The organism is Microcoleus sp. N9_A2 (genome assembly GCF_036701775.1).
Classification (GTDB): Bacteria; Cyanobacteriota; Cyanobacteriia; order Cyanobacteriales; family Microcoleaceae; genus Microcoleus.
Window position 1 is genome coordinate 1 of the sequence record NZ_JAUBRH010000049.1, and the last position, 51,969, is coordinate 51,969.

The window sequence follows — 51,969 nt, forward strand, 5'->3', positions numbered from 1 at the left end:
ACGAAAGGCTGATTCCTTGCTCCGCCTACACTTTAAGCCGTTAGGCTTTCCGTTTTCGCGGAAACGGGTCGCACGTTCTGCAAATACTCGCCCACTTCTTGTGCACGCTCAAAACCCCTTCGCACGCAATCTCCCAAAGCCACTCCGCCAACGTAGTTGCTGCACAAATACACCCCAGGCAAAGATTTTAAGCCCTCATCGATTTGTTGCAGGCGATCGAAATGACCCAAGTTGTACTGAGGAATGGCCCGCTTCCACACATTCACCGCTAAAACTTTTGGCTGTGGCACATCTGGTTTCAGCAAAATCCGAGATACATCTCGGTGCACCTCCCGAACGATTTCTTCTGAGTCGAGATTGCCAATTCCCCAATCAGTAGCCCCGCCGATGTAACTGCTGAGAGTTTGCCACCCTGCAGGCGCGCGATCGGCAAATAAACTCGATGTCCAAATCGTTCCCAGAGTGCGAATTCCCTGCCCCCTCGGAATTAAATTTCCAAAACCTACTAATTTACCCTTGACATCAGACTGCGGATATGCTAACACAACGCAGGCAACTGTAGGATAAGTAAAAGCTTGTAAAGCGCTGCTAACTTGCGGTTGCAGAGGCTGCAACAAATCGGCTGTAACGTAAGCCGGCGTTGTCAAAACCACGGTGCGCGCCTCAACTTCCTGCTGTCCGTCGGGCGTCGAGAATACAGCAATGTAAGTTTCGCGTTCTGTACGCTGGAGGCGAGTCATGTGCCAGTTGAGTTTCAGTCGATCGCCCAATTGAGCAGCGATCGCCTCTGGCAGAGCCTTCAACCCCCCTTTAAACGACCCCAACTCCCCCGGCTTAGTAGACGGAACATTCGGGTCTGCGGGCATTTTCTTGGGTCTTTTCCTAGCAGAAAGCAGCGCCCCCGCCACCAGCCCGCCACCCACATCAGCCATCTTCGTTACCCGCCCAAAAGCCGCCGCCGCGCTAAGTTGTTGCGGATCTCCCGCATAAACCCCAGAAACAAAAGGTTCCACCAACCGCTGCATCACTTCCGTCCCCAGATGACGGCGGAAAAATTGAGAAACAGTTTCCTCGTCACCCTGCTGCGAAAGTCGATCGCCCATTGCCGGCCCGACAAACCCCAAAGCCCCGAACAATGCCCGCAATTTCCCCGGAAAACTCAGCAACTGAGACTGAATCATCGCCGGTGGAGTCATCGGCACCGGTTGCAGCTTCCCTTGCCAATACACAAAACGAGGCAATTTGCGATCGGCAAAAATCAACTCTTGCTTCAATCCCACATCCACAGCCAACTTCATCAATTCCGGCGTAGGCGAAAAACTGTTCGGGCCCTCCTCCCAGAGAAACCCTTCGGCTGTCACAGTGGTGATGTTCCCGCCCACACGTCCCTGACTCTCAGCGACTAAAATCGCCCGCGGGGATGCACTCGTTGCTTCCTTGTCAAGTGCGTGCGCCAAACTCAAACCGCTAATACCCGCACCCACAATCAAGGTATCTAATAGTTCCATATTACATATTAAAAATATCGCAATCTTTATGTTACATGGCTTTGCACGGCTTGCGTTCTTTGCTGTACTGCCAAACCGCTTTCAGATTACCGAATTGGGAATTGGGAATTGGGAATCGGTAAGCTTTCCGGCCTTTCTTAAGCATTTTTCTAGCAGGTTGTGGATGAGAACCTCTGCCCACCTCCTCGTCTCCCCGTCTCTCCATCTCGCTTTTTTATCCGCTGGGTCTGGTTTAAAAAAAGAGCATCTGCTGTAATTAAGCTATATTCCCAAAAATACTATTTCTTTAAAATTTTTGTATTATAGGGAACAGCGCCAAAAATTGCACCGGGAAACGCAGCAGTACAGTGCCCAAAAAGATTTGATTGGGTTAAACTAACTTTAGGAAAATTTTAGAGCTTAACTTGCAAGTCCGCACCCCGCTCTGAAGAGATGGGGCTTTATGCCCTAATCAAAAGAGAGAGTTGACCAGCTATCGTCTTAACTGATGACGTTATCAAAAATATGGGTGTAAGCCCAAGCTGCTATGCGATCGCGGGTGAAATATTTGAAACGGTAATTGTTCCGTTGAAAGTAGATCCTAAAAGTACCAAGTGACCAAGTAGCCCTGTGTAGGAATAATCAATATTCAAGGCGGTTAAAACTGCCTGATGCGTGCTACCTCGATCGGTCTACTCACATCTTGCACCATTCTCGCTTAACAGGCTTTCCGGCCTGTTCCACAAACAGTTAATTTCTTGTGGGGAGTAGGGGTTGGGCATCCTGCCCGCCCATAAAAGCTTATTGAAAATGGTGCAAGATATGAGTCTAAAGACACGAGGTTTTCATAATACTAAGCTTTTCTCATGAAAAAATACCCATGCAGGAAGTTATCAACTCGTTTCAGTCTTTTTTCTCTAACTCTGTTGATGCTTTCCTAGAGTGCGATCGACAGCAAAAGTACCTATCGATAAATCCTGTCGCTGCTGCTTGGATGGGATTGGAGCCTGCTGAAATAGTCAACCAAACTAATCAGGAATTATTAAAATTATATCCCAATAATGCTGCTGTCAAAAATATAATTTCGCAGATTGATTCTTGCCTGCAACAAGTATTTATTACCGGGGAAAAACGGCTGGCAATTCATGAGGTGACGGCGGCAGACGGCGGGATTAAAATTTACGAAACTGCTTATACGCCAGCGCTGGATGCCTCTAGCAAGCAGATGCGGGTTTTGGGCGTCGGTAGAGATATCACCAGGCACTACCGCTGGCAGCAGCAGAAAACTCAACAGTTACGCCGATCGAACCATTTACTGTTGTTGAATGCAGCTAACAGTCCCCTGGCAATGGTGGGCTGGGATGAAGATTTTCGGATCGTTCAGTGGTCGAAACGCGCCCAAGAACTTTTTGGCTGGACATCCGATGATATGCTGGGCAAGCAGTTCGGCGATTTGGATTTGGTTTGCGAGGAAGATAGAGAGGCTGTAAGCGCGATCGAACTCGAACTAGCCACCGGCAACGGCAATACTTCAATTAACCGCAACTATACTAAAAGCGGACAGGTAATTTGGTGTCGCTGGTTCAACTCAATTATTCGCAGCGGCGACACTTTTACCGTACTTTCTTTGGTGGAAGACATCACAGATCGCAAACGGTTGGAAGCAGAAAAAGCCCAAGCTGCTCGCCTCACAGCAATGGTAGCCGATGTCGGTATTGCCCTCACCAAACACCCTCAAGATATCCTGCTTCCCTGCTGCGAGGCAATGGTGCGAAATCTCGATGTCGCCTCTGTTGAAATTTGGACTTTCAACTCTCAAGGTAATGTTTGGGAATTGCAAGCAGCCTCGGGAATCTACAGCCGCACAGACGATCGGGCTAGCTTTATTGAAAGTAAGGTTAACTCGATCGCCAAACAGCAAAAACCGGAATTTGACTGCGGATTTGAACTGAATAATTTTGGACTCCCAGAGGAAGAATCCCCGAAAGCAACACCGCCACACAGTTCCGAAGTAGCAATTCTCAACACCAGTCAAAAGCCGACAAATTGCCCAATCCCCAAGCAAATTCTTACCTTCGCCGGCTACCCCTTAATAGTCGAAGAAAGGCTGGTGGGAGTCATGGTAATTATCAGCTTCAAGCCGCTGACACCACCTTTTCAGGAAACTTTAGCATCGGTTGCGGATGTCATCGCTTTAGGCATCGAACGCAAGCGTGCAGAAGCTGAATTAAAATCAGCTAGAGGGTTCCTCAATTCCGTAGTAGAAAATCTGCCGGTGGGAGTTTTTGCTAAAGATGCTTCTTCGCTCAAATTTGTGCTGTGGAATAAAGCCGGAGAAACGATCGCGGGTGTTACCTCTCAAGAGGCGATCGGCAAAAATGACTACGATATTTACCCCAAAGAACAAGCTGATGTTTTCGCCGCTCAAGACAGGGAAATATTGACAGGTCATCACAACCAATCTACTGTTAAAGACATCGCCGAAGAGCCGATCCAAACTCGCCACAAAGGTATGAGAATACTGCACACCCGCAAAGTGCCAATTCTCGACGCCGCAGGGCGTCCTCAGTACGTTTTGGGGATTACTGAAGATATTACCGAACGCAGGCAGGTAGACGAAAGCGTGCGCCTCTACGACCAAATTGTGGAGAATATGCAAATTGGTTTGTATGTCTACCATTTGGAAAATATAGACGATGACAGCACGTTAAGGGCGATCGCCTCCAATCCCGCTGCTACGCGGTTTACCGGATTAGAAATGGCGGACGTTTTGGGCATGACAATCGACGAGATTTTCCCCCATTTGCGATCGAAAAACATTCCCCAAGCATTTGCTTCGGTAATTCTGGGCCAAAAAGCCGTAGAAGTTGAAGATATTGACTGCGATGAAGACGGCAGAATAACTCGCGCTTTTTCTATTAAAGCTTTTCCATTACCTAACAACTGCGTCGGCGTTGCTTTTGAAAACATTACAGCTAGCAAGTGTCTGGAATTAGAACTACAAGTAGCTTTGGCACAAACCGAACGTTCCAAAGAACTGCTGCGCACGGTAATTGACAAAACTAGCGACTGGATTTTTGCCAAAGACAAAAAATTTCGCTATATTTTTGCAAACCAGAGTCTCGCTCAAGCGATCGGCAAAACAGTCGAAGAAATACTTGGCAAATCCGATTTAGAATTAGGATTTTCAGAAGAGCTAGTATTTGGGAATCCCGCAAAAAATATCCGAGGATTCCGTGCAGACGACTCTGCTGTACTGGCAGGCGAAACCATCCACAATCCCTGCGAGCAGGCAATTATTGCTGACGGTTTAGTACATATTTTTGACACCCAAAAAGTACCTCTACGCGACGCTGAAGGTAATGTGTTTGCAATGCTAGCTTTCGCTCACGATATTACAGAACGACATGAATCGGAAGCAGCTTTGCGCGGGAGCGAAGCCAGATTTCGCTCTTTGGTAGCTAATATTCCCGGAGTGGTTTATCGCTGGCAGTGCGATTTTTCGACCAGTTTTATTAGCGATGCCGTTTACTTACTAGCGGGCTACGCTGCTGCGGATTTTATTTCGCCTTTGGACAGGGGAAGCCGGACTTTTGCTAGTATTATTTACCCGGAAGATTTGGCCAAAGTAGAAGCAACAATTCGGCAAGGAATAGAAAAACAACAGTCTTATAGCTTGGAATACCGCTTGCTAGCAGCAGACGGCACGCTTAAATGGGTGTGGGATAAAGGTTCTCCAGTGTTCGGCGCAGATGGGAGCGTTTGCTGTTTGGACGGGGTGATTTTTGATATTAGCGATCGCTACTGCGCCGAAGAAGCATTGCGCCAAAAAACTTCCGAGCTGGAAGCAGTTTTTCTGGCACTGCCCGATTTGTATTTCCGAATCAATGCTGACGGCATTATTTTGGATTACTTGTCAGGAAATTCATCGGATTTGTACCTGAGTCCCGAATATTTTGTGGGCAAACGAATGACCGATATATTGCCCGCCACCGTCGCCAGCCAGTTCGAGCTGGCAATGCTTGAAGTTTCAGAAAATAAAACTCCAGTTAATCTAGAGTATTCGCTACTCATGCCGTCAGGAGAAGAAACTTATGAAGCGAGATTCCTGCCTCTTAACTCGAATCAGGCGATCGCGATCGCCCGGAATATTACCAAGCGCAAACAGGCAGAATCTCAATTAAAACAAAAAAATCACGAGCTAGAGCAAACATTGAAACAATTAGGAAGGACTCAATCTCAACTAATTCAAGCGGAAAAAATGTCGAGTTTGGGACAGCTCGTTGCGGGAATTGCTCACGAAATTAATAATCCTGTCAGTTTTATCTACGGTAATATCATTTACGCTAGCGAGTATGCCAAAAACTTGCTGCAACTCTGCAGTTTGTATCAAGAACATTACCCGGAACCTGTTTCTGCGATCGCGGAGTTTGCTGAGGAAATAGAATTGGAATTTATGAAAGAGGATTTCCCGCACCTGCTGAATTCAATTGAAACCGGAGCCGATAGGATTCGCGAAATTGTTCTGTCTTTGCGAAACTTTTCCCGCCTGGAAGAATCAGCTCTTAAGCGTGTTGATATTCACGAAGGAATTGACAGCGCTCTGTTAATTTTACAACACAAAATTAAAGAAAATGGCAAAAATCGGCAAATTGAAATAGTTAAAGAATACGGAGAAATACCATTAATACAGTGCTACGCCGGACAGTTAAATCAAGTGTTTATGAATGTAGTAAGTAATGCCATTGATGCTTTGGCAGATGTCAGAAATAGAAAGTTGGAATTGGCGAGTGCAACGGATGCGGAACCGCAAAACTTTCCGAGTTTACCTTTGGGTTGCGACGCATTGCCTTGGATTCGGATTCGCACGGAGGTTGTGGAGAACAATCGGGTGGCGATCGCAATTTCAGATAATGGCCCAGGAATGGCAGAGTCTGTCAAATCTCGGATATTTGACCCGTTTTTTACTACTAAACCAGTAGGCAAAGGTACTGGTTTGGGACTGTCTATCTCCTATCAGATTGTGGTGGAAAGACACGGGGGCACGCTGCGCTGCATTTCCGCGCCGGGAGGGAGGACTGAATTCGCGATCGAGATTCCAATTCGGCAAAGGTAATTAGTCAGTTGACTGTTGACTGTTGACTGTTGTCATTGGGAATTAATCGTTTTACGGGAAAGATGATAACCTAATTAAAGATACTAAAAGTCAGGAAGATCAACATGGTATACAAAGAGATAAATACTTCTAGTGCTGTTGCCAAACCAATTAAAGATAATGATGATGATGATTCCTACGTTGACTATTTTTACGACGTTCCGGGGGCGCTGCCGGGAACTCTCGACTTAGAACCGGATGCGCCGCCTCCCGAGATTGTATTAATTGACTATTGCGCCACAGCAGCTACTCGTGCCAACTTGGCAAATCCTCGAAAAGCTGCTGCGTATTTAGATACAGCATCTGTTTCTTGGGTTGATATGTTGGGATTGGGAAACAAAGAAACTTGGCGGCAAATGGGCGAAGTATTTAATTTGCACGTAATGGCTCAGGAAGATGTAGTTAATGTTCCCCAGCGACCGAAAGTTGTAGACTATGAAGAACACCTTTTAATCATTGCTTGGATGGTGATGATAAAGCCGGATTCAGAGAATTTTCATAAAGAACAAGTAAGTTTTATTTTGGGCAAGCATTACCTGTTAACTGTTCAGGAAGAACCGGACTATGATTGCTTTGAACCCGTGCGCGATCGCATTCGTAAAGGACAAGGAATTATCCGCAAGCACGGAGCAGATTATCTGGCTTATACTCTGTTAGATTCGATTATAGATGGATTCTTCCCAGTATTAGAAGTGTACGGAGAGCGCATTGAAGAGTTAGAGGATGAAGTGGTGGTGAACCCCACCCGCAGAACCCTGGAAAAAATCTATAAAATCCGGCGAGAATTGCTGACGCTGCGCCGCGCAATTTGGCCACAGCGGGATGCAATTAACTCGCTAATTCGAGATAGCAGTGATTTGATCAGTCCAGAGGTGCGAATTTACCTGCGCGACTGTTACGATCACACGGTGCAGGTGATGGATATGGTGGAAACCTATCGAGAGTTGTCTTCGGGTTTGATGGATGTTTACTTGTCTTCGGTTGGCAATAAAATGAATGAAATCATGAAACTGCTGACTGTGATTTCTAGTATCTTTATTCCTCTCACTTTTGTGGCTGGAGTATACGGGATGAATTTCAATACAGAGAAATCGCCCTTGAATATGCCAGAACTGAACTGGTATTTTGGCTATCCGCTTTGTTGGGCGGTGATGGTAGCGATCGCATCGAGTTTAGTTTACTTCTTCTGGCGGCGCGGCTGGTTTGAAAACTTTTCTACTATTAAAGATGACTGAAATCTAAAATCCTCAATTGATTGACGAACGATCGCGTACAATAAGTCTGGGGAAAAAAGTAGGCGCAGGCGGTTGCGGATTGGCGAAAGCTGGTCTGAGGAAAGTCCGGGCTCCCGAAAAACCAAACTTGCTGGGTAACGCCCAGTGCGAGCGATCGTGAGGATAGTGCCACAGAAAGATACCGCCCCCCGATTTGAGATTGGAGATTAGAGATTGGAGATTGCATCAAAAATCGATCGTCAAAAATTGCAAGTTGTTAGGGGGTAAGGGTGCAAAGGTGCGGTAAGAGCGCACCAGCAGCATCGAGAGGTGCTGGCTAGGTAAACCCCGGTTGGGAGCAAGGTCGGAGGGACTACGGTTGGTTTTTTACCAGTTCCGTTTTTTGGTACCGCTTGAGGCGTTTGGTAACAAACGTCCCAGATAGATAACTGCCATCGAAAAGTGCTTGCATTTGAGAGAACAGAACCCGGCTTATGTCCGACTTTTTCCCCTCCAAAAATCCCAGAGTGGGAGAGTGGGAGAATTTTTATATATTATTTTTAGAATCAAGTGAGATATAGCAATTCGATCGCGTTGTGAGGTATGCGGGCTGCTTCCTGTGCCCGCGAGGCTTATGCGCGACAGATAGCCTCATGTTACCGAGATTCGGCTATAGATTTCCAATTCCCAATTCCCAATTCCCTGTTTGGCCAATTCCCAATTCCCTGTTTGGCCAATTCCCAATTCCCAATTCCCAATTCCCACTTCCCTGTTTGCCCAATTCGCTATGAATATGCTTTATCCTGGTCGCCAAAAGCAACTTGAAACATTAATTGAAAAGTTGGGACTGTCGAAAGATGCTTCGATCAAATGGCATCTCGTCGATTTAGCTTTGACTCATGCGAGTGCGTCTGCTAAGGCAAATTACGAGCAGCTAGAGTTTGTCGGTGATGCTGTGGTGCGACTGGCTGCGTCTGAATTGTTGTTTGAGATTTATCCTGACTGTACGGTGGGGGAATTTGCGGCTATTCGATCGATCTTGGTGAGCGATCGCATTCTTGCTAAAATCGCTGAAAGTTACGGGTTCGATCGCTATTTAATTGTTTCCAGCAGCGCCGCCTCGGACAAAACAGGCGCCGAGCCCCGACTGGCCGATGCTTTGGAAGCCTTACTCGCCGCGCTTTATTTGAGTGCCCAGACGTTAGAATTAATTCGCCCTTGGCTAGATTCTCACTTTCAACGTTTAGCGGCGGAAATTCGCAGCGATCCGGCCCGCCAAAACTACAAAGCTGCTCTCCAAGAGTTGACTCAAGGCAAATACAAAACTTTGCCCAAATATAGCGTGCAAGAAACCGGGACAGTGCAGGGGGGCGAGGATCGTTTTACGGCAGAAGTTCACATTCAGGGAGAGTTGGTAGCAGAGGGAAAAGGTCGATCGATCAAAGCGGCGGAACAAGCAGCGGCTCAGGCAGCTTTTTGTCAGTTGACAGTTGACAGTTGACAGTTGACAGTTGGCAGTTGACAGCTTGCCCTGAGCTTGTCGAAGGGTTGACAGTAGTCAGTTGGCAGTTGACAGTAGTCATTGGGAATTGGGAATTGGGAATTGGAAATTTTTAGTATTAAAAGAAACCTAAAAATTACCAATTATGTTATAATTACTGTGCGATTTTTGAAATTTATAATTAATGAAAATCGGAATAGCTGTATTGGGTGCAGGTCGCTGGGGAGTTAACTTAATTCGCAACTTTCTCGAACATCCCAACAGCCAAGTTTTAGCGGTGGTAGACCCGAATCGAGATTCATTGGCTGCAGTTCAAAAACAGTTTAATCTCGATGCCTCGGTGATTCTAGCTACCGATTGGTCTCAAGTGCAAGCCTTGCCGGGACTGGAAGCTGTGGCGATCGCCACTCCAGCTTCCACGCACTACACCCTCGCAGCAGCAGCCCTGCAAAAAGGCTACCACGTCTTAGTAGAAAAACCCCTCGCCCTCAACCTCAGTGAAGCAATAGAACTCTGCCAATTAGCCGAAAAACAGCAGCGGCAACTCTTTGTTGACCACACTTATCTGTTTCATCCAGCAGTCGATCGCGGCCAAACGATTATTCAACAGCATCAACTGGGAAAATTGCGCTACGGTTACGCCCAGCGCACCCATTTTGAACCGGTGCGGCACGACGTTGATGCCCTTTGGGACTTGGCTATTCACGATATCGCTATTTTCAATACTTGGTTGGAACAAACGCCTATTCAAGTAAGCGCGATCGGCACTGTATTTCCGAAGCAAGAAGGAAGGAAGAAGGAAGAAGGAAGAATAAAGAAGGAAGAAGGAAGAATAAAGAAGGAAGAAGGAAGAGGGAAGAAGGAAGAGGGAATAAATAAAGAAGCAGCAGCAGAAATAAAAAATCCATTTGCTCCTTCACTGCTGACTGTTAATCCTGCAGAAGGACTAGCAGATTTAGTTTGGGTAACGCTCACCTATCCCGACGGATTTCAAGCATTTATTCACCTGTGCTGGCTAAATCCCGACAAACAACGGCGCTTAACAGTTGTTGGCAGTTTGGGAACCTTGATTTTTGACGAAATGTCGCCAGAAACTCCTCTGATTGTGCAGCGTGGCAATCCAGATTGGGGAGGCGAAGAGAATAACTCTTTTGAAAGTGCGTTAGCGAAGCCCGCCCCTACGGGAGGCTCATCAACGAAGAGGATCGCGCCACAGCCAACCAGCATCAGACACCGCGAAGTGTTGAGTTTAGAACAAGTAGAACCGCTGAGGCGAGTGTGCGATCGCTTCCTCAACTGCGTGCAAACAAATACCCCCTGTCTTACCTCTTCGGGCGCGGCCTCCGTCGAATTAATCCGCATTCTCAGCACTTTGAGCAAATCCCTCGAACTCGGTGGACAGCCCCTAATACCATTTTAGATTTTAGATTTTAGATTTTAGATTGGGAAAATCACTCCTCAACTTTTTAAATTTCCCTTTTCCGTTACTAAGTCCGGGCTCTGAAAATAAAAACTTGACTGCTGATTGACAGGCAAAGAAATCATCACCGTAGTACCTTGATTCACGCCCGCGCTGTGCAGGGTAATGCTTCCGATCATAGATTCCATTATCCTTCGCGAGATAGCCAAGCCCAAACCGTTACCGCCAAACCTGCGAGTTGTAGAACCATCAGCCATCACAAAAGGTTGAAACAATTTCTGCTGGTGTTCGGGATCAATACCAATTCCCGTATCTTTAATTGTCACCACCACCCAATCGCTTTGACCGCTGGGGCTAGTCGTACTTTCACCACTGCCGTTAGAACTACCAGAATTAGTCCTCGATTCTAGCCGCACATATATATTAATGCTGCCCGACTCTGTAAACTTAACGGCATTGCTCAAAACATTTAAAAACACCTGTTTTAGCTTCTCGGGATCGGCATGAACAATAATCGGATCATGAGGCTCTGGCAAACTTAACTTCAAGCCTTTTTCCTCGATTGGAGTCGCTTGCAAATCAATCGCGTCTTCAAGTACCTGAGTAATATCAACTACTTCTAACATCATGGAGAACGTGCCGGATTCTATTTTAGCAATGTCCAAAATATCATTAATAATATTGAGCAATTGCATTGACGAGTCGTGGGCCCGCTGTAAAAATTCCATTTCTTCATCTCGGTCATCGCAGTAGCCGTCCCGCACAATTTGAATAAAACCAATAATCCCGTTGAGCGGCGTTCTCAATTCGTGAGAAATATTCCCCAAAAATTCATTTTTTAATTGATTGGCAACTTGCGCTTCTTTGGTTGCGAATTCCAATTCTCTAGCCCAGGATCTGAGGCGCTGCACCATGCTGTTGAGTGCTTCTGATAGCTGATTGAATTCCCTAATTTGGAAATCTTGGGGCACTGTCTGCGACGCTTCTGTATCTACTTTCATCGCGTAGTCTCTCAGTTTTTCCACAGGACGCGCCAAGTCGCGAGACAGATATAAAGTCGCGATGATACTAGCAGCAACCAAACCTACAATTAAATTAAATAAAACTTGCTGAATTTCTTCCAAACCTGACAGAGCGTAATCTAAACGAGAGACTGCTAAAATAATCCACTTCCTGTTCTCCTGTTTAGTTGAAGGACTCGGGATAGCAGCATATCCTGCTAGCAACTCTACACCATTTCTTTCAAAGGAAAATAGGTGGAGAAAATCTTGTCCGCCGGCGATCGCCCTTCTGACAATACTTTTTAGTCGATCGGCATCTGCCTCTTGGGCGATATTGCGGCCCACGCGGTTGATATTCGGGTGCGCCAAAATCGTTCCATCTTGGTCGATCGCCACCGTATAGCCGGCTAGAGAACCCTTGGGAGCGCTGGTTTGCACAGGCAGGGCCGACTGCAAACTCAAAGCATAACTCAACTGCAGGCTATTGCCCCGACGAATGTAAACAGGAGCACTCAACACCAAACTCGCTTGGCTATCGGAGCCTTCTTTTCCCGCATCGGGAAAATCCTCAGCCCCCAAAGCCACCTTCTGATCGTTTGCTGTCCCCTGTCGCTGCTTGGGTAAGGACAGACTGATGTAAACGCTCTTGTCGTCCAGCAGCGTTTGCTGCTGCTGTACGGGCGGCCAAAATTTTGCCGGCAACGACTGAATCGGCTGCTGCCCACAAGTGCTTGCTATCACTTGATTTGTCTTTAAATTAGTCAATTGCAAGCAATCAACCTGCGCTGGCAACCGCTGCCCTAATTGCGCGATAAACTTTTGATAATCCTTCGGACTTACAGACTGCAACATCGAGCTTTCCGAAGCGCCGATCAGATTCGACTTCAGCGATTTCGCCCACTGTTCAATAGTTTCTGCTTTTCTGACTGCACTTTCTTTCAAGTTTTGACGAGCAGTTTCCAGAAGCGTCGAGCGTGCCTTGCGATAGGTAACATACTCCCCCACCAGTAGAACAGGTACGCTGAGCAACAAAATCCGCGACAGTAAAATACGGCGAAAGGAGGATTGACCTAACTTAACCATAGGAAATATCTAAATTAAGGTGCAACACCCAACAGCGACCATTAAAGTGAAATAAACCAGACCGAAAGCATGAATCTGTCTAGGGGACTCTGCTGACTGGACAACACAGCTTCAGAACAACATTTAAACACAATTATAGAAGCCACTGTAGTAATCTCGATTCTAAGTCTGTAGACCCAAAGATGCTCAGCAATTTGTTTCGCAAATGCCTGTGATTTCGGTCACACTTCCCTTCTCAATTTTCGGAGCGACTGGCACCGGATCGCCCCAGGGCACATTTTTCAGGCTGGAAAAAGCGTCGGGTGGACATACCGTAGTTGCTTGAAGCTAGAATCGCATAGATGCACTTGCCCCAAATTAACAGGCAAAAAGTTCGGTTTCCGGCTAGTGTACAGAGAGAATTCTTGCTCGATCGGACTTTTTCTTTCCGAATGCCTTCGAGAGATGGGCCAGAGATGGGCGATGCAAGATTTTGCACCCTGTGAAAGATTTCTTTTGCCATCCGGTTGATTCGGTGACAATAATTCGCCTGTCAAAAAAAAAAGAATGAGACGATCGAGCTGCCGATCGACTCTGACAACCCTAACGTGGGGAACCTTGGCCCAAACAGTGTACCCACGCTCCGTAAATTCGCGGTCTCGGCAATAATCTCCATAGCTTAATCGATGAAAAAAAACTTTAGCAATTATACGTATTATTACACAAACAACCGTCCGAGATATCATCACGCTTATTTGATATCTCCCCTTTTAGAAATGCTGGCGATGCTTCAGCAGACCAGCAAGACAAAACTCCGAGTTTTGGATCTCGGCTGCGGCAATGGCAGCCTCAGTCACGTTATCGCAGAGTACGGCTGCGAAGTTGTCGGCGTTGACACTTCGGCGCCCGGAATTGCCATCTCCCGTCAAAGTTTCCCCGAGTGTCAGTTTATCCAAGCAGATATTTACGACCTTCCAGATACCGATATTCTGAACTCATTTGATGTTGTCTTAGCTATTGAAGTAATCGAACACTTGCTTTATCCTAAAGAACTAGCAAAAGCTGCAAAAATATGCCTCAATCCGGGAGGAAGACTAATTATTTCCACACCCTATCACGGCTACTTTAAAAATTTGGCTTTAGCGGTTTCTGGCAAACTAGATAAACATTTTACCGTTCTTTGGGATAACGGCCACATTAAATTTTTTTCAGTAGAGACGCTCACCAAGTTATTAACATCTGAAGGATACACCGACATAAAATTTAATTTTGCTGGTCGGTGTCCCTATCTTTGGAAATCAATGTTATGCTCTAGTACGTTCTCGCCACAAGCAGAGAAATTATGAGTTTTGATTTGTGATGTTTCAGCCAATTAATTTTTATCAATAAACGACCAGCGCTCATGAAAAGTAAAATATAATTTTATGGTGAAATGGTGAAACAAATAAAATGACTGTTGGCGTTTGGATATTAGGCGATCAACTTTGGCAGAACCAAGCTGCTATCAACCGCACCGATGATAAATCTTCCCTACTGGGATTTCCTAGCGCGCCACCGGGAAAAACTTCAGTCGATCGGTCGCATGAGTTTACTCTTAACCAATAGACCTCTTGCATAAGTCCTTTTAATCAAATTTTCGGACGATGCTCAGAGCAACGTCCTAATTATTTTTGCAAGAGGTCTAATCTCGACAAAATGCCGCCGACAGAATTGGCAACCATCGGGCAAAAAGCGGCAGAGTGGCACTTAGGAAGTCATTAGTCAGTAGTCAGCAGTCAGTAGTCATTAATCATTTGTTATTTGCTACCCATGCCCCATGCCCCATGCCCATGCCCCATGCCCTTTGCAATTCTTATTTTTTCCCTGACTTTTCCCTAAACATTCCACAGCGTTTCCACAGGCAAGTCTGAGGTTTTCCACAGATGCGACAAAGTTTTCCACAGAAATTAACGGCACGGTAGCATCTTGCTGCGGAATTGGGGATTTCCTTAACTTGCTGCCTAATTCCTCATAAACCGCCCAACACATAAAGATATGTAACAAAAAATCCCCTGAAAAGCTGATTATTTGGTAAACCTTTTTTTTATCTAAAGGACTTTGTAATATTTCGCAACATTGACAAACCCACCCCCTCATAGCGCACAATGATGCGACCGACCTAAAAAAAAGCGCTCTGATTTCGGCTGTGCCTGCACCTGTATCCGGCCGAAGGGGGGTTCTGTTTTCAATTTATTAGCGAGACTAAAAAAAATGATGAACCCAACAGTCAGTATTTTTGCTGAAATTCCCGAAACGCTGCACGATTCTCTCAAAACTTACCTGGAAACCCATCCCGAATGGGATCTAGACCGAGTATTTTGCGCGGCCCTGTCGCTGTTTTTGTTGCAGAATGCCGATAGCGGTACGCCTGAAGCTTCGCGCAGTTATCGCCAAGCTGCGAGAGTTTATCTCGAAACTCTGTTTCAATCTCCTCAAGACTTGCACAGCAACAATGTAACTCCGTCGTCTTAAAGGATCAGGGGAGAGGGGGAGACGCGGTTTCTGGGAAGGATTTGAGTTGACAGAGAGGGGGCGCACTGCATAGGTGGCAACTTCAGCTTAAAATCCCTGAGAACTATCGCTTATAGCTTAATGCCGAACCCCATTGCATCTCCCTTAAGAAGGGGATTTTGATAGCTTCAAGTCCCCCGGACTATCAGGGCAGGGCTGTTTCATTCTCAGGAAAACCAGCCTTTTGACTCTTGTCGTGCCAAGAATGCCGACCCGGCCCATCTACGATTTGTTAGGCATTGGGTGGGATTGGGGCAGCCACGGGGGGCAGCCCCCACAAGAGAATGAAACAGCCCCCCGGACTATCAGGGGATGCCGGGGGGATAAGCTGCCTTATTCGTCAGACAGTAGACGGGTAGTAGATAAGACGCGCTTGTTTACACCCCTGGTGCTTATGGCGCACTCTACAGACTACAAACTAATGGCTGAAGACTACATCATGCCCATGCCGCCCATGCCGCCCATGCCGCCCATGCCACCCATGCCGCCCATGCCGCCCATGCCGCCCATGCCGCCCATGCCGCCCATGTCGCCCATGTCGCCGCCGGCTTTTTTCTTCTCGGGTTTTTCGACAATCACGGCTTCGGTGGTCAACACCATACCAGCAATGGAACCGGCATTCTGTAAAGCCGATCGCACAACCTTAGCCGGATCGATAATCCCAGCGGCAATCATATCTTCGTACACGTCGGTGAGAGCATTGTAGCCAATGTTCAACTCGCTCGCCCGCACTCGCTCGATCGCGATCGAACCTTCAACGCCAGCATTATCAGCGATTTGACGCAAAGGAGCTTCCAAAGCCTTCGCAACCAAGTCAGCGCCTACTTGTTCTTCAGCGTCTAAAGTGTTTTTGATTGCATCTATTTTGGTAATCAGGTGAATCAGCGTCGTGCCGCCTCCTGCGACGATGCCTTCTTCCACAGCAGCTTTAGTAGCGTTGAGAGCATCTTCAATGCGAAGTTTGCGGTCTTTGAGCTCGGTTTCGGTAGCTGCGCCTACTTTAATTACAGCGATACCGCCAGCTAGTTTGGCAATGCGTTCGCTCAATTTTTCTTGATCGTAATCGGAATCCGTCGCTGCTAGTTGCTTGCGAATTTGCTCGATCCGTGTTTCCACGTCAGCTTTGTGTTCATCGCCAGCGACAATGATCGTGTTTTCTTTGTCGATCGTAATTTTGCGGGCGGTACCGAGCATTTCTAGTGTTGCGGTATCAATGCTGAGTCCGACTTCTTCGGAAATCAGTTGACCGCCGGTCAGAACGGCGATATCTTGTAGCATAGCCTTGCGTCGATCGCCAAAACCAGGAGATTTGGTAGCTGCGACGTTCAAAACGCCACGTGCTTTGTTGATTACCAAAGTTGCCAAAGCTTCGCCTTCAATATCTTCGGCGATAATTAGCAGCGGTTGACCGGTGCGGGCGACTTTTTCGAGAACCGGAATTAATTCTTGAATGGAGTTAATTTTTTTGTCGGTGATCAGGATGCGAGCATTTTCATACTCAACTTCCATGCGATCGCTATTGGTGACGAAATACGGCGAAAGATATCCGCGATCGTACTGCATCCCTTCGACAACTTCCAATTCTGTTAACAGAGATTTCGACTCTTCAACAGTAATTACGCCGTCTTTGGTGACTTTTTCCATTGCTTGGGCAATCATCGCGCCGACTTCTTCGTCATTACCGGCGGAGACAGTGGCGACCTGAGCAATGGCAGCTCCTTCGACTGGTTTCGCCAATTTGGCGATTTCTAGGACTAAGTGGGCGATCGTTTTTTCAATACCGCGACGCAGCGCGACTGGATTTGCGCCTGCTGCGACATTCTTCAAACCTTCGCGAATGAGGGATTGAGCTATAACCGTGGCGGTTGTAGTGCCGTCGCCTGCGATATCTTTAGTTTTGGAGGCGACTTCTTGAATTAAGCGAGCGCCGGCATTTTCCAGGGGGTCTTCGAGTTCGATCTCCCTAGCAACGGTGATACCGTCGTTAACAATTTGGGGAGCGCCGTATTTCTTTTCCAATAGGACGTTGCGGCCTTTCGGGCCCAAGGTGATGCGGACAGCATCGGCGAGTTGATTGACGCCGCGTTCTAGTGCCCGCCGAGATTTGTCGCTAAATGCAACTATTTTGGTCATGTTTGTCTCCAATCGCTTACATTAGCAAATTTAGCACTCTCTGAGGCTGAGTGCTAAGTTGATCGATTTTTGATTGTAGCGCGCCTCAACGGTGTGGGGGATTGGGGGGACGGATTGGAGATTTGGGCGATCGTTCCGAGTGGCTAATGACAGGGCATTGCCGTGTCCCCACAGATCTCGTGTTCCCACAGATATAATGTGGTTTGTTACATATCGATATAATCAGGTTTTGGTTCAGGCCTAAACCCAATTTTGATGGCGCGTCATCCCAAAGCAGAATTTTTAATAAAAATTTATTAAATTGTGTTTTCGGTCATCTACCTTTCGATAGAACTTCTATGCTTTTTTCAAACTTCTACCTTCTATAGCAACCGCCAAGACTATTAGGACGTTCTTAATTGCTGAAAACCTTGGGGAAGACTCCTTCTTCCTTCAGCATCCATCCGTTAAATCCCGATTCACTGCGCGTTGTCGAACCTTATTCCTTTCCTCAATCAATCTCAAATTACGCACTAACAAATGGCTCGTTATTCTCGACTGCAAAAACTCGGCTCTTATATGCGCCCGCACTGGAAACCAACATTCTGGGGCGTTTTTTCGCTATTAGTTGTCAATGCTGTGGGCGTTTACATTCCCCTGCTGATTCGGAATTCAGTTGACACTCTGCAAATTGCGACTAAATTTGACCAAGTTTTCAACTACGTGCTCCTGATTCTGATCCTCGCCTCAATTATGTGGGGAATTCGGATGGTGTCGCGGATTTTGCTGTTTGGCGTGGGGCGTCAAGTAGAATTTGACCTCAAACAGCAAATATTTAATCATTTATTAACATTAGAACCGTCTTATTTTGCCGTCAATACGGTAGGGGATTTAATTAACCGCGCTACTTCCGATTTGGACAATATTCGGCGCTTGGTGGGGTTTGCGGTGCTGAGTTTGGCGAATACAGCTTTTGCTTATGCTTTGACTTTGCCGGTGATGCTAGGGATTAATGTAAGGTTGACGCTGTTGGCGATCGCAGTTTATCCTTTAATGCTAGTTTTGGTGCAGTTATTTAGCGACAAACTTCGCATCCAACAGTTAGCCGTGCAAGAGGAATTGTCGGCGATGAGCGATTTAATTCAGGAAGATATGAGCGGGATGTCCGTAATTAAAATCTACGCTCAAGAAGAAAACGAACGCCGAGCTTTTCGCAATTCCAATGCGAAGTTACTATCAGCAAATTTGCAATTAGCAAAAACTAGAAACTTTATTTTTCCGCTGCTGGGCGGTTTGGCAAGCATCAGTTTGTTGGTACTGCTTTCTGCTGGTGGGGGGGCAATTGCTAATGGTAAAATTAGCATTGGCGATTTTGTGGCGTTGCTGATTTATGTCGAGCGCTTGGTGTTTCCGACGGCGCTGTTGGGTTTCACAATTACTGCTTACCAGCGCGGAGAAGTGAGTGTCGATCGCATCGAATCAATTCTGACCGTGGAACCGCAAATTAAGGATGCTGTCGATGCAGTTGAACTGAAAATGCCAGTCAAAGGCGAAATTGTGGCTCGTCATCTAAATTATACGTATCCCGGCGCTAAGACACCCGCGCTTAAAGATGTTTATTTTACCATAAAACCGGGAGAAACTGTCGCAATTGTTGGGGCGATCGGCTCAGGAAAATCAACTTTAGCTAATGCGCTGCCCAGACTGCTGGACATCGATCTGGGCGAGTTATTTTTAGACGGACAGGATATTACGGAGGTAAAATTGACCGCATTGCGCGGGGCGATCGCCTACGTTCCGCAAGAAAGTTTTCTGTTCGGCACTACCATCAAGAATAACATCCGCTACGGAAACCCTTTAGCGGAACAGCCGGAGATTGAAGTCGCAGCAAAACAAGCGCAAATTCACGCCGAAATCCTCAACTTTCCGCAGCAGTACAAAACAGTTGTCGGCGAGCGCGGCATTACTTTATCCGGCGGACAGCGGCAGCGGACGGCACTTGCTCGCGCTTTGTTAGTTGACGCCCCAGTGTTAATTTTGGATGATGCTCTTTCTAGCGTTGACAATCAAACTGCTACCGACATTTTGCAAAACTTGGCAACGGGAACCGATCGCAAAACAGTAATTTTTATCTCGCATCAAATGTCAGCGGCGGCCACTGCCGATCGCATTTTTGTGATGGAGAAAGGAGAAATAGTTCAGAGCGGCACTCACGTTGAATTGGTAGGGCAAACAGGGCTTTATCAGTATTTGTGGAACCAGCAAAAATTAGAGGAATTGCTCCATTGAAAAGTGACAGATACTTTTAGTTATACCAAATCCGATAGCATCCGAATTAATATTAGCTACAGCCTGGACACGGCACTGCCGTGTCCCTACAATTAATCGCGGTAGGGACACGGCACTGCCGTGTGCTCTATATAATTCCGGTGCAACCGGAAACAATATCAGAGGATTTCGGGGATAAAGAAGCCACCAAGTTTATTGCCCCCCGATTTTAATTAGCTACATTACTCAAGGGAATTTCTTCTTGTTCTTGAAACAATTTAATCGATTGCAGACTATCAGAAGCAGCATCCCAAAGAATGAATTGGAAGCAGTCAGGAATATCGCGAATAGTCAGTGATTTTGAATTAGCAAGCAAGAGAATATTAGCATTGTGACAAGCCCGAAGATTATAGTTAGGTATGCGCTCAGAAAGATGATGAATATTGTGGTAAGCAATATCAGCCGAAAACCAATTGAGGATAGTCGGTAATTTTAGGTAACTACTGCCTTCAATTGCGCCGAGAAGATAGTCCCAACCTTCGGCTTTATGAGCATAGGAACCGTCAAAATTATGCTGAACAAAGAAAATACAGATAAATATCGCAGCTGAACAGGTCATGACAATTGAGTAAACACTCCAGAAAAAGCCAAACCCCAGTAAGTTGCTCAGATAAATCCAGCTACCCACAACACAAATATTGTTGAACAATAAATCCCAAAACTCAGCCGTCGTATACCAATGTTTGGATTTATAAGAAGCAATGATTGCAGATAAACCCATGCCAAAATCTTGATTGAGACAAGCAAAGATATGTCGGATAAAACCCGTAATTCCCAAGATTAGCGCGAGTCGTGGCTTAATAATTAGATAGAAAAAACCACCGGGAAACAGCATCAATGGGTGTCTGAGTAACTGATACATCTTTTGACTAAATGGACTTAGCGCCGCAAATTTTTCGGTGGATATCAACGCCGAAGGGCCTCGGTACATATCCCAATTACCATTATGTTTGTGGTGATAAGCGTGTCCCCTCGACCAGGGGTACTGAGGAATCGCATTGATGATACCTAGCAGAAAACCCATCAGGCGATTGACTTTTTTGGAACTAAAAAGAGAATAGTGCCCGCAATCGTGCATCAAAGAGAAACAACGTCCTGAAAAAAGTGTCATCAACACCATTATCGGCGGAAGCAGGAATACAGAAATGGCAGCCACTTTAAATGCTAAAAACCATAAGAGTGTATAAGGAATCACTGTATTGAGGATTTGGCAAGTAGCTTTGAAATTGTTGCTCTTCATATAAGGAGCTAGCACAAAATCAGACTTTTTGATCGCGGTTTTCATTGAATATGTCTACGATGTATGGATAAATGCTTAGCTTAGCATCAGGATAGGCTGGCTATTTTTGGCATTGTTTTATTGCAGCTAATTGGGTAAATTGCGGTTAAAAATTAACCCATACTTTACAAAACTGCTGATAATATTTAGTTCATTAGCTCCTCCTTTAGGTTGTCTCGCCAAGCTGAAGTTTATCCCCGATCTGACAGACTTAATTATAACAAAATGCCGTACTAATTGCTAATCATTGCAGAAAATTAATTTCTATTAGACCTATTGCAAAAATAATTATGACGGGCTCTACGGCCCATCCCACAAGAGTGATTTTTTCTTGTGGGATGGGCCGGAGAGCCCGTCCCATTAACTGATGAAAAGGATTTTTGCAAAAGGTCTATTTTATCCTTACGTGTTAGGAGAATAATAATTTCTTTGGTGGGATTTTCGGTTGCCATGATTTGCAGAAGATTTGAGATAGCGGCTGGCTCTATTGACTGTCGTTGCCGATCATCTTTGCTCGACAATTCAGTTAAGAATTATAAGTGATGCGGAACCGTATCAACCTGCCACTTCACAGGTGTATTGATAGGCCGATTTACATGACAAATCACCAGGCATCAACCAGGCGTGAAAAATCCATTTCAAGCAGTGTATCCAAGGGTCAGCATATTTTGGTGAATTAACAGATTCTGTCAATACCAAAAGCTACCTTGCCGCTTGTTATCTTCAACTTGCATTGATTTCTTGCCGCAGCACTGTAGCAGATTTTACCATATTTTTCAGCGCGGGAACAGTCTGCAATAAAGCATCTGTCTCTAATTTCCCTGTAAAAAATGCTTTCAGGGCTTTCTTTATTTTCCGGTTGTTACCAATCCGAGGATATTCCCCTGTCTCAGCGAGAATCGTCATAAGTCAACTTTGTTTGCAGAAAAAACTGTGAAGCCTGTTAGCCGCCGAGCAAATTGCTGCACCCGAAGGCATTAATATGATTGGTTGGTTGCACGATCGACCTTCGGTGATGTATGCCGCTATTTTTGCTTGCATCGTCTGTGCCACACTTTACTGTACCGGGCTCTACCCCCAACTCGATCGCACGCTCAAAAGTTGGGAGACTGGCGAAAAATTTGTATTGGCGGGCTATAGGGGCGAGGGACAAACCGCCCGCCTCGGAAGCCAAAGCTGACACAACATCCACAACCGCAGAGGATTTTGGATCAACTCCTTGAGAACAGAATTTGAGGAGCGATCGCAATTGGCTGCGTTTTTTGTGTTCGGAGATAGCTCGGATTTGCTACAATCTAATCGCACACGCGATTAGAAATGGGTTATGACCGAACTATTAGATGAGACGCTTTCTATTGAAATCGCGACTCGCATCAAAAGCAACCGTAAAAACTGCTTTGATAACGCTTCCAAAGCAGCATTAACCACCGAAGGCGCAATCTACGTCCAAGGATTTTTAGCTGCACCCGGAGCGCCCTATAAACCCATCGAGTATAGCTGGATTGAACTCGACGAGCGAATTGTTGACCCAACTTTTCCGCATCTCGGCTTCAGCGCTCAAGACATTCATTACTTCCCCGCCCAGCGATTGAGCGTCAAAAAACTCAAAGCAATTCTAGATGAGTCAAAAGAAGATTATCCAGAAGATGACCCGCTACCGGTTTACGGAAATCAACCTTATGAATATTACGGCGATGTCATGTTAGGCGGTAGCGATTACCAAAATGCTTACGATTTGGCTGCGCTTAAATGTAGGGAATTGAACCAACCAAAAAAACAGGATGCAAACTAATTCAAGACTAAAGCAAAAAAATGGTTTAACGCGCTACTTATAGTGGAAAGGTGTGCAGTGTCCACCCTACAGATACAGATTACTTTAGCAACTGTTCTGTCGATTAATATACTTCATCATGACTTCCAAAATCTACAAACACGGCTTTTGCGTCTTCTGTAAAGTAGAAAAGTACCCTTTCGTCGCAATCTACGCTAAAGCTCCAAAACTCCTTGAGCCTACCGGACAATTTATGAGTTTTTAAGCTTGGTTCAAACTGAGATATTGCATCATTGTCAGCAACAGGCTTTCCGGCCTGTTCCACAAAGAGTGAATTTTCTTGTGGAACAGGCCGGAAAGCCTGTTCATAAAGCTTATTAAAAATGGTGCCATATCTCAGTTCAAACGGCTCTCTGATGAACTGTTCCAGCTTTTGCCAAAACCTAGCCTCCAAATCAGCATCGCCTTTGATCCGCTTTTTGAAAGCACGCTTGAATGAAGAACTGAAACTGACTTCCACGATTATTCCTCTATCATTACTCTGAGTTCATTGATGTTAGCGGAAAATTTCAGTTCACCTTTTTGTTGTTCAATCTGCGCTGACTTAAAGTTTTGATACATTTCTTCGCGACGTTCTTCCCGGAGATATTTCTTCAACAACAGTTGAAGCTCTTGCTTTTCGTCAGTAGAAAGATTCTTGATCGTCTCGATCACATCACTGAAAGTCATAACTTAAAAAACCCTATTGTGCTGATTAGATTAGACCTCTTGCAAAAATAACTAGGACGGGCTCTCCGGCCCATCCCACAAAAAACATTTTTTCTTGTGGAACGGGCATCTTGCTCGTTCCAAAATTTGATTAAAAGGACTTTTGCAAGAGGTATATTATAGCAAAAAATATCCTTTTGGTTGACTTTGTTTTCTCGTTTCCCGGCTCTGCCTCGTCTCAAAAAAAGCAAAAAATCTCACTATTTACCATTTTCAAACTTCCAAGATGCAGGAAACCTCGAATAATGAAAAGCAGCCAATAACGGATCTAATTTCTGATTCCCAATCAAATCAGCCAACAATTTAGCCGTCACCGGAGCTAACAAAATGCCATTGCGGTAATGCCCCGTAGCCCATGTCAAATTCTCCCAAGCACTAGCACCCAAAATCGGCAATTCATCGGTCGTAGCCGGCCTAAATCCCCACCAAAACTCCAGAATTGGATAGTTTTGTAATTCGGGATATAACTTAATGGCTCCTGCTAGCAAACTTTGGATTCCTGCAGGCGTATTTCCCGGCGTGAAATCCACATTTTCGCTAGTTGCGCCAATAATAATTCTGCCATCTTGACGTGGCACAATATAAATGCCAGTCCCGAATATAACGGTTTGCAGGGGCTGGATAACTCCACAATCTTCTGGTACACATACTGACAGCATTTGTCCCTTTCTTGGAAAAACAGGAACATTCAATAACTGCTCAGACCAAGCACCCGCCGCCAAAACATAACGATCTGCTTGAAATTTTCCTGCGGTTGTTTCAACGCCAACAACTCGGTTTCCCTGCCGAATAATTTCCCCTGCATTGGCTTGAATAATCTCAATCTGCAATTCTTTAGTTGCGGCCTGAAGCGTCCGAAATAAAGCGCGGTTGTCTACTTGAGCGTCGTCAGGATACCACCAACCGCCAATTACTTCTTGACCTAATCCAAACTGGTGCTGGCGAACAGTATCTCTGTCCAACCATTGAGAATTAAGGTTTGACAAAAGTGGCTTTTCTTGAGGCTCATTTTGACAAACTGGTGCGAGAATTCCCGATCGCCAATATCCCGTTTTCAATCCAGTAATCTCTTCTAGCTGTTCCACCCAGGCGGGATACAGTGCGCGGCTTTGCAAGCACAAATCCAGCATCGGACTGGGGGGAATTCGTTCGGCTTGGGGGGCGAGCATTCCGGCGGCAGCCCGCGCCGTCGGTTGTTTAGAATCGGCGGTGAGAACCGCGACAGATGCCCCTCGCAATTTCAGTTCTACTGCTAGCGAAAGACCAATTATTCCGCCGCCAATAATCAGAATATCTTTAGATGAATTCATTAACTTTTATATGGACTTTCTGGCTTTTTTGACCTCTCGGGTTTCTTTATGGTAAGGTGCCCCCTGTGCACCTTACAGTTAGAATTCTTGCACAAGTCTTACAGATTATCTGGCAAGGCGATCGTCCTATCTGCCTTCCTTAACAAAAAATCTATGCTTGGGGTTTCCAAACAGTTTCAGAACCCTGGCCCCAGAAACCGTCATATTTTGTCACCTTAATATCACCTAAAACCTTAGTCTGGCAGGACAAACGGCGGTTCGATGCGGGAGAATGGGGAGGAAGCGAAAGTCGGGCTTTTTCGCGCCACTCGGGCTCGGAAACTTCACCCTCGACGGTGACGGCGCAGGTGCCGCAAGTGCCTAGCCCGTGGCAGTTGATGACTTTGGCGTTACCGTTGTAGAGGTCGATGCCGTTTTTGAGCAAAACTTCACGGAGATTCGATTCGCGATCGCACTCAAATGTTTTTCCTTGCGCTTGTACCTTGACCACAGCAATTTACCCCAGTTAGATTTATGTTAATTTTCCTATATATTATCGCATTAAATTCAAATAAATTCATCTAATATGGTAAGTGATATATTACCAATTTCTCGATCGCAATTTCCCATGACAAATCGGCTCTGGATCTACGATACCACGCTGCGAGACGGTGCTCAGTGTGAGGGACTCTCCTTATCTCTCGAAGACAAACTGCGAATTGCTCGGCAGTTAGACAGTTTAGGAATTCCCTTTATTGAAGGCGGCTGGCCGGGAGCTAATCCTAAAGACGTACAATTTTTTTGGCGGCTCAAAGAACAGCCGCTAACTCAAGCAGAAGTTGTAGCTTTTTGTTCGACTAGACGGCCGGGAACTACGGCAGCTAATGATGAAATGTTGCAGGCTATTTTGTCCGCAGGTACTCGCTGGGTGACGCTGTTTGGAAAGTCGTGGGATTTGCACGTTATTGAAAGTTTGAAGACGACGCTAGAAGAAAATCTGGCGATGATTCGAGATACAATTGAATATTTGCGGAGTCAGGGAAGGCGCGTTATTTACGATGCCGAACACTGGTTTGACGGCTACAAGCACAATCGAGATTATGCTATTAAAACTTTAGAAGTAGCCGCCGATGCCGGTGCAGAATGGCTAGTGCTTTGCGATACTAACGGGGGTACTTTACCTCACGAAGTCAGTCAGGTTGTTCGCGATGTTTTAGAAGCTTTAGGAACCAATCGCGAAAAATCTTTACAATTAGGAATTCACACTCACAACGACTCGGGAGTTGCGGTTGCTAATGCTTTGGCTGCGGTGCGGGAAGGAGTGACGATGGTACAGGGAACTATAAACGGTTACGGCGAACGCTGCGGCAATGCCGATTTATGTTCCTTAATTCCTAATTTTCAGCTAAAGTTGGGTCAGAATTGCATTGAAGACGAGCAATTAGTTAGATTAACTCAAGTAAGTCGCTCGATTAGTGAAATTGTCAATCTTGCTCCCGATGATCATGCTCCTTTTGTCGGTCTTTCGGCTTTTGCTCACAAAGGCGGAATCCACGTATCGGCTGTTGAGAAAAATCCGTTAACTTACGAACATTTGGAACCGGAAAAAATCGGCAACAGACGGCGAATTGTGATTTCCGATCAAGCGGGTTTGAGCAATGTTTTAGCGAAGGCGCGAACTTTTGGAATTGAGCTCGATCGCAAAAATCCTGCTTGCCGCCAAATTTTGGAAAAATTGAAAGATTTGGAAAGTCAGGGATATCAATTTGAGGGTGCTGAGGCTTCTTTTGAATTGTTAATGCGGGAGGCCTTGGGAAAGCGCAAGCGTTTATTTGAAATCAAAGGTTTTCAAGTTCACTGCGATAAAGGTAGGGAGGAAACAGTTAATTCTTTAGCAACGGTGAAAGTGACTGTTAACGGTCAAGATATTCTGGAATGCGCGGAAGGAAACGGGCCTGTTTCGGCACTTGATGCGGCTTTGCGGAAGGCTTTGCGGAATTTTTATCCGGCAATTACTGATTTTAACTTAACAGATTATAAGGTGCGAATTCTGGACGGATGTGCGGGAACTTCTGCTAAAACTCGCGTGTTGGTTGAGTTTAGCAACGGTCAAGACCGCTGGACGACTGTGGGGGTTTCTGGTAATATTTTGGATGCTTCTTATCAGGCGGTTGTTGAGGGTTTGGAGTATGGTTTGGTGTTGGGAGATAGGGAGGCGATCGTTTTAACTGTGTCGAGTTATTAGGTTGACGGCGAAGAGAAGTTGCCTGAATATCGATTTTTAAATAGATACCAGGCGATTTCATATCGTTTCCGGTTGCACTCTTCGACACGATCTAGAGGATACGGCAGTGCCGTTTCCCTGCTGTGGGTAATATTAATTCCGATGCTACCGGAGTAGATATGACACAATCTTTTTTGTATTCATGGTAACTCTGTATGAGGAGTTTCATCCCTCATACAGAGTTACCAGTCTCTTTCAATTGCCCATTCTAGCTAAGACTACTTTTTCGCCTCATTATTATTACCTTCCCCAACGATCGATCGCATTCCTTCGAGCGTAGCGGGAATGCTGCGCGGGTCCATAAACATCACCTTGCTGCTGTCGCTGGTGCCAATTTTTAGACCCATATCCAGATAGTTTTGAGCTAACAAAAATTGTAAAGCTTCCCGGGCAGTGGGGTCATTTTGCAGAGTTTTGGCGATTATTTGCAAGGCCTCAGAAGTAGCTTGAGCTTTCAAAACCTGACTTTGGCGTTCTGCTTGAGCTTTCAGGACGATCGCCTTTTGTTGAGCTTCCGCCTCCAAAATAGTCGCTTTTTGGCGCGCTTCTGCATCCAGAACTTGCGCTTCTGCTTTACCTTTGGCGCTGTTAACTGCTGACTCGCGTTCGCCCTCGGATGTCAGAATTGCCGCCCGCTTGCGGCGATCGGCTGCCATCTGCAATTCCATCGATTCCTGTACAGTTTTAGAAGGGATAATATCGCGCAATTCTACCCGAGTTACTTTCACTCCCCAAGGATCAGTAACAATATCTAAATCTCTGAGCAAGATCTCATTAATTTGAGAACGAGCAGTAAACGTTTGTTCGAGATCCAGTTGACCCATTTCGGCGCGAATTTGAGTCAGCACCATATTTACCATTGCTGACTGGAGATTTTCTACTTTGTAACAGGCTTTTTCCAAGTCTACAATGCGCCAGTAAACCACAGCATCAACGGTGAAGGAAACGTTGTCGCGGGTAATACAAGCTTGCGGAGGAATATCTAAGACTTTTTCCCGAATTGTTTGCTCGTAAACGACGCGATCAAGAAACGGCGTGACAAAATTCAAACCGGGTTCCAGTTTCTTGCCGCTGTATTTACCTAAAGTTTCCACCAGCGCTTCATTTCCCTGATTGATAATCTTGACGGAACCTGCGAGGGCTGAGCCGCCTAGTGCTAAAAATACAAGTAAAAAAAGTTGTTCCACTGTCGCCTCCTATAAATGTTGAGTGTTGAGTGTTAAATGTTGACTAAAGAACGATGACTAATTACTAACTACTAATTGTCTGTGATTAATTACGCATTTTGTTTAAGAATGCAAGAGATTTTCTGGCAAAACTATCAGAGTAGTGCCTTTCCGTCCCACGACAATTACGTTTTGGTTGGGGGGGATGGCGGCGTTCGTGTCTTCGCAGCGAGCTTGCCAAGAATTCCCCTCATAAATGACTCGGCCGGCTTCTCCGGGGGGAATTTCTGTTAAAGTTTTTGCTTCCTGAGAATCTGCGATCGCCCTTGCCGTGCCTTTTGGTATCAACCGCCGAGACAGCAGCACAAAAACTGTCGAAAATACCATCCAGAGGAATATTTGTAAATTAACGTAAGGTAGAACTAGAGAGCATCCAGCTACGGCGAAGGCGCTCAGTCCCATCATAAAAGCGACAAAAGCAGTCGGGAGAAATAGCTCTGCCAAACACAGCAAAGACCCAGCTAGCAGCCAAAGGAGCGTCGGAGTCAAGATCATAAAAAGAATAGGTGATACTATTTAGATCTTAGATTGGAAATTTAAGATTTAAGAAATGCCAACAACTGACTATGCAAGGGTTTGCCACTTGCAAGCCCTCAGAGCGCTTTTTCGCGCCACGGTATCAGGTTGATGCTTCTACCGTACTCAATGTCAGAGTTTAGTAACTTAAATTACAATTTAAACCCGTGCAGACTGGCAGAAACTACAATTTCTACGGGCCCAAAGGCAGTTAAGAAATTGATAGGGGCTAAAATCAGTTTATTCTCAAGCTCATGAATTTGGGCTGGCGAATCATATATCTTCAGAATGTTTTTACACAAATTATTTCGATATGATCAGCAGTTTCTCCGAACCCATTTATTGCCCGAATCTTAGCTGTCCAGATCCCCGCAATACCTTTGGCCGCCAGCACTGTGCAGCGTGCGAAACGGATTTAATTTATCGCTATGTGTGGGTGGTGGGGCAAGCAGCCGATGAAGTGCCGCCGGGTAAGGTAATAGCCGATCGATACTTTGTCATTGCACCCCAAATCTGGCTCGACAGCCGTCCAGCTTTGCCTCCGAGCGTCCCGGAAGAACTGCCGGATACGATTATGCCTTACCTGAATTTGTATCCCCAACGGCTGCATACGCCGGAAGTATACGGTTTTTGTTCGCTAGGGGAAGCACCGGAAGCGACAGAGGTGCTCTTGTTGGAAAATGTGCCCATCAATAATTTCGGTCGCCTGTATCCTTCTATTTTAGAAGCTTGGTCTGGGACAACCGCCGCGCGGCAAGTTTACTGGCTGTGGCAAATGCTCCAACTCTGGACGCCGCTATCGGAACATGGAGTCGCTTCGAGTTTGCTGGTACCGGAAAATTTGCGGGTGGAAGGTTGGCGGGTACGCCTGCTGGAACTGCACCGGGGCAATTTTGTACCGACGCTGCGGGATTTGGGAGATGTGTGGTCAGGTTTAGTGGAATCAGCGCAACCCGAGGTGCAGTCGAGACTCGGAGAGATTTGTCAGTTTATGCGCCGCAGCAGCATGAATTTGGACGCGATCGCCCTGGAACTAAACGATTTACTATTAGAACAATCCGCTCAATTGCCTCTGCACTTAGAAGTAGTCGGCATGACCGATACCGGGCCGCAGCGCTCCCAAAATGAAGACAGTTGCTATCCGGTTGCTACTGATTTTCAATCTAGCAAAACTTCAGGGGGCGAGAAACTAATTCCTTACTTGACAATGGTTTGCGACGGGGTTGGAGGCCACGAAGGAGGAGAAGTTGCCAGTCAATTAGCCGTGCAGTCCCTGAAAGCTTTAATCCAAAATTTGCTCGCAGAAATTGCTCAACAAGAAGAGTTGATGACGCCCGCAATGGTCATCAAGCAACTCGAAGAAATAGTCAGAGTTGTGAATAATGTGATTTCCGCTCAAAATAATGAGCAGGGAAAAGAGTTGCGGCAACGGATGGGGACGACTTTGGTGATGGCCCTCCAGTTGCCTCAAAAAGTGAAAATTTCCGAGGATTTGCCCTCAAATAACAGCCACGAACTTTATTTAGTCAATGTTGGAGACAGCCGCGCTTATTGGATTGGCAAAAATTACTGTCACCGGCTGACTGTGGACGACGACGTAGCCTCAAGGGAAGTCCAGCTAGGACATTGTTTGTACTGGGAGACTCAACTGCGAGCCGATGCAGGAGCCCTGACTCAAGCTTTGGGAACGCGGGACGGCGATTTCCTGCGCCCGACGATTCAGCGATTTATTGTCGAAGAGGAAGGCTTACTGCTGCTGTGTTCCGACGGTTTGAGCGACAACGACTGGGTAGAGCAATCTTGGGAGAATTACGGCCCAGAGGTGCTTGAGGGCAAAATGTCTTTGGAAGCCGCAGTTCAGTCTTGGATTCGTCTCGCCAACGAGAAAAACGGTTATGACAACACCTCGGTGGTGGCGACTCACTGTCGGATGTCGCCGGAGAGATTGGTACTGTTTGATCCGGCGGTGGCGTCAGCGCCAGTGTCAGCGCCAGTGTCAGCAGCCTCGGTGTCGCTGCCGCCTTCCCTCGTGGCGTCCCTCCAGAAGTCCGGGAGGATTCCAGAATCTCAGCTTTCAGAATCGTCCAAACAGTTGTTGTACCCCGAAACTTCCCCCGCCCCGGAACCCGTTCAAAAACGGCGATCCAAGCTTCCGCTGCCCCTACTGGGGGTGTTGGGGCTGATCTTAGCCGGCGGCGGTTTAGGTTTGTGGATGCAAAGCCTCCAAAGCCCCCAGCCAGAGCCCGAACAACTTCCGCCACCGCCGGAAACTCCTGTCCCAAGTCCTTCGGAGAGTCCCTCGCCCGGGGCCGAGAGTCCCTCGCCGTCGCCCGAATCGACTCCTGCGGAAATTCCGCCGCCCGATAGCGAGAGTCTCTCGCCGTCGCCCGAATCGACTCCTGCGGAAATTCCGCCGCCCGAAGAAGCGGAAACTCCTTTGCCATCACCGGAGTAAGGGAGATTGAATTAAGCAGAACCTTTCATAAAAAGAATATGGGATGCGGGAAACGATCGCGTCTTCAGATTCCAGAGGGAAGCCACGCGGGGGACTTCAGTCCCCGTGTTCTTTCTTTCCTACCAACGGCCCTTGTGGTAAATCTTCTAGGCTTTTGAGCTTACCTACACAATGCTCAATTACTCGTCAATTCTATCGTTTTATAGTGATCATCGCCTTAGTTGGGCTAGTCCAACCTTTCCCCTTTTTTGATTATCATTATTAGTTAATTTTTTCTCCACTTACAGGTGTTGACAAAATCTACTCATTTCTAACTTGTTAGCAATGACTTGACATCAGCTATGTTATATAAATCACAGTGGGAGCATCTCAATGAAAGCAGCCAAGCTAGAAATTGGAGTTTTGAGGCAGGAGGCAGGAGGCAGAAAAAAAAGGCAGAAGGCAGGAACCCAAAGAAGTGTTTTTACAAATATGAGATGCTCCCATCACAGTTAATGATTTTGTATCATAGTCCGCTTGCAGAAACAAGATAGCTAAAAAATCAGCCATCACTACAAAAAGTAGTTAAAAATGCTTAAGAATCTCCATGCAGCTAACAATTAGCGATTAGGAACTAAAAACATAAGCTTTTTTTATATTGACGGCGCACAATTTATCAACTATAATTACCAGACCAAAAATAACAAAAATCTTACGCCTAACAGTTTTTCTCAAATAACCGTTAAACTATTCTAACGTTTGCGCGTACCCAACCTCGCAGGCACAACCTATATCTGTTAAGGATTCGTCCTGATTCACAGGAGCAAGATTTTAAAATATGCATCTCAGCGAACTGACTCATCCAAACCAATTACACGGCCTTTCGATTCATCAACTCGAACAAATTGCCCGACAAATTCGAGAAAAGCATTTAGAAACTGTAGCCGCTAGCGGCGGCCACCTCGGCCCAGGATTGGGTGTAGTCGAACTGACCTTAGCACTCTACCAAACCCTAGACCTCGATCGCGACAAAGTTACCTGGGATGTCGGCCACCAAGCTTATCCGCACAAATTGATCACCGGCCGCTACAACAAGTTTCACACCCTACGCCAAAAAGACGGCGTTGCAGGCTACCTCAAGCGCTGCGAGAGCAAATTTGACCACTTCGGCGCGGGTCACGCTTCCACAAGCATTTCCGCAGCTTTAGGGATGGCGATGGCGCGCGACCTCAAGGGCGAAAATTTCAAAACTGTAGCAGTCATCGGCGACGGTGCGCTGACGGGCGGCATGGCACTCGAAGCCATCAACCACGCGGGCCATATGCCGAAAACCAATTTGATGGTGGTGCTCAACGATAACGAGATGTCAATCTCGCCCAACGTCGGCGCAATTACCCGCTATTTGAACAAGATGCGACTCTCGCAGCCGGTGCAATTTCTCAAAGATAACTTAGAGGAACAATTCAAGCACATTCCCTTTGTCGGCGAAACTTTTACTCCAGAAATGGAACGCCTCAAAGAAGGCATGAAACGGTTAGCCGTGTCCAAAGTTGGAGCCGTAATTGAAGAATTGGGCTTTACTTACATGGGCCCGGTTGATGGACACAATTTGGAAGAGTTAATTGCTACTTTCAAACATGGTCACACTATCCAAGGCCCTGTGTTAGTTCACGTTGTGACGGTGAAGGGCAAAGGATACGCCATCGCCGAAAAAGACCAAGTAGGATATCACGCCCAAAATCCCTTTAACTTAGCCACTGGCAAAGGCATTCCATCCACCAAACCCAAGCCTCCCGCTTACTCGAAAGTCTTTGCCCACGCCCTGGTCAAGCTAGCAGAAGATAATCCCAAAATTGTCGGCATTACCGCTGCAATGGCAACCGGAACTTGCCTAGATAAACTTCAGGAAAAACTGCCAAAACAGTACATTGATGTCGGGATTGCCGAACAGCACGCGGTGACTTTATCTGCTGGTTTAGCCTGCGAAGAAATGCGCCCGGTTGTAGTAATTTACTCGACATTTTTGCAGCGGGCCTACGACCAAATAATTCACGATGTCTGCATCCAAAACTTGCCAGTTTTCTTCTGTTTAGATCGCGCCGGAATTGTCGGTGCCGACGGCCCCACCCACCAAGGAATGTACGACATTTCTTACTTGCGGTGCTTGCCAAATATGACAATTATGGCACCAAAAGACGAGGCTGAATTGCAGCGGATGGTAGTCACCGGAATCAACCACACCAGCGGCCCGATCGCCATGCGTTACCCGCGCGGCAACGGTTACGGCGTACCTCTGATGGAAGAAGGTTGGGAAGAATTGCCGATCGGCAAAGCTGAAATTCTCCGCAACGGCGACGACTTGCTAATATTAGGTTACGGTTCAATGGTTTATCCGGCAATGCAAACCGCCGAGATTTTGAGCGAACACGGCATCGAAGCAACAGTCATCAACGCGCGTTTTGTCAAACCTTTGGACACTGAATTAATCTTGCCTTTAGCACAGAGAATCGGCAAAGTTGTCACAATGGAAGAAGGCTGTTTGATGGGCGGCTTCGGTTCAGCAGTAGCCGAATCTTTGATGGATAACAATATCCTCGTACCACTGATGCGGCTGGGCGTACCGGATACATTGGTGGATCATGCAACGCCTGAACAATCATTTGCCAGTTTGGGATTGAATCCGTCGCAAATGTGCGATCGCATCTTAGCACAATTCAGCCGCAAACAATCACCCGTTAGCGTCTAATTAGCTAGAATTCTAGGGTGGGCACTGCCCACCTTACTTCACCTTTACTGCACAAAAGGAGAATCAACAATGACTAACGTGAAACCAAATCGTACAGTACGGCGCGGAAGATTGTTCCCCGAAATCCAGTGGTCAGAAGAAAAAAAAGCCCAGTGGCGCGCTGAAAGAGAAGCATTTTATCAACGCTGCAAACCAACCTTCGATCGCCTAAAACCAGAATTGATTAAAACCCACTACAACTGGTATATGGCAGTTGAACCCGACAGCGGGGACTATTTTATCGACAACGATGATATGGTGGCTACCAAAATGTGCCGCCAGAAACATCCAAATGCTATCCCATTCATGTTCCGCATCAACAATACAGGGGCCTGTGGCACGATATGATTCAAGGAACATTTGGTGATGAGGATGAGCTATTTTTTGAAGTTGACTTGATTGCTGATAACGGCTTAGAATTACCTGTTGATGCTCTCCTAGATACAGGTTTTTCTGGCTGGTTAGCAATGGACATTCAGGATTCACAAGGACTTAATTGGACTTATGTTAGGCGACAAAAAATGATAACAGCTAGGGGAGAATTCAATTTCGACCTTTATGCAGGAAAAATCAGAATTGAAAATCAAGAATTCGATATTCCTGTTCACGTAGGTGACGGAGTACCCGAAGTTTTAATCGGTCGCCAATGGCTAAAAAATCGGCGGTTAGTAGTTGATATGTCTGCGGGTGTTTTGACATTAGAAGTAAATTAATAGCAAGATGACTTTAAAAAGTTTTGATATAGTAATAGTAGGAGCAGGCCCCGCAGGTGGCCACTGTGCGAGAATATTAGCAAAATCCGGCCGCAAAGTCTTGCTTGCCGAACAAAACGACAATTTTAATAAAAACGACTTTTCCAGCGCTGCCACGCCTCTAGAAACCCTCTCTCAATTCGATTTACCAGAATCGGTTATCGGCAGTTTTTGGCACAAATTGACTATTGAAACTAGCAAAGTCAGTCAAACTTGGGATTCTCCCGAAAGTTTGGGAGTTGTGCTCAACTTTGCTAAATTTAGAGCTTTTTTAGCCGAGGAAGTTGAGCGATTTGGCGGTGAAGTTTGGCTTGGTTATCGCTACACCCGACATTCACAAGCCAAGGGCGAAACAACCGTAGAATTTAAACAGTTATCCGACGGTCAAATTATCAAAGTTAGCACGAAAGTATTGGTTGATGCTACTGGCTTTGCTAGGGCGATTATGTACGAAAAAGAGAATGATAAGCCAGATTTTTTGTCGGGAATCGGTATCGAATATTTAATTGAAGTAGAACCGGAAATTTATAATAAATATGCCAATGATTTAATCTTCTTTTTGGGCGATAAATGGATGCCGAAGGGTTATTCCTGGATATTCCCAATGGAACCAAACAGGCTGAAAGTTGGTGTGGGTCGCATTTTTTTAGAGCAGAAAACGCTGAGGCATTTGTCACCGCTGAAAAAATATATTGATTTACTGATTGATGAATATCTGAAGTCTAAAAATTATAAAATTATTGACAAACACGGTTCCATGCTGAAGTACAGTCGTGGTTTGAAGGATATTTATTGCAAGGATAATATAATTGCGATCGGCGATACTGTCTCCACTGTAAATTTTTTGGGCGGCGAGGGTATCAGACACGGGATGGATGGTGCCGAAATAGCGGGGAAATATATTCAAAGCTATTTGGAGGGAAAAATATCAGATTTTCGGGATTATGAGACGGAAATGCACCGCAAGTTTGATAAGAAATGGAATATTTCGGAAAGGTTGGCGGTGAGAAAGTATATCGATGATGTTAATGATAAACTGACAGATAAAATGATTTCTTATTTAAAGTATATGAAAACTGAAGATGTTATGGACATTTTATTTTATTATAAATTTGAGAAAATATCCCGAGGGTTAGGCGGTTATTTGCAGAGAAAAATAAAGGAATTGATTAATAAATTTCACTTGTAAGGTTCGTCCGTTGAGAGATTGTTAATTGATGGAAAAATTTCGCTGATTGAGGCACCATACTAAGCTAATTTTAAGGCATTTTCGGCGGTGACTTGAATGCGCGGCAGCGACAATAAAGAATCGTCAAAACTGCTATAATTTAATTTATATGATACACCAAAAGTATATCCACTCGCTCCAATTAAATGCGCTACAATGGAATCGACATCCCCGTAAGGATAGGCAAAACATTTAACAGGTTTCTCTAATCCCCGTTCCAAGATAGCACGGGATTTGACCGCCTCCCGCACAATTTCTGTGGGCGACAATGCAGTCAGAGGTTGATAGGTAGCAGACATCGAACCGAATTCAATTCCTGCATCCCGCATTTGCAGAATTTCTGGCCATCCCATTAAGTTTACTTCTTCACCTTCGGCTTTTTCCCAACTATTTGTCTTTCCTATTGACTCCGCTACTAGAAAAACAGTTGCTGCAAAATCAAAGCGTTTTAGCAGAGGCCAAGCATATTGGAAAAAGTCGAGATAGCCACCATCAAAAGTCATCAATACAGCTTTACCGGGTAAAGGAGTTTTAGCCAGTTTCGCGCTTCGCCAATTCTCCCAACTCGCACTGTAATAACCCAGATTTTTGAGATGGTGTAACTGTTGTTCAAAAATCTGGGGAGTAACTGCGTCTAAACCGTCAGGAGAAATGCGGCGGTAGGAGAGAATCGGGAGTTTTTTTGTAATGCTATGATTGTCAGAAAGTTGAGGTTTCACCGAGTGATAAGGTTCTCGATAAAAAGATTTTGAGCCAATGATTTCCGGTGCATAAAATACTTGTTTTGGTAATTCGTTTTCTTGGGGAATTTCCATTGTTGTTTCCCCGGCGATTGCTGCGGCTGATGCGATTTCCTGTAGCGCTGCGGCTGGGAGTGCGGCGCGGCGGCTGATACTGGTGCCGATCGCACCCGATCGCCTGCCGAACATCACCGCATTTGGCGGGTAAATGCCACCATAACCCTCTGCATTCAACCATTCTGGTTGATTCGACCTTTGGCGGGCAGCAGAGGCTAAGCGCGATCGCAGCGATTGCTTACCGTCGAGCGGTTTTCCCAGCAAAGCTTCTCGCACGGCGGCGACGCACAATTCAAAACCGCTATTTCGAGTAATTGTCGATCGCAATTTTTGAGCAGAAACAAAATTATTTTCCACCGCAACCGTTACAATACCGATAGCAACGCCACCTACTTTCACCAGGACATCAATTTCAGAAAGCTCAACTTTTATATTAGGTAATTCTTCGCTAACTTCTACAGCAATTAAATCTTTTTCGAGCGTAATTGTTGGGACTTCTTCGGCTATTTCTGATTGATAAAAATTATCTAATTGCCAATTTGGGCGTTCCCAAAAATCTTGCAAAAATAGCGTCCAATCATGTTTGGGGCGCAACGGTTTCAGCAAAGTTTCCCACAATCTATTACCTTTTTCGCAGCGATTGCGTTGAAAGTAGCGATCGAGAATTGGCCAAGCAAACTGGGCTGCGATCGCATCCGCCAACACCGCACCAGCCACAATCCCGTCGCAGACTGGCAATTCCACAACACCGAGTTTAATGCCTTCTAATTGAATTGTACAGTGCAGGCGATCGCATATTTGCGATATTCCGCAAATATCCGAAATTGGTTCGCTCACTTCTACCGTAACTTTCCAGGCAATTTCACCCTTGACTCGCTTAATCTTATCTAAAATATCTTTAATTTCATTACTCGTAAAAATTTTATGATATTTGTGAATTTTACTACTTTTAACCTCTCTCTCAATTCCTTGATGCCAAGGTAAATTCAAACTGAGACTAGCTGCTTTTTCTTGATAAAACTCCAGCATTTTTTCGTCATATTCAACACCCATAAAATGACAAAGCTCTTCTAATTTCTTGACTTTATTATCAACAATTTCCTCATACTTGACTAATATATGATTAGATTTTTTAGCATATTTATGACTAATTAACGTCGCCTCCTTCCAGCGATGGATACAGTGGTTTAAATCCCAACCAGGCCCCCACAAATCATGAGAATTCCTAGTAGCCTCATGCAGAGAAGCTATTGTATCAATACCATTTCGCAAAATATGTATGAATTTAGCATCCGGTAAAAATCGCTCTATGTCATCAATAAAATATATATGTTCCGGCGTTTTTTCCAACCAAATGCTTTTGTTTTGTTCCGCAGCCAAACCATCCAAAACTCCCACAAACCAACTAACTTTAGTTCCCAAACTTTGACTGTCATCAAAACCTTGCAAAAGTTCAGGGCGATTAATCTCATCTTTAAAAAAAGTTTCCATCCTACCTGGAAACTTTCCCGCAAACTTCTTGTAAAGTAAATATTGAAAAAACTTAGATTCGGGAAAAGAAATAACTTCAGGATGAGCAGCCAATAAACTTTGAAGCATGGTTGTGCCGCTTCTCGGAGAGCCTATTAAAAATATTCGTTTCATTTTTATAGCTAATAAAGGGTTTGTGAATTAGATTTTTTTTTACGAACCGCAGAGAGCGCAGAGGGCACTGAGGAAGAGAAGCAAGAGGTATGATTGATGTTCATCTCTGGGCTATCTGCGGTTAAAAACTTTTTTCCTAACTCCAACTAAAATCCTCATGCAACAAGTCCGAAAGTTCCTGATTGTAAGGTTTGAAGTAATTAGTCAATTCTTGTGCGATTTCCGGTGGTATTTGGCTGTATTCATCGACATGATTGATTTCATATTCTTTACTTGTACTTTCACTAATATCCAAGAAATTCAATACTTCTGAAAAGACTTTGCCTGTCTGCGCGTAAAAATCTTCGCTTTTGATAATTAGCAATTGTTCTCTCGGAAAATAGTCGAGCCAATTTTTGATTTGTTCTACATAAATTCCCCGCGACAAATAGGAATAGTGCTGGTGATTGAAACTGTAATAATTTTCATCTGCTTTGATTTTTTCAATCTCACCTTTGAGTCGATCGCCCTCAGAGGCGATCGCCTTTTCAAAATCCAACTTTTCGCATCCGTTCGCCACTTCTAAATGATAGTGCATCCACGCTCGTTTTACCGGGTTTCGCAGCATTACAATCAGCTTAACATCCGGGAAACACTTGTAAACTCGCTCCGCTACCAAGGGATGATAAATATAGTAAGCAGTCATCTCCCAAAGGAGCACCTTCTCACTCGCTACACTCCGCGTCAACTGCTTGCTGTACCACTCAATACCGCGCTCGAAATTTAATTCAAAAAAGTGAATGTCCCGCGAACCTTCTTTGATAATTTGCAAGTGATTTGCGAGATAACCGTATAGAGATTCCGTGCCGCAGTTTTGAGCGCCAATCATTAAAAAGTCAGGTTTTTGCTTGTTTTCCAACTGAGTCAAAATCTTGGCGTAGCCGGGATTATTCTTATCCAAATCGTAAGTTGCAGCGGCTGGTTCGGCTAAATCTAGAAGCGGCATTTTGCCCTCAAATTCCCAGCGGTACGGCGGACAAAGAATCGTTTTTTGGTTTACAGTCGATCGCACGTACAGCGGATAAACCTGCCAATGATAATCGTAGGCGTAAGCCAAAGTTTCCTCATAAACCCCAGCATTCACGTAATACTGACCGTTTCCTAAATCCAGCCTGTCTATTTGCAGCCGGATTTTGCCTTTCCCTTTCACAAGCGGCAGCAGTCTGCCCATTTGATTAGTATTAGTCTCAAAACAACTTTGACCATCATCCCTGCTAATTGTCACGGCAAAAATAGCAGCAGAAATTTCCTGCAAAACCGAATAATTAATTTCAATGCTAATAGCATCACCGCTATCTATTTCTGCATTGGGCAACACTTTAACATCGGTAATTTCCACTTCCAAAGAACCGAAGCGATTCTGATTACCTCGCAGTGGCGAGCCGCTACTTGTAGCATCAGCAGCACGCAGGGGACTGTTATTTTCTGTGGACGATCGCATTTCTGACAAATACTGACCGACTACTACTTCCGGTTCCCCATAGGCCACGATTTCACCTGATTTCAGCCACAAAGCCCGATCGCACATTTTCTGAATTTGCGACGCAGTGTGAGAAATCAAAACAATCGCACATCCTTGATTTTTAAACTCAGTTATCTTGTTCAAACATTTAGTTTGAAAAGCCACATCACCAACCGACAAATGTTCATCAACTAACAGCACTTCTGGATCGGTATGCACCGCCACCGAAAAAGCCAGCCGCATTTTCATCCCCGTACTGTAAGTCCGCATCGGGCTGTCAATAAACTGTTTTAACTCTGCAAATTCCACAATATCGTCAAACCTGCGCGCCACTTCCCGGCTAGTCAAACCGGCCACCACAGCACCCACAAACACGTTTTCTCTGCCCGTTAGATCCGTGTGAAAACCAGCACCCAAATCTAACAAGCCGCCAATTCTGCCGTTAACTTTAATAGTTCCTTCCTCAGCCTTACCAATCCCGCCGACAAGTTGCAGCAGCGTTGATTTTCCCGCCCCATTCTTGCCAAGAATTCCCAGCATTTCCCCAGGAGAAACAGTAAAATTTATATTCCGCAGCGCCCAAAAACTCGCCTCCGGCTTCAGTTTCCACCAACCGGACAAAGCTGCCTCCATAATCGTATAAGGTTTCGCGGCAGAGTAGCGGTTAAAACGCTTACCCAAACCCTTGACAATAATTGCTTCTCGCATTTATAATTCCTCCACAAAATGATCGCTTTGCCGTCTAAAAATTCCCAGTCCAATGGGCAAAAGAGCCGCCACAGCCAAGCTCAAAACTAACAGAGCCTGCCAATCCGGCTGCATACCTTTGAGCAGTATGGCGCGGTAAGCTTCAATCAGTGGCACCATTGGATTTAAGTAATAAAAAATCTTAAATTTTTCCGGTACGCTGTTGATGTCGTAGAAAATCGGAGTCAGGTAAAACATCATCTGCAAAACTACTCCCAAAGTGTGCTGAGTGTCGCGAAAAGTGACATTTAAAGCTGCAAGGGGATAAGCAAAACTAACTGTCAACAAAAACTGAATAATCATCAGCAGCGGCAACAAAAGTAGCACTGAATTTAGATGAACGCCATCAATTAGCAGAAAGATAATTAACACCGGCAAAGCTAACACAAAGTGAATTAGCCCAGTCATCGTCGTGACTACCGGCAAAATTGCCGTGGGGAAATTTGGCTGCCTGATTAGTGCCTTATTATTGGTAATTAATCCCGTTGATTTAAATAATGCCGTTTGAGACCAACTCCAGATTAACAAGCCGCTGAAAACAAAGGAAGAAAATTTGGGAATATTCAGCGCTACGACAGAGCGAAACAAAAAGGAAAATACAGCCAACTGTAACAGCGGACTGATTAAAGTCCAAGCAATCCCCAAGGTCGATCGCTTGTAAAGTAATTTCATATCGCGATCGACCAATACCCGTAGCAAATCAAAAAAATGAGTGATTTGGCGAATGTAAGCTACCTTTCCCGCATTTATCACAGCACACCCCCAGCAACTATCTGAGGTTCTCGCCCGGATAAATTCCAGGGCTGAATCTTAACCAAATTCTGGGTCTGCACCAGGGCCAGGTTGTCAGGAATTGGTTCTAATAAATTAGCTTCATTCAATTCTATTGCCATAATTACCCTTGTCAATTTCTCTTTCTTTTAACTCTAACTTACTATTTCAGATTAACTAAAGGCTTATTTAATTACACCTCTATATTCTATTGTTTTTAGAATCTAACTATGTCATTATAATGCAGAATTTTCCAGCTTTTTTTTGTCCAATACTGTAAACAACTGTAGATGTTGAAGTAGGATGTTGTCAACTAAGCTAGGCTCAGAATGAGCAGCACTTTTGGGCATACCGTTAACCGCGATCGCCCGAGCCAGAGGTTCGGCAAAGTCAAGCGCCAGAATCGATCGCAAGTGAGCGCCCCGCAGTGGCTCTACACCGAATTTGGGAGTGACGTGACCGATCGGCAGTTCACCGTAACGCAGATCAAGGCCATCGGGTTTTTTCTCATCAATAATTCGTTCTGCTGCTTCCCAACCTTCCTGCAAATCGATTTCAATTTCATGTCTGCCCAAATCGCCGCTAGCCGTTCCTTCTTGCATAAAACTAGAAAGAGCCGATCGGGTTTTTAACTGATCCATCACTCCCCGCAAGTACGAGTAAGCCAGTAGTTTAGTCCGCAACCACCGCCAAGTTCCCCGCATCCCCATGTATTGAAGCCAGTCAAGGGATTTTCTCAGTCCGACAGCCAGCAAATCTAAGGCCGCCGGCCAGAAAAATACGATCGCGACCAAAATTTTATTTACCAGCGAATCAGGAGTTTCGTAGTCTTTTATGTGCAGCGTCGGTCTCATTTCCGGGTGCCGCTGACCGATCAAAACATCCGATCGCCCTTCCGCGCGAGCTCGCCCAAAAGAGCGATCGAGGTTGTTAGTTTCGTGTTCGTAGTGATACCCGACTGCATCCGGTGCCACCGCAAAAGGTACATTTGCTTTGAGCAAGCGCAAGGCAAACTCGTAATCTTCATAGGCAGTACCCGGGCCGAAGGCCGAATCGAAGCCTCCGGTGCCAGCAAACAGTTTTGTATCAATAGAAAGGTTGCCACAGAGCAAATCTTGATAAGTGTAGCGGTGAGTCGGCTTGCTCATCTGGTAAAACTTTTCCTCCCACCAAGTCCGCACTTCTACATCAAAAAAATTAGTCCTGGATTGCAACTTTGGCGGATAAGGGCCGATCGCGGCACAGCCCGGACGTTCTCGATGAACGCGCCCGTGGTTTTCGACTAAACACGGCGTTGCTTCGATGTCATCGTCCAGAAACAACAGCAGTTGTCCAGTAGCCTCCGCTGCTCCAATATTGCGAGACATACCCACACTCCGGCAGTTTGCCTCAATTGTGTGCATTTTAAAAGGAGCTTTGTAGTCTTGTAACATTGTTAAAGTATCGTCAATGCAGCTATCTAGGACGACCCTGACTTCGATGAGATCCATCGGATAAGTCTGTGATTGCAGAGCATCCAAAGCCCGCCGCAGCGAATAACTTCGGTTGTGAGTTATAAGAATGATGCTAAATGTTAGATTTTCCATATTTACATTAGGAATTGGGCAGAGCGAAGCGGAGAGATCGGGAAGAGAAAAGTGGGCCTTTTTAACACATAACAACTAACAAATAACCAATCACAACTAACTAATAATTTCTTCCTTAATTTTTTGCAACCACTTGCGAGAGGCAAAATAAGCCATCGGGCCACTAATGCAGCCCCGTAATTGAGCCAAAAGCAAATCACTAGGAACAGAATCCGGTTGCTTTCGCAAAGAAGAAATTAGTTCAGGAATTTGTTTGTACCACAACCATGACAAGCCTAACAGAACCACGCTGAATTCCCTATTCACCACAATCATCCCCGTCCAGAAAGCATAGACTCCGACTCCGTAGCCTTCAAGCGTATTCCGTAGTTCTTCCCAGGTACGCCGGTGGCGGTGCCAACTCAAGGCCCTGGGCTCGTAGACGATGCGGTAGCCCGATCGCAAAATGCGGGTAAAAAATTCGCAGTCTTCCCCGCTAGCCGCGGGCGTTCCCGCCCCCAGAACTTCGTCAAACAAGCCAATAAAGTCGATCGAACTTTTCCGCAAAGCCATACTCGCCGAAACACCCACAAGATTGACAACCAGAGGATTGCACTGCGCCCCGTCAAAAATTCGGCGTTCAAAGCCCCGCCCGTGGGGGCTGTAGCGCTCGAACCATTCTTGCGCTTCTGTTTCGAGCTCCAAGGGCATGATTAGCCCCGTGACGCACATCACTCGCCGATCGCTGAAATTTCGCAAGAGCGATCGCAGCCAGTTTGGATCGGGCACTGCATCGTCATCTGTAAACGCTACGAATTCGTGTTTAGCTTCGCGTAAAGCTCGGTTGCGGGCAGCGCTGGAGCCCGGTACGTCCTCGCGTACATAGCGGACTTTTGGGTAATTTTTGACCAATTCTTCAGTAGCATCCGTGGCGGGACAATTGTCAATTACCAAGTATTCCTGACCGTCGTCTGGGAGCTGCATCAACGCTTCTAGACACTGCTGCAAGTCTTCCGGGCGATCGCGCGTGCAAACCGCTACTGTGGCGATCGGCATTGCCTGCACCGACCCCCGCTCATCCCATTCTAGAGTGTCGTAGAGCCAGTTTTTGCACAAGTTGTCACCAGCAGCATTCATCAGTGTTTCCTGTAATTCGTCACCACCAAGGCGGCCTCCGACTACGGGCAAAAGAGCTTGACCGATCGGTTTTCCGTGCAGTCGAATTAAAACCAAGGCTTTGCTGTAACGCTCCTCAACCGTAATTTCGGGCGGGAGTTTGGAGATTTCCAGGTCAAGAATAGCTGTTGCCATGAGTTATGCCATCTTAGATTTTAGATTCTAGATTCTAGATTTTAGATTCTAGATTTTAGATTCTAGATTTTAAAAAACTCATAGATAATCCGTATTTCCTCGGATGTATTTTAGCCAAAATTGTTTTACAAAATAGCAATTTATTAATGCCATAGTTGCCGCTCCCCGCTTGCAAATCAAACATAACGCCTCATTTTTGTTATTGCTGTTATTTATATTTTAACTGTCGATGACCGACTGATGTCAAGTTTTTTTCGTACATAATATTTTTCGTCAAAAACGACCGCTTGTTGAGGCTAGTGTCAATTGCCAGTGCTATTGGCAGCCGTTGCGCTAGCAAGCCTCGCCATTAATGCCACATCTAAAAACCCGATTTTTTTTAGAAAACCGGGTTTGTGCGATCGCTCCTCATTTCAGCTTTAATTGCGATCGGGTACTCTTCTCTACAACATACCAAACAATTATACACTCTCCCAATTCAAACTTTCGCAAGTAGTAATTCTCTAACAATCCCAAGTTAGTTGTGAGAATATAATAGAGGCAACCCATGAAATACTATTTTTTGAGCCTCAAGTCAAATACTAGGTATAATAGCGCAAAAAAATATCTTGGATGGGCGGGTTTAGCTAAAAATTGATTTTATACAAGCCACTTTTTGAACTCCCAATTTCTCACAATAGGTTTATTGATAGCACTTAGTTCGCCACTCTCAATGAGTTGATTTAGTCCAATCAATAACCACGTAAATTGATCCCATTTTTTTATTAAAATGTTTTACAACCCTATAATAACCTGAATATTCAGGATTTTCTAAAAGTTTAGTACAGTTAATTGCTCAACAAACTAAACTCTATAAACTGGTAGGTCTAGGTTAAAATTGGCATAGCGACGAGAGCCAGTCACTGATCTATAATCTGCTGTGCAAAGCGCGGCATTCATTTGCTGAATGCAGTCAACAAACACGGATCTCGCAGAAATCAAACGATACATATTAGAGAGCTACGAAGTGTTATTGGACTCCAAACACAGCTATTACACACTTTTTAAATAGGCACGGATTAGCTAAAAAAAACTCAAAAACCCTACCCCAAAGAAGACCCAGCAATGATAAAAAAAACACGAGATAACAGACTGGTTGGAGACTCATCAAGCTGAGATTACTTCTGGCAAGTTAGTGGTATTTTTACAGGATGAAGGATGAATATCATCCATTGTCGGGGGATTGAGGTGGCTATGTTGGGGGTAAAACAAAAGAACTCATCTTTTTGTCCCCTAGTCAATCAGCGGAGTAAACGAACCTATTATGGGGCAGTCAGTCGATTTTAGATTTGAGTTTTGAGGCTTCGGCGATACGTTGGGTGAGCCATCGAGCCGCGCTCAGACCTTCGGCGAGTACGAGCGTCGAGTTGCGCTCAGTCGAACGATTTGAGATTTACTTCACAGATAAATCTGGAGCTTGAACACGAGTCTAAAACTTTGGGCTGCTGGCGATTCCTGTCGGAAACTTATATCCGTTTTTGGGCGGGGTCAAAAAGCCATTTAAACTCTCTCCTCGATAGCCACAAGGTTTGCTTAGAAGAATGTATCAAACTTTTACAAAGAAACCGAGCCAACTCATAAAGTCTCTGTCTGCCCGGACAAAAGCAGTTAGCTAGCACGATGCTGGTTCTCCGTTTTTCAGATTGGACAATACACGGCCCTGAAAACCCGGAGAATGAAGAATTGTAAAGTTTTATCAAGATCTTTGGACATTTGAATTAAAATCTTCTCATAAAAAAGACTAGCTTTTAGCAGGCGCAAATTGTGGAAAAGGATTTAAAACTCAGAATATGAGATCGAGTTCGCTGCTCTTACGTGGTGCAATAAAATGTAACTTTTGATGCCAGAACCAGTAGCCTGAACTTTGTCGAAGGCCGAATGCCCGTCCGGCCAATGCCTTCGGAAAATAGCCTTCTTGGCGCTGCATCAAATCTTAAGTGCAATTACTTCCCTTTGACGGGAGCCGGAGCCTTCGAGCAAACATTTAGCTCCAGGGCTTACGCACCACAACTTTAGATAAACCGGGTTTTTTTACCGGGAGCGAGGGCGGCAACCAAGTGTTTTCGTTCATCAAATCCGGTTTCTGCGTCCGAGACTGAACTCGAATGAATGCAGTCGCAACCAATATTTAAATATGGCGATACTGCAAGTTGCGTGCAAAGCAGGGAGCTAACCGCAGTGATGGATCTCGATTGTTTACCTTACGGCGCAGGCCACGCACAGGAAGGGGTCTGTCTGCTAGTCCGAATGGGGCCGCACCGCATTTTACTCGACTGCGGTGTAGAGGATATTGCACCGCTGTCAGCGACACTAAATCGATCGCTGCCAGCCGATTTTGTGGTGTGTACCCACGCCCACTCTGACCATGCCAGAGGTTTGCTAGCACTCCATCAATCTTTCCCCCACTTGCCAATTTACGCCAGCGAAGTGACAGCGCGACTGCTACCGCTCAACTGGCCAGAACTGGCTCAGCAGCCAGAGTCACGGTTCTGTCAGGGACTGCCATGGCAGTCGCCGCTCGAAGTGCGCCCAGGACTGAGCGTGCAGTTGTTCCCATCGGGCCATTTGCCCGGAGCGGCGACTGTGCTGCTGACTTATGCCGGACCGCACCGCACCTACACAGTGGTTTACACCGGCGACTTTTTTCTGTCCAATTCTCGTTTGGTGGAAGGTTTGCCCCTGGGAGAACTCAGGGGCATGAAGCCGGATGTGTTAATTTTGGAAGGCAGTTACGGCACGGCGCGCCACCCTCACCGCCGACAACTAGAAAATCAGTTAGCCGATCGCCTCCACCGCGCCATCGCCGACGGGTACTCGGTACTGCTGCCCGCGCCGGCCCTTGGTTTGGGCCAAGAAATGCTGATGCTGCTCCGCAGTCACCACTACTTTACTGGCCGCGACTTGGATATTTGGGTGGACGGCACTGTCGCCGACGGGTGCGACGCTTATCTGGAACTGTTACCCCAATTTCCCACCGCCGTCCAAAATTTTGCTCTGCACCAACCTTTGTTTTGGGACGAAAGGGTGAAACCCCGCGTCCGCCGGCTGTCTGCCGAACAACGCCCCGGATTGGGAGCCACGCCCTGTATTGTGATTACAGACAAGTTAGCTGATTTGGCTTTGTATGTTGCCGATCGCACACATCCTTGGATTTTGCTCGCCCCTCAAAAACCTGGATATCCCGTCAGCGACTGGCTGGGCAACAGGCCCGAATCTGGAATCAGAAGTGTCGAAACTTATCTACTAGCCGAACACTGCGACGGGCCGGGGACTACCCAACTCATCCACAATTTGCGTCCCCAGCACGTAATTTTGATCCATGGTTCCCCTGCATATTTGGCTGACTTGGCTAACTTGGACGAGCTGCGAAACCGCTACCAGTTGCACACTCCGGCGGCCGGAACACTGGTCGAATTGCCGATCGGGGAAATGTTTTTGCAGCCCGCTATCCCAGAAACTAACTATGAGGGAGAACTCAGCGAATTGGGGACAGAGGTAGCAATTAGCTTGCCGAGTCCGATTACAGCCGATCCTCGGTGGGCCAATTTTGCCGATACCGGTTTGGTAGAAGCGCGCTGGCAAGGCGAAGAACTGGTACTGCGCGGCATCTCCCAGCGGGAACTGCTTTTTCAAGGCAGCGCCGTTCAGGCAAACCTCGAATGCTGCGGCAATTGTCAGCACTACCGCAGCCAGCGCTGTTGGAACCAGTCCAGTGCTTTGTTTGGCTTTAAAGTTACCCCCGACGGTTACTGTCCCGTGTTTAAAGCGATACCGGAGTCGGAACTTTTCTTAGAAGATGGCGAAACAGACGGCGAATAAGCTGTCGGGCATCTAGAAACCAGCCTGCAGGCCAAGAAAACAAAAGAACAGTCCTGGACGCACCCAGACAAAAAACCCTGTTTCAGCAGGGCTAGGGTGTCGCGTATTGAATTTTTAAACTACTGTGTACTTACGCTCTTGTGGGGTGGGCAGGAGATCCCGCCATCAAGCTTAAATTTAAAGGCAAAATAGCTTATGTGGTCACAACCCAGAATATGTTTGGCCTAAATCGGGTTTTTTGCATAATTTCTCCACAAAAAAGGGAGAAAAGTCGTTTTCTTTTCCCCCAAGTTTTCCTTGTGCCTCAAGCGCGAGCTCAAAACTATTCCAAATTCGAGTCCGGGTAGTGATTGCGAATTTGTTCGGCTTCGGGACAATCGTCAGAAACTAGGGGTTCGCAGTTAGTTCGGGATACCGAAGCCAACTTCTGGGACACAGCTCCAATACTTTCGAGACGCACCATTTCTTCCCAGGAGCTGATTTCGTCTTCTTCGTCGGTTTCGTAGCGCAGCGTGACTAGATCCCCTTCAATATCTAGGATACGAGCGCGCTCTATCCAACGTTGCTGATCTCGAAGAAAAATAGAAACCTCACGACCATCACAACAGAGTTGATAGATTTTGCGCTGTAGCATTTGTCAGTTCTCCTGCGCAGTGTAACTTGCTTAAAATATGGCCTGTTTACCGTAACGTACTTTGGGTTTTACATCGGAAGGCACAGCCGTATGGACTGGCCAGTTTCACGTTTTCCGCAACTTTGGTACCGATGGGAGTTACCAAATTTGATTTTACCACCAAATCTATCTAGTACGCCATTTATCCCATTACAGGTTGTGCAGCCAGTGGCATCCCTCGTGAGAGGCATTTGCCAGCATAGATCGAAGCATGAGGACTTGACGACAGCACGCGATTAACAGCGACAATAACAACAGACTCTGCCTCAAAAATCTCGCTCTCTTTTGCCTCAACTCCCCCAGAAACGTCTGGTTTCGACGTTTGTTCGATCGCCCACTAACACCTCTTAACTCAGTCTGCAATCTCAAATGTCAAAGCAAAAGCTCCAAAGCGACACTCAAACAGCGACAATAAAAACAGACTCTGCCTCAGAAATCTCGCTCTCTTGTGCCTCAATTCCCCCAGAAACCTCTTGTTTCGACGTTGGTTCTGGCCCCGAGTACCCTCTGTGAACTCAATCTCAAATCTCAAATCTCAAATCTCAAATCTCAAATCTCAAATCAATAGACCGGAGTGTGATAAAAATCACTGACAGCAGGCAGCCCCTAAATGTAGAAAATGGTGGCAGCCAACAACTAGCTTCAAAACGGGCAGCGGAACCTGTGGCGGTTAAGCTAAAAGAATTGCGGTTCCGTTCAAAACAAATTGGAGTAATTGCTCGTGCGTATTAAGGAGGCTAATTGATGGTGTACGCAGAAAATTGGTCGCAGCCGTCTATCTTAGAGCTAGCGCGATCGGGCAACTTTCAAGCCCTGAATTACTGGATTGACAGCTTGCTGCGCCCCGAAGGGATTTATGCCCGCGTCGAACAGGCTCAGGCCGGCTGCGTCCAAATCCTCGTAGAATTCCAGCGCGAATTTGCGCCAGATACTACATTACTCGGGAGCACTCTCCGGGAAGGCTTAGTCAAATTTATTTGCCACCAACTCTGGAGACTCAACTCGCCAGCAGTAGAAGGAGTGCGAATTCACGCGCGCTTGGCTGGGGATGCAGACATTCTCTGGAAACAGTCAGTGCGAATTGTCACTCCGGCAAACCGCCAGCGGCGGCGTTACCGTTCCCTACCGGCCGTCGATTGGGTTAAATTTAAAACGTATCGTTCTCTGCTGCTAGTGGGTTCGGCACTTGCCTCTTTTATTTTAGGGTGTTGGGTCAGCTACCACGAAGCTCTGACCCTGCGGTTAGTATCCCCAGTATCCGGGTACCAGCAAACTGCGGTAATGTCGGGGCCGCCTCCAAAACGTGCGGATACGGTGCAAGCGGCCTTAGAAGTGGTACCAGTAGTACAGCAAAAGCAAGTTGCTAATCCTTACGACCCAACAGTAACGCTGATGTTCGGAGGAAATGTGAATCTATCGGATGCGCTCGGAGCATCTGCTGCCAACGATCACCAATGGGCTTTTGCCAATATGGAGGAGTACCGGCAAGCAGATGTGGCGATGGTTAACCTAGAAAACTCCCTGACTCGCTCTACATTGGGGTCTGGCAAAAAACAATTAAATTTTAAAGCCAATCCAGAATCGGTGAAAGTATTAACAGCCGGAGGAGTGGATATTGTCAATCTGGCAAATAGCCGCGCTATGGATTACGAGGAACCAGGGCTGGTGGAGACTATGAATACTCTAGATAGTAGTGGGATTCAACACCTGGGAGCCGGCAGAGATATTAAACAAGCGAGGCGTCCAGATATTATTGAAGTTAAGGGTCAGCGGATTGCCTACCTCGGTTATTATGATGCCGAGCTTAACGTCGCCGACCAAGGGAAAGCGGGCACTAATCCCCGCCGCAACAATCGCGTGGCCGAGGATATTCGAGCTCTTAGGGGTCAGGTAGACTGGATTATTGTTAATTACCACTGGGGAGTCGAATTGGCAGATTATCCGGGGGACTGGCAGATTGATTTGGCTCGGTTCACGATCGACCAAGGAGCTGATTTGGTAGTGGGGCACCATCCCCAGGTACTGCAAGGTGCAGAAATTTACAAAGGCCGCCCGATAGTTTACTCGCTGGGTAATTTTATATTCGGCCCGAATGCTCGCAGGGATTACGATACCGCAGTCCTGAAAGTATCGCTCAAAGATAGGAATATGAAGGTAGAGTTTCTGCCTGTGGAGGTGAAAAAGTTTCAGCCGAAGGTTGTGAAGGGAGCCGCAGCAGATCGCATCCTCAAACGCGTCGAGCAAATTTCTAGTATTTTCGATCGACCGATGGGATCTTCTGTAGTTCTAGATGCCCTAGTCCAGCCAGGAACTGCATCAAAAACTCCAAATTCGACCTTGCCAGGAGCAGCAAAGAGCGGTACATACGGGCCCGGACGAGGTTCCGGGGCCAGCGACGGTGAAAGCACTCAGCAAGGCCCCGGACAACCCAAACCTACTTTGATTTTGCCGGCTTTGCCGGCTGCGCCCCAACAGCCGGACAACTCCTCATTTTTCCCGAACGGGACGGGGCCTGCAATTGAGTCAAACCCGCCTCCGAATCAAAATTTGCCGCCGCGCATCTACCGCACTGAACCTCAAAATCCCAGCCGGGAAGCAGAGCCGTTTACAAAAGAGCCATTCATCAAAGAACCGTTTATTTCGCCCCCTTCTCCCAGTCAAGGAGCAGTGCCGAGTCCCCAAAGCTATCTTCCCCCCACTCGGGCTGTATCTTTTGAAGTCGCACTCAAGCAGCAGCCGGCCTCCGCGATCGTTCCAGCTAACAGCAGAAAACGCTCCAAGCACTCGATCGCCCTGCCTCCTATAGCTGGGAGCATTGGTTAGCCGATGGGGGTCGGAACAACGAGGAGGCAGGGGGAGGATACTGACAGGTGTAGGTTTTTTACGAGGGGGTAGTATAAAATCAATTAAACCAGGCGAAAATAAGGGTGATTCAACGAA

General features: G+C 46.1%; 39 protein-coding genes and 1 other RNA gene. 19 read left to right on the plus strand and 21 right to left on the minus strand.

The annotated features are described in order from the left end of the window. Positions 1 to 32: 32 nt before the first annotated feature. The gene (gene hemG / locus QUA44_RS22750; protein ID WP_333254701.1) at positions 33 to 1,508 is read right to left on the minus strand and encodes a protoporphyrinogen oxidase; all 1,476 of its coding nucleotides are present in this window, start codon (positions 1,506 to 1,508) and stop codon (positions 33 to 35) included. A gap of 859 nt (positions 1,509 to 2,367) precedes the next feature. Between hemG and QUA44_RS22755 the strand changes: the two genes are divergently transcribed. From QUA44_RS22755 to QUA44_RS22775, 5 genes are all read left to right on the plus strand, one after another. Then, positions 2,368 to 6,603, plus strand: a complete 4,236-nt coding sequence (locus QUA44_RS22755) for a PAS domain-containing protein (protein WP_333254696.1) — start codon at positions 2,368 to 2,370, stop codon at positions 6,601 to 6,603. A 104-nt stretch (positions 6,604 to 6,707) separates the two neighbouring features. Then, positions 6,708 to 7,877, plus strand: coding sequence for a magnesium/cobalt transporter CorA (gene corA / locus QUA44_RS22760; RefSeq protein ID WP_333254694.1), 1,170 nt, complete (start codon positions 6,708 to 6,710; stop codon positions 7,875 to 7,877). A gap of 55 nt (positions 7,878 to 7,932) precedes the next feature. Next, positions 7,933 to 8,366: RNase P RNA component class A (gene rnpB / locus QUA44_RS22765), an RNA gene on the plus strand. Positions 8,367 to 8,643: 277 nt separating this feature from the next. Then, on the plus strand, positions 8,644 to 9,357 hold the full coding sequence (gene rnc / locus QUA44_RS22770) for a ribonuclease III (RefSeq protein WP_333254691.1): 714 nt from the start codon (positions 8,644 to 8,646) through the stop codon (positions 9,355 to 9,357). Positions 9,358 to 9,541: 184 nt separating this feature from the next. Further along, complete coding sequence (locus tag QUA44_RS22775) at positions 9,542 to 10,777, plus strand: Gfo/Idh/MocA family oxidoreductase (protein ID WP_333254689.1); 1,236 nt, start codon at positions 9,542 to 9,544, stop codon at positions 10,775 to 10,777. Between the two features lie 38 nt (positions 10,778 to 10,815). On the opposite strand, the gene QUA44_RS22780 is transcribed toward QUA44_RS22775, so the two are convergent. Together QUA44_RS22780 and QUA44_RS22785 are read right to left on the minus strand one after the other, a co-directional pair. Next, on the minus strand, positions 10,816 to 12,861 hold the full coding sequence (locus QUA44_RS22780) for a sensor histidine kinase (RefSeq protein ID WP_333254687.1): 2,046 nt from the start codon (positions 12,859 to 12,861) through the stop codon (positions 10,816 to 10,818). A gap of 235 nt (positions 12,862 to 13,096) precedes the next feature. Beyond that, the gene (locus tag QUA44_RS22785) at positions 13,097 to 13,363 is read right to left on the minus strand and encodes a hypothetical protein (RefSeq protein ID WP_333254684.1); all 267 of its coding nucleotides are present in this window, start codon (positions 13,361 to 13,363) and stop codon (positions 13,097 to 13,099) included. Between the two features lie 163 nt (positions 13,364 to 13,526). Here QUA44_RS22785 and QUA44_RS22790 point away from each other — a divergent pair, with 163 nt between their 5' ends. Beyond that, complete coding sequence (locus tag QUA44_RS22790) at positions 13,527 to 14,186, plus strand: class I SAM-dependent methyltransferase (RefSeq protein ID WP_333254681.1); 660 nt, start codon at positions 13,527 to 13,529, stop codon at positions 14,184 to 14,186. Positions 14,187 to 14,289: 103 nt separating this feature from the next. Then, the gene (locus QUA44_RS22795; RefSeq protein ID WP_333254679.1) at positions 14,290 to 14,445 is read left to right on the plus strand and encodes a hypothetical protein; all 156 of its coding nucleotides are present in this window, start codon (positions 14,290 to 14,292) and stop codon (positions 14,443 to 14,445) included. A gap of 198 nt (positions 14,446 to 14,643) precedes the next feature. Here the strand turns inward: QUA44_RS22795 and QUA44_RS22800 are convergent, their stop codons facing one another. Next, positions 14,644 to 14,883, minus strand: a complete 240-nt coding sequence (locus QUA44_RS22800; protein WP_333254677.1) for a hypothetical protein — start codon at positions 14,881 to 14,883, stop codon at positions 14,644 to 14,646. A 210-nt stretch (positions 14,884 to 15,093) separates the two neighbouring features. On the opposite strand from QUA44_RS22800, the gene QUA44_RS22805 reads away from it, so the two are divergent. Beyond that, positions 15,094 to 15,351: a DUF2811 domain-containing protein gene (locus QUA44_RS22805; RefSeq protein ID WP_050813024.1), complete on the plus strand. Its 258-nt coding sequence runs from the start codon at positions 15,094 to 15,096 to the stop codon at positions 15,349 to 15,351. 471 nt (positions 15,352 to 15,822) lie between these two features. Here the strand turns inward: QUA44_RS22805 and groL are convergent, their stop codons facing one another. Further along, positions 15,823 to 17,523: a chaperonin GroEL gene (gene groL / locus QUA44_RS22810; protein WP_333254675.1), complete on the minus strand. Its 1,701-nt coding sequence runs from the start codon at positions 17,521 to 17,523 to the stop codon at positions 15,823 to 15,825. A gap of 519 nt (positions 17,524 to 18,042) precedes the next feature. Here groL and QUA44_RS22815 point away from each other — a divergent pair. Next, complete coding sequence (locus tag QUA44_RS22815) at positions 18,043 to 19,791, plus strand: ABC transporter ATP-binding protein (RefSeq protein ID WP_333254671.1); 1,749 nt, start codon at positions 18,043 to 18,045, stop codon at positions 19,789 to 19,791. A gap of 208 nt (positions 19,792 to 19,999) precedes the next feature. Here the strand turns inward: QUA44_RS22815 and QUA44_RS22820 are convergent, their stop codons facing one another. The 3 genes from QUA44_RS22820 to QUA44_RS22830 all read right to left on the minus strand — a co-directional run bounded on the left by QUA44_RS22820 (position 20,000) and on the right by QUA44_RS22830 (position 22,358). Then, positions 20,000 to 21,025 carry a fatty acid desaturase gene (locus tag QUA44_RS22820; RefSeq protein WP_333254669.1) on the minus strand — a complete coding sequence of 342 codons (1,026 nt, stop codon included), beginning with the start codon at positions 21,023 to 21,025 and terminating at the stop codon, positions 20,000 to 20,002. A gap of 807 nt (positions 21,026 to 21,832) precedes the next feature. Further along, positions 21,833 to 22,015, minus strand: coding sequence for a hypothetical protein (locus QUA44_RS22825; RefSeq protein ID WP_333254667.1), 183 nt, complete (start codon positions 22,013 to 22,015; stop codon positions 21,833 to 21,835). A gap of 37 nt (positions 22,016 to 22,052) precedes the next feature. Beyond that, a complete protein-coding gene (locus QUA44_RS22830; RefSeq protein ID WP_333254665.1) occupies positions 22,053 to 22,358 on the minus strand; it encodes a hypothetical protein in 306 nt (101 codons plus the stop codon). 75 nt (positions 22,359 to 22,433) lie between these two features. Between QUA44_RS22830 and QUA44_RS22835 the strand changes: the two genes are divergently transcribed. Then, the gene (locus QUA44_RS22835) at positions 22,434 to 22,901 is read left to right on the plus strand and encodes a hypothetical protein (RefSeq protein ID WP_333254662.1); all 468 of its coding nucleotides are present in this window, start codon (positions 22,434 to 22,436) and stop codon (positions 22,899 to 22,901) included. Between the two features lie 103 nt (positions 22,902 to 23,004). Here the strand turns inward: QUA44_RS22835 and QUA44_RS22840 are convergent, their stop codons facing one another. The 4 genes from QUA44_RS22840 to QUA44_RS22855 form a co-directional block, all read right to left on the minus strand. Next, positions 23,005 to 23,400 (minus strand): hypothetical protein, encoded by a 396-nt coding sequence (locus QUA44_RS22840; protein ID WP_333254660.1) that lies wholly within the window; start codon positions 23,398 to 23,400, stop codon positions 23,005 to 23,007. 2 nt (positions 23,401 to 23,402) lie between these two features. Continuing rightward, positions 23,403 to 23,609 carry a hypothetical protein gene (locus QUA44_RS22845; protein WP_333254657.1) on the minus strand — a complete coding sequence of 69 codons (207 nt, stop codon included), beginning with the start codon at positions 23,607 to 23,609 and terminating at the stop codon, positions 23,403 to 23,405. A 239-nt stretch (positions 23,610 to 23,848) separates the two neighbouring features. Beyond that, complete coding sequence (gene thiO / locus QUA44_RS22850) at positions 23,849 to 24,958, minus strand: glycine oxidase ThiO (RefSeq protein WP_333254655.1); 1,110 nt, start codon at positions 24,956 to 24,958, stop codon at positions 23,849 to 23,851. A gap of 151 nt (positions 24,959 to 25,109) precedes the next feature. Next, positions 25,110 to 25,448 carry a 2Fe-2S iron-sulfur cluster-binding protein gene (locus tag QUA44_RS22855; protein WP_333254654.1) on the minus strand — a complete coding sequence of 113 codons (339 nt, stop codon included), beginning with the start codon at positions 25,446 to 25,448 and terminating at the stop codon, positions 25,110 to 25,112. A gap of 75 nt (positions 25,449 to 25,523) precedes the next feature. Here QUA44_RS22855 and cimA point away from each other — a divergent pair, with 75 nt between their 5' ends. Next, on the plus strand, positions 25,524 to 27,182 hold the full coding sequence (gene cimA / locus QUA44_RS22860; protein WP_445243692.1) for a citramalate synthase: 1,659 nt from the start codon (positions 25,524 to 25,526) through the stop codon (positions 27,180 to 27,182). Positions 27,183 to 27,439: 257 nt separating this feature from the next. Here the strand turns inward: cimA and QUA44_RS22865 are convergent, their stop codons facing one another. Together QUA44_RS22865 and QUA44_RS22870 are read right to left on the minus strand one after the other, a co-directional pair. Next, complete coding sequence (locus QUA44_RS22865; RefSeq protein ID WP_333254651.1) at positions 27,440 to 28,408, minus strand: SPFH domain-containing protein; 969 nt, start codon at positions 28,406 to 28,408, stop codon at positions 27,440 to 27,442. A 102-nt stretch (positions 28,409 to 28,510) separates the two neighbouring features. Beyond that, positions 28,511 to 28,942, minus strand: a complete 432-nt coding sequence (locus QUA44_RS22870; protein WP_333254649.1) for an NfeD family protein — start codon at positions 28,940 to 28,942, stop codon at positions 28,511 to 28,513. Positions 28,943 to 29,276: 334 nt separating this feature from the next. Here QUA44_RS22870 and QUA44_RS22875 point away from each other — a divergent pair, with 334 nt between their 5' ends. The 5 genes from QUA44_RS22875 to QUA44_RS22895 all read left to right on the plus strand — a co-directional run bounded on the left by QUA44_RS22875 (position 29,277) and on the right by QUA44_RS22895 (position 36,123). Next, on the plus strand, positions 29,277 to 31,418 hold the full coding sequence (locus QUA44_RS22875) for a protein phosphatase 2C domain-containing protein (protein ID WP_333254647.1): 2,142 nt from the start codon (positions 29,277 to 29,279) through the stop codon (positions 31,416 to 31,418). 817 nt (positions 31,419 to 32,235) lie between these two features. Next, positions 32,236 to 34,143: a 1-deoxy-D-xylulose-5-phosphate synthase gene (gene dxs / locus QUA44_RS22880; RefSeq protein WP_333254645.1), complete on the plus strand. Its 1,908-nt coding sequence runs from the start codon at positions 32,236 to 32,238 to the stop codon at positions 34,141 to 34,143. Positions 34,144 to 34,212: 69 nt separating this feature from the next. Further along, positions 34,213 to 34,530: a hypothetical protein gene (locus QUA44_RS22885; RefSeq protein WP_333254643.1), complete on the plus strand. Its 318-nt coding sequence runs from the start codon at positions 34,213 to 34,215 to the stop codon at positions 34,528 to 34,530. Then, entirely contained in the window at positions 34,527 to 34,895 is a 369-nt protein-coding gene (locus QUA44_RS22890; protein ID WP_333254641.1) for an aspartyl protease, read from the plus strand. Before QUA44_RS22885 ends, QUA44_RS22890 begins: the two co-directional genes overlap by 4 nt. 7 nt (positions 34,896 to 34,902) lie before the next feature. Then, complete coding sequence (locus QUA44_RS22895; RefSeq protein ID WP_333254639.1) at positions 34,903 to 36,123, plus strand: NAD(P)/FAD-dependent oxidoreductase; 1,221 nt, start codon at positions 34,903 to 34,905, stop codon at positions 36,121 to 36,123. Positions 36,124 to 36,182: 59 nt separating this feature from the next. On the opposite strand, the gene QUA44_RS22900 is transcribed toward QUA44_RS22895, so the two are convergent. The 6 genes from QUA44_RS22900 to QUA44_RS22925 all read right to left on the minus strand — a co-directional run bounded on the left by QUA44_RS22900 (position 36,183) and on the right by QUA44_RS22925 (position 44,498). After that, positions 36,183 to 38,603 carry a sulfotransferase gene (locus QUA44_RS22900; RefSeq protein ID WP_333254637.1) on the minus strand — a complete coding sequence of 807 codons (2,421 nt, stop codon included), beginning with the start codon at positions 38,601 to 38,603 and terminating at the stop codon, positions 36,183 to 36,185. 136 nt (positions 38,604 to 38,739) lie between these two features. After that, entirely contained in the window at positions 38,740 to 40,812 is a 2,073-nt protein-coding gene (locus QUA44_RS22905) for a Wzt carbohydrate-binding domain-containing protein (RefSeq protein ID WP_333254635.1), read from the minus strand. Beyond that, entirely contained in the window at positions 40,813 to 41,604 is a 792-nt protein-coding gene (locus QUA44_RS22910; RefSeq protein ID WP_333254633.1) for an ABC transporter permease, read from the minus strand. Next, a complete protein-coding gene (locus tag QUA44_RS22915) occupies positions 41,601 to 41,744 on the minus strand; it encodes a hypothetical protein (protein ID WP_333254632.1) in 144 nt (47 codons plus the stop codon). Before QUA44_RS22915 ends, QUA44_RS22910 begins: the two co-directional genes overlap by 4 nt. Before the next feature lie 114 nt (positions 41,745 to 41,858). Further along, positions 41,859 to 43,208 (minus strand): glycosyltransferase, encoded by a 1,350-nt coding sequence (locus tag QUA44_RS22920; RefSeq protein ID WP_333254629.1) that lies wholly within the window; start codon positions 43,206 to 43,208, stop codon positions 41,859 to 41,861. Positions 43,209 to 43,304: 96 nt separating this feature from the next. Then, entirely contained in the window at positions 43,305 to 44,498 is a 1,194-nt protein-coding gene (locus QUA44_RS22925) for a glycosyltransferase (RefSeq protein WP_333254627.1), read from the minus strand. A gap of 2,220 nt (positions 44,499 to 46,718) precedes the next feature. Here QUA44_RS22925 and QUA44_RS22930 point away from each other — a divergent pair. Next, on the plus strand, positions 46,719 to 48,356 hold the full coding sequence (locus tag QUA44_RS22930) for an MBL fold metallo-hydrolase (RefSeq protein ID WP_333254703.1): 1,638 nt from the start codon (positions 46,719 to 46,721) through the stop codon (positions 48,354 to 48,356). 322 nt (positions 48,357 to 48,678) lie between these two features. On the opposite strand, the gene QUA44_RS22935 is transcribed toward QUA44_RS22930, so the two are convergent. Beyond that, complete coding sequence (locus QUA44_RS22935; protein ID WP_006633466.1) at positions 48,679 to 48,990, minus strand: DUF6679 family protein; 312 nt, start codon at positions 48,988 to 48,990, stop codon at positions 48,679 to 48,681. 615 nt (positions 48,991 to 49,605) lie between these two features. On the opposite strand from QUA44_RS22935, the gene QUA44_RS22940 reads away from it, so the two are divergent. Together QUA44_RS22940 and QUA44_RS22945 are read left to right on the plus strand one after the other, a co-directional pair. Next, complete coding sequence (locus QUA44_RS22940) at positions 49,606 to 49,761, plus strand: hypothetical protein (protein ID WP_333254625.1); 156 nt, start codon at positions 49,606 to 49,608, stop codon at positions 49,759 to 49,761. 12 nt (positions 49,762 to 49,773) lie between these two features. Beyond that, a complete protein-coding gene (locus QUA44_RS22945) occupies positions 49,774 to 51,852 on the plus strand; it encodes a CapA family protein (RefSeq protein WP_333254623.1) in 2,079 nt (692 codons plus the stop codon). Positions 51,853 to 51,969: the final 117 nt, after the last annotated feature.

Coding starts and splice junctions, on each gene's coding strand:
- hemG (WP_333254701.1), bottom strand. CDS start 1,508: ATGGAACTATTAGATACCTTGATTGTGGGTGCGGGTATTAGCGGTTTG.
- QUA44_RS22755 (WP_333254696.1), top strand. CDS start 2,368: ATGCAGGAAGTTATCAACTCGTTTCAGTCTTTTTTCTCTAACTCTGTT.
- corA (WP_333254694.1), top strand. CDS start 6,708: ATGGTATACAAAGAGATAAATACTTCTAGTGCTGTTGCCAAACCAATT.
- rnc (WP_333254691.1), top strand. CDS start 8,644: ATGAATATGCTTTATCCTGGTCGCCAAAAGCAACTTGAAACATTAATT.
- QUA44_RS22775 (WP_333254689.1), top strand. CDS start 9,542: ATGAAAATCGGAATAGCTGTATTGGGTGCAGGTCGCTGGGGAGTTAAC.
- QUA44_RS22780 (WP_333254687.1), bottom strand. CDS start 12,861: ATGGTTAAGTTAGGTCAATCCTCCTTTCGCCGTATTTTACTGTCGCGG.
- QUA44_RS22785 (WP_333254684.1), bottom strand. CDS start 13,363: ATGGCAAAAGAAATCTTTCACAGGGTGCAAAATCTTGCATCGCCCATC.
- QUA44_RS22790 (WP_333254681.1), top strand. CDS start 13,527: ATGAAAAAAAACTTTAGCAATTATACGTATTATTACACAAACAACCGT.
- QUA44_RS22795 (WP_333254679.1), top strand. CDS start 14,290: ATGACTGTTGGCGTTTGGATATTAGGCGATCAACTTTGGCAGAACCAA.
- QUA44_RS22805 (WP_050813024.1), top strand. CDS start 15,094: ATGAACCCAACAGTCAGTATTTTTGCTGAAATTCCCGAAACGCTGCAC.
- groL (WP_333254675.1), bottom strand. CDS start 17,523: ATGACCAAAATAGTTGCATTTAGCGACAAATCTCGGCGGGCACTAGAA.
- QUA44_RS22815 (WP_333254671.1), top strand. CDS start 18,043: ATGGCTCGTTATTCTCGACTGCAAAAACTCGGCTCTTATATGCGCCCG.
- QUA44_RS22825 (WP_333254667.1), bottom strand. CDS start 22,015: ATGACGATTCTCGCTGAGACAGGGGAATATCCTCGGATTGGTAACAAC.
- QUA44_RS22835 (WP_333254662.1), top strand. CDS start 22,434: ATGACCGAACTATTAGATGAGACGCTTTCTATTGAAATCGCGACTCGC.
- QUA44_RS22845 (WP_333254657.1), bottom strand. CDS start 23,609: ATGACTTTCAGTGATGTGATCGAGACGATCAAGAATCTTTCTACTGAC.
- thiO (WP_333254655.1), bottom strand. CDS start 24,958: ATGAATTCATCTAAAGATATTCTGATTATTGGCGGCGGAATAATTGGT.
- cimA (WP_445243692.1), top strand. CDS start 25,524: ATGGTAAGTGATATATTACCAATTTCTCGATCGCAATTTCCCATGACA.
- QUA44_RS22870 (WP_333254649.1), bottom strand. CDS start 28,942: ATGATCTTGACTCCGACGCTCCTTTGGCTGCTAGCTGGGTCTTTGCTG.
- QUA44_RS22875 (WP_333254647.1), top strand. CDS start 29,277: ATGATCAGCAGTTTCTCCGAACCCATTTATTGCCCGAATCTTAGCTGT.
- dxs (WP_333254645.1), top strand. CDS start 32,236: ATGCATCTCAGCGAACTGACTCATCCAAACCAATTACACGGCCTTTCG.
- QUA44_RS22885 (WP_333254643.1), top strand. CDS start 34,213: ATGACTAACGTGAAACCAAATCGTACAGTACGGCGCGGAAGATTGTTC.
- QUA44_RS22890 (WP_333254641.1), top strand. CDS start 34,527: ATGATTCAAGGAACATTTGGTGATGAGGATGAGCTATTTTTTGAAGTT.
- QUA44_RS22895 (WP_333254639.1), top strand. CDS start 34,903: ATGACTTTAAAAAGTTTTGATATAGTAATAGTAGGAGCAGGCCCCGCA.
- QUA44_RS22900 (WP_333254637.1), bottom strand. CDS start 38,603: ATGAAACGAATATTTTTAATAGGCTCTCCGAGAAGCGGCACAACCATG.
- QUA44_RS22905 (WP_333254635.1), bottom strand. CDS start 40,812: ATGCGAGAAGCAATTATTGTCAAGGGTTTGGGTAAGCGTTTTAACCGC.
- QUA44_RS22915 (WP_333254632.1), bottom strand. CDS start 41,744: ATGGCAATAGAATTGAATGAAGCTAATTTATTAGAACCAATTCCTGAC.
- QUA44_RS22920 (WP_333254629.1), bottom strand. CDS start 43,208: ATGGAAAATCTAACATTTAGCATCATTCTTATAACTCACAACCGAAGT.
- QUA44_RS22925 (WP_333254627.1), bottom strand. CDS start 44,498: ATGGCAACAGCTATTCTTGACCTGGAAATCTCCAAACTCCCGCCCGAA.
- QUA44_RS22930 (WP_333254703.1), top strand. CDS start 46,719: ATGGATCTCGATTGTTTACCTTACGGCGCAGGCCACGCACAGGAAGGG.
- QUA44_RS22935 (WP_006633466.1), bottom strand. CDS start 48,990: ATGCTACAGCGCAAAATCTATCAACTCTGTTGTGATGGTCGTGAGGTT.
- QUA44_RS22945 (WP_333254623.1), top strand. CDS start 49,774: ATGGTGTACGCAGAAAATTGGTCGCAGCCGTCTATCTTAGAGCTAGCG.